Genomic DNA, 55340 nt, shown 5'->3' with positions numbered 1-55340 from the left:
AGCACATAGCCCGCATTGGAATGGCAGACATACCAGGCGTAACTGACGGCGGCCACACGGGCCAGCCACCGGCTGCTCCAGATTGCCGGGCGCAACACGCCCAGCACGAACAGGCTGATGCCGATGGCGTAGCTGCCATACAGCTCTGGCGACGGCCAGTTGGTCACCCACACAAACAGGGCCAAGAGGCCGACAAAATGCAGCACGGTTTCCACTGCACCGGCCTGGCCGGTGAGGTAGAAATAACACCAGCACCCGGCAAACATCAGCGGGAAATAACACACCACTGAGGACAGGAAATACTGGTCATAGGCCCAGAAATGCGCCAGCTGGCCGTGCAGGCCTTGCGCATCCGGGCCACGGCACAGCATGGCCACCAGCGGCAGCAGCAGCCAGATGGCCCACTTGATGCGTTTGCCGGTCAGCGCAAAAGCGGTGCCCAGCAAGGCGTAAAACCACAGTTCCACCTTGAGCGTCCACATCACCGGGTCGATATTGCGCCCGCCCAGCATGTCCTGAAAGGCAATGCTGACATGGCCGATGACATCGCGCCCGGTGATGTCGAAGTCGTTATCCGCCAGCCAGGCGGCAATCCACAAGGCAATCAGTGTCACCGCCAGCCCGGCCCAGTATGTCGGGTAAATACGGAATACCCGCGACACGGCAAAGCGCAAACCACCCATGCGGGTGAGCGACAGCGGAATCAGCAACCCGGAAATCAGCAGGAACAGGCCCACGCCTACCGCGCCCAGATTGAAAGGCAACACAAAGGATGCCCCGGCGTAACCTTCCAGCGGGTCCATATTCAGGATGTCGCTGATGCGCTCGCGATGCTGCCAGAAGGTCTGGGTAAAGTGAAACAGGATCACACACAGGATGGCCACGCCACGCAGGCCATCGGCAAAATCAAAACGGATATGCTGCTTGTTGCTACTCATCCACTACTCACCTGTCTCCCGGCGTTGCATCACGCCGGTCATGGAGGTTAAAACCGCTATTATCCTCGCCGTTAGTACAGGTTTGCACGGTTTTTTGTCTATCTTCTACACTCGCAAACGACTGCTGCAAATCAAACTGCGCCAGATTGGCAGTGAAGATATCCGTCGATGCGGCCTGAATGCGCTCACCGCGGCGACGCAGTTGCCTGACCAGCATTTCCACCAGCGTCAGTGGCAGAAACAGCAATACCAGCACGATCCAGCCCACAGCATGCCAATGCGCCAGCAGCTTCAGCCACTCCGGGGCTGGCTGCCCGCCACCGCCATACTTGTCCCAGAAAAACATCGCACCACAGAACAAGCCGAACCAGCCGACCAACAAGCCGGTCTGCAGACGTGGCCACTGCTGCCAGCTGGCCAGCGCATAGGCGGCCAGATACAGCAGCACCTGGGCCAGCCCCCAACCCAGACCATGCTGCAAGGCCATCGCCAGCAGCACCATGCTGACAAAAAATACCGCGAGGCAAGCAGCCAGCTTCAGCCCCAGCCGCAGCAGTTTTCCCAGCAGATGCAACATGGCATCAGCCCTGGCGCAGCACGGCTTGCAGGAAGCGCTGTGCCAGCACGCGGTAGTCGTGATGGGCCAGCACATATTGTCGTCCGGCTGCACCCATGCGGCCGCGCTCGTTGGGGGTGGTAGCCAGCATGCGGCGCACGGCCTCGGCAATGGCGGCCGGGTCTTCCGCGCCCACGCTGAAACCGGCCCCGGCATCCTTGACCATGTCGTTGCCTGCTTCCACCGAATGGATCACCGGCTTGCCCGCCATCAGGTAGTCGAACAGCTTGTTGGGATTGATGCCGAAACGGTAGATGGGCAGCTTGCGCCAGCCGATGAACAGGCTGTCCATTTCCGCCAGGAAAGCCGGAACCGCCCGCTTGGGAATGCTGGGCAAAAAGTGCACATTGGACAGCCCCATTGCGGCAGCCCTTTCCACCAGAGCGGCCTTGTCCGGACCATCGCCCACCAGCACAAAGCTGGCTGGCGTATCTTGCAGCCGGGCAGCTGCTTCCAGCAGGAAGTCCAGCGCATTGGCCAGACCATGGCCACCGGCATAGCCAATCAGAAAGCGCTTGTCCGCCTTGAGTTTTGCCAGCGCAGCCAGGTGCTCGGCCGGTAGCGGCGTGTCCGCCCCCTGCCACTCGGCCACGTCCACACCATTAGGAACAACATGGTATTTTTCCGCCGCCATGCCATGTTCCATCATGTAATCGCGCGCGCAGGGCAGCATGGAGATGACGCTATCGGCCTTGCGGTAGCCAAAATCCTCGGCCCACTGCATCAGGCGGATGAAAGGGTGGGAGCGCGACATGCCACCCACTTCCACCGGTGTCAGCGGCCACAGGTCGTGCACCTCGTACACCAGCCGCGCGCCGGTCTTGCCTGCAATGAAAGCAGCCGGGATGGTATCCAGCGGATAGGTGGAGGAGGCAATCACCACGTCCGGCTTCCACTGTTTCAGATAACGCCCGGACAGGCCCATTACCTTGCCCAGGAAGCTGAAAATATTGATCACCCGCTTCAGGCCATTGCCCGGATAGGCCGGGGTCTGGCACCAGGTGTAGCGGATGCCGTCGATATCTTCGTCCTGATACTTGGCCGACAGCTGCGGGTTGGTCTGGCGCAGATGCGAGGTATCTGCCGCCAGCATGTTGACTTCGTGGCCGGCCTTGACCCATTCACGCGCCAGGTAATAGGGGCGGAATTCCATGCCGTGGCGCGGGCTGCCGGCATAGTGATTGATATAGAGAATGCGCACGCTGCTGCTTTTCCGGATTTAAGTGTCCGCCGTTCAGAACAGCCCGGCGGCGATATTGATCATCATCGCCAGCACGGTGGTATTGAACAGGAAGGACAGGATGCAATGCACGGAGCCGATGCGACGCATGGCCCGTGAGCTGAAACTGATGTCGGCCGTCTGGCCCGAAGTACCGATGACGGCGGCAAAATAAAAGAAATCGCTGTAATTGGGTTCTTCATCCCCCGGGAATTCCAGCCCCGGCTTGCCGCTGCGAAACAGCGCCACGTAGTACTGGTGGGCGTAATGCAGGGCGAACATGGTTTGGGTAAACAACCAGCTGGTGAAGATGGTGAGCACCGACAGGCCGATATGCAGGCCACGGCTACCGCCGTGCAGGTCTTTCGCCACCGACAGCTCCGCCACGATGGACAGCAGGCAGACAATGGCCGCTAGTACCACCAGCATCAGGATGGCCAGTTCGCCCTCGTCCTGCCTTGCGGCACGGTGACGGATCTGCTCGGCATCGGCACCATGCATCATGTGCAGCGCCAGCAGCAGATACAGGCCGGCACCGGCATTCCAGCCAATCACATAAGCGGTCAGCGTACGCATCGGCGTCAGCATGGCCAGCGCCTGTGCCATGCAGAGACCGAACACGATGGCCGACAACAGGCGCGGCCGGGTCCGCAGGATGTGGATCAGCCGGGCCAGCGGGCCGTGATGGTGACGGATGGGCTTGTCCATGTCGGTCTCCCTCAAGCGTATTCAGGAAAGTTGGGCGTACAGGTCCACCAGCTTGCGGCCTTCTGCCGCCCAGCTGTACTTTTGCAGCACCGCCTGCTTGCCCGCCTCGCCCAGTTGACGCATGCGCTCTTCATCCGCCATCAGGCTGTTGATGGCAGCGGCAATGGCGTGCGGGTCTTGCGGGTCCACCAGCACGCCGCAAGCGGCGTCGTCGACGATTTCGCGCCATACCGGGAAATCACTGGCAATCACCGGCATGCCAGCGGCCATGTATTCGAACAGCTTGATCGGCAGCGCATCCACGTAATTGGGGGTGGGGAACAGCGTTACCAGGCCGATCTTGCTTTGCGCCAGCACCTGGGCCACGCCCTTGCGGTCCAGCACGCCCAGGTCATTCACCCGCGCCCAGCCGGGCTGTGCTTCCAGCTGAGCACGCAGGTCGCTCTCGCTCCAGATGCCCGCCAGATTCAGCCGGGTGGCGGTATCCGGCAGCGCAGCCACGATGGGCTCGATACCGCGAATGCGGCTGATGCCGCCGATATAGCACACCTCGTTCTTGCGGCTGTCCCACGGCGTATCGCGCACCAGCTCTTCCAGAATGGGGAAGTTGCACACATCCAGCACCCGTCCGCCCAGTTTGGCAAAACGGTTGCGGATATGCGGGGTGGAGGTCACCACCGCGTCAAAACGCTTGGCTGCCCAGTCTTCCACGGTTTCAAAGCTGCCGGACACCAGCGGGCGGATGGCACCGGGAATCCAGTGCTTGGCCAGAATCTGCCGTGGCATGTCTTCGTGCACGTCGTAAATCACCTTGATACCGGCCTGCTTCAGCCGCAGCGCGGCGGGAATCAGCTCCGGGTCGTGAAAATGCACGATGTCCGGGCGCAGCGCCAGCGCCGCCCGGTATACCCGGCTGGTGGTGCCGGTCATGCGGGCAAAGCGGCCGCCGGTCTTGGGGCCGACATCGTGAAAGCGCACGCCATTGCGGATTTCCTCGCCCAGGCCATCGGCCACGATCAGGGTCACCTCATGACCGGCTGCCGCCAGCGTGGCGCACTCTTTCACGAAAATGCGGATGTCGTGACGCGGGTGGGCAGAAGTGAGATGGGCTACTTTCATACGGCAGAATCCTTGTGTGCCGGGCCGGACAGCAGGCTGGCATAGAGATCGGCAAAGTGTTGCATATTGCGGTGGTGCAATGCCTTTTGCGCCACCAGCTGGCGGTTGAGCTGTACGGCCTGTGCCAGGCGGGCATTATCCGCCGCCCAGTCCATGCCGGACAGCAGGCTGTCGCTCAGCCGGGCAATGTCTTCGGCAATCAGGCCATTCAGGCCGTCGATCACCCATTCGCCATTAGCGGGCAGATTGGACAATACCGGCAGGCAACCGTGGCCCATGGCTTCCAGCAGGCTGATGCTGGTAGCGTCCGAACGCGGCACGCTGACAAACAGGCGGGACTCCTGATACAGCGCGCCAAGCACGGAGGAGGAGACAAAGCCGGTGAATTCCACCCTTTGCAGTTGCAGGCGGCTGGCCAGCGCTTTCAGGCTGTCGGTGGACTCGCCACTGGCGGCTACGGTGAGGCTCCAGTCCGGGTAACGGCCACTGGCCTCCACCTGCTGCCAGGCGTGCAGGATGGCGTCGATGCGGTACAAGGGCTTGTGCAGGCGGCAGGACAGCACCTTGTTGGCCTTGGCCGCGATATCCGGCTGCGCCGGCAGCGCGTCCATGCCGAAATTCAGCACGTCGATACGGCAGTGTTCACCCGCCAGCTGGCGGATTTTCGCTGCCATGTACAAGGAATCCGAGGTAATGGCGGTAGCGGCACGCAGATTGCCCTGCACCATCTGCCGCATCAGCCGGTTGCTCTCCGGCAGCAGCAGCACGTCCGAGCCCCAGGCGGTCAGCACCATGGGCACACGGCTGCCACTCAGTGCACGGCGCGCATGCCAGGCCACGCTATTGGCCTGATGCACATGCACCAGGTCTGGCTTTATCTGGCTCATCCAGCGGCGCAATGTGCCTGCACTGCCCAGTGCTTTCAGGCCGAAGTCCAGCCGCAGCTCGCCCTTGAGATTGGCCGGGCGCTTGTCAGCCGGCACCTCGCCATTGCAGGCCAGCCAGATTTCCTCCACATGAGGGGCGATACCGGCCAGGTAACGCCAGGTGTGTACCGAGGCCGAACCGATCAACAACAGCTTCATTGGATGTTTTCTTTCTCGATGCGGCGCAGTCCTGCCAGCAGCCGGTCCAGTTTGTGCGCCAGCGCGGCGTTGTCTGCCAGCGCGATATTCATCGGCAGGTTCAGCACCGTGGCCGCCAGCTGCTCGCCCTGCGGCGCACTACCGGCCACATAGCCATGGCGGAAGGAGCCGGCCGGGTGAATCACATCATCAAACCACACGCCGATATTCAGCCCGCTAGCCTGACTCAAGCGCCGCGCCACGGCGGCCTTGTTGGCCTGAGGAAAAGACAGCGCAAACGGGTAACGCACCCAGTGACACGCAGCACCGGCAGGCACTGCCCATTGGGTGATGGACGGCAGTGCCGCCAGTGCCTGTTGGTAACGCTGCGCCAGCGCCTGCTTGTGTGCCAGCGTGGCGGGCAGATGGGCCAATTGGCGGCGCACCAGCACGGTGGACAACAGCGGCATGGCGCGTACCGGATGCGGCATGCCTTGTGTCACTTCGGCATCCGCCGAGCGGTAAATCAGGCCCAGACGGCGGTTGATGGCCATGGTGATGCGGCCCAGCAGTGGCCAGCGTGCACTCAGCAGATGGGCTTTGAGCGTGGCCAGCAAGCGCCACTCATCGGCGCAGGACAGCTCCGGCCAATCCTGCTGCGGGGTGGTCATGCCGGGCATGCCGGGCGGAAAGATGGCCAGGCCGCCGATGCCGCCAGTCAGGTTCTTGGAATATTCAAAACTGAAGAAAGCCCCGTCGTGATAGCTGCCCAGCCATTGGCCATCCAGCTGGCTGGCAAAGCCGTGGGCGGCATCGTCGATGAACTTCACTTGCGGATGGGCAGCGCGCAGCGCCTCCGGTACCCGGCAGGGCAGGCCGTAATTGTGCGGCACGATGACGGCACGGGTGGCCGGGCTGATGGCGGCGGCCAGCACGTCCCAGTCGAAATTCAGGCTGTGCGCCGACACATCGACAAAGCGCAGCGTGGCAGCCAGTGCCGGAATCTGGTTGGGCACCACCACGCAGGTATAGGCCGGGACAATCACCTCGTCCCCTGCCCCGATTCCGTGTTGCTGCAGCAGCACGCGCAGCGCTGCACGGCCGGTGTCGTACAGACCGATGCGCGCCTCATCCACGCCAAAGCAGGCTGCCAGCTCGCGCCGCAGCGCGGCACGCTGGAATACGCGGCCACGCAGCATGCCGGGCAAGGCGGACAGGTAATCGCACAGGCTCAGTGAATTAGCGGTGAGCATGGTCTTGCTCCAGTTGGCGACACAGCCGGAAGACCCAGACCATGTAGATGATGTAATAGATGGAAACCGTCACCGACAGCAGGCGGAATACCTGATGGGCATTCTCCCCCGCCCAGTACACCACGCCCAGCGAGCCCAGGTTCACCACCACGCCCAGCAGGGCAAACAGCAGCGACTGGCGCTGGCGCGACAGCACCATGGGCACCATGAAGCAAGGCGCAGCCAGGAACATGCAGAAGAAGGACGGTGTCAGCGTGGCGGCTATCTGGCCGGCATCACGCCATTGCTCGCCAAAGGCAAAGGCAAACAGCGGCCCGCCCCAGGCCATGATGATGAGAAAGGGCACAATCGCCAGCGCGGACAGCACCAGCAGCGCCTTTTTCAGCAAGGGCCGCAGGCTGTGGCCCTTGGCATGCGCTTCGGCCAGATCGCGGTACAGCACTTGCGACACGGCTTGTCCCAGCAAGGCGGCGGGTAACTTCAGCACCCGCACCACCAGGCCGTAATGGCCCATCAGCTCGGCAGTGGCCAATATGCCCAGCAGCTGCACCATCAAGGAATCCTGCAAGGCCACCACAAAGGCATGCGGGGTGTTGACCAGCGGGAATTCTCGATAGCGGCGCAGGATGCGGCCCATGCCACCGGCGCGCGCGGTGCGCAACCACTGCGGCAGTGCGCGCCAGTCCTGCCGTGCCTGCAACAGCCAGGAGGCGGTCTGACCGGCAATCTGTGCCAGCAGCAGACCCAGCGCGCCCAGTTTGCCGAAACCGGCCGCCAGTTGCACCGTCACCATGGCGGCAGACTGCCCCATGCGGCCCTGCGCATTGGCGCTGTAACGGCGCTGACGGTTGTTCCAGTTGGTCCAGATCTGGTTATTGGCCGCCACCCAGATACCCAGCGGCAACAAGGGCAGCCATGGTGCCATGGCCGGGGCATGCAACTGGGTGGCAATCCAAGGCCCGGCTGCCAGCAGCGGAATGCTCAGCACTGCCAGCAGCAGGGTGTTGAACAGCAACGCCAGCACCATCAGGCGCATGGCATCGCTTTCTTCTTCCGGCAGCACCACCGCCATGTCGTAGCGCCAGGTGGCAATCACCACCAGGTTGGACAGCCAAGCGACAAACTGCGTCAGCACGCCAAAATCAGCCGGGCTGTACAGCCGGGTCAGCAGCGGGGTAAACAATACCGGCAGGAACTGCGCCACGGCAGCGCCGCCAGCCAGGGTGGCGACATTGCGGGCAAAGCCGCCCTGCCCCAGCCTGGCCTTGAGTTTGGCCAGCACGCTCAGCCCAGTGCCTTTTTCACCGCAGCGACGATGGCATCCTGGGTGGCTTCATCCAGGAAGGGGTGCATCGGCAGGCTCATCACGCGCTTGCCGGCGGCTTCGGCCAGCGGGAAGCTGCCCTCGCCCTGGCCCAGATGGGCAAAGGCCGGTTGCAGGTGCAGCGGAATCGGGTAATGCACGGTGGTGGGCACGCCCAGTTCCTGCAGGGCTTTCTGTACCGCTTCGCGATTGTCCACCTCGATGGTGTACTGCGCGTAAACGTGGGTATTGCCCGCGCCTATCACCGGCACGCGGGCCACGTCCTGCAGCAGGGCGCTGTAGCGGGCACCAATGCGCTCACGCGCCGCCACTTCGTCGGCAAAGCTGGGCAGCTTGGCCAGCAACACCGCGGCCTGGATGGTATCCAGCCGGCCGTTCAGGCCGATCACCGGGTGGTGGTAGCGACGGTCCTGGCCGTGCACGCGGATTTCGCGCATTTTCTTCGCCAGTTCGTCGTCATTGGTAAAGCAGGCCCCGCCGTCGCCATAGCAGCCCAAGGGCTTGCTGGGGAAGAAGCTGGTGCAGCCGATGGTGGACAGGTTGCCGGATTTCTTGCCGTGCTGACTGGCACCAAAGCTTTGTGCGCCGTCCTCGATCACCGCAATGCCGTGCTTTTCGGCAATGGCATTGATGGCGGTGAAGTCCGCGCACTGGCCGTACAGGCTGACCGGCATGATGGCCTTGGTGCGCGGGGTGATGGCGGCTTCCAGCAGCGCCGGGTCCAGGTTGTAGCTGACGGGGTCGATATCGACAAACACCGGGGTGGCACCCAGCAGGGCAATCATTTCGCCGGTGGCGATAAAGGTAAACGGCGTGGTGATGACTTCGTCGCCACGGCCCACACCCAGCGCCATCAGCGCAATCAGCAGCGCCTTGGTGCCGTCACACACGCCGATGGCATGCTTGACGCCGGTGTAGGCGGCCAGTTGCTGTTCTACTTCTTTGACTTCCGGCCCCATGATGTACTGGCCGTGATCCAGCACCGCATGGATGCGGGCGTCGATGTCGGCTTTCAGATGCTGGTACTGCGCTTTGAGGTCGATGAACTGGATGCTCATGGCTCGATTCCTTGCTGGGGCCGGGCTGCCGTGCAGGCAGCCGTGGGGATTGTATGGTTTCAGGCGGTGCAGGCTGGTCCGGTTCAGGCCGGTGTGCAGTGATTGCCGCCAATCTGGTAAAAGCTGTCGCAGGCCGGGCAGGCATGGGTGCCGATATCATTGGGCAGACGCTCGCCGCAGGCGCACATCCAGCCGATGCGTTTGGCCGGGCTGCCCACCATCAGCGCATAGGCCGGAACGTCGCGGGTTACCACCGCGCCGGCACCGATAAAGGCATATTCGCCCACCTGATGGCCACAGACGATGGTGGCATTGGCACCGATGGAGGCGCCGCGCTTCACCACTGTACGGCGGTATTCATCCTTGCGGCTGACATGGCTGCGCGGATTGTTGACATTGGTGAACACCATGGACGGCCCGCAGAACACGTCGTCTTCCAGCGTGACGGCATCGTAGATGGAGACGTTGTTCTGGATCTTGACGTTGTTGCCGATCTCTACGTCATTGCCGACAAACACGTTCTGGCCGAAGGAGCAGCGCTCGCCAATGCTGGCGCCGCCGCAGATATGCACCCAGTGCCAGATGCGGGTGTCGGCACCGATTTGTGCGCCTTCATCAACAATGGCGGTGGGATGTACGGTGTATTGGGTCATGGGCGGGCCTCCGGACGGGGGTCAGAAAAACAGGAAAAAGCCATCGGCAAAATACACCAGGCCAAGCAGGCCGACCGGCAATGCCGCCAGCCACACCGCCTTGCGCTTGAACAGGCCGGCGATGGAGGAAATCAGGATGGCCACTTGCAGGAAAATCACCGCCACGCCAAAGGGCTTGCCCTGACGCTGTGCGGCATCGCGTTCGGCTTCCAGACGGCGGGCTTCCTTTTCGATTTCCTTGCGTTCGGCCGCATAGCGGGCAGCCTTGTCGCCCACTTTTTTCAGCTGGGCCTGATAGTGCTCGCGCTGGGCCGGGCTGGCGGAAGCCGGCAGGTTGTCCAGCTCGAACTGCAAGCGTTCGCGCTCCACATCATACAGATTGCCCTTGATGCCCTTGGCCTGATAGTAGGCCCACTGGTCCGAGGCCTGGGCCTGGGCAATCACGCTGCGGGTGGAGAAACCACCGCCCTTGAAGGTGGACAAGGTAGCGCACACCGCCAGGATGACGGTGGTGAGCGCCAAATAATTCAGCCAGGGTTCTTTCTTTTCTTCAGCCATGAGTGTGTTTCAGTATTGCGAGTAGCTAATCGGCATGACAGTCCGGCCCGCGTGCTGCGGGCCGGGGTGAGGCTTAGTAATCCAGCGGCAGGCTGATGCGACGGCCATCACGTGCCGACAGATACATGGCAATCAGCAGTTCCAGCGACTTCAGGCCCTCGCGACCGTCGGTTTCCGGCTCGGCCTTGCCCTGCATCACGTTGATCACATTGTCGTAGTACAAGGGGTGACCAAAGCCGTAAACGCTGGTGGTGGCGTAGCTGGCGTTCTTGATTTCGTCGTCCATGGCGTGCGGTTCGGCGAATTCCCAGTGCTGGATTTCATTCACCGCCACACCACCCACGCGTACCGAACCCTTTTCGCCCAGGATGGTGATGGAGCCTTCCAGGTTCTTCGGGTAGGTGAGCATGGTCACGTTCATGCTGCCCAGCGCGCCGGAACGCCACTTGATGCTGACGGTGCCGGTGTCTTCCACTTCGATATTGCGTGCCAGCGTGGCGGTGTAGGCCTGCACACTTTCAACCGGGCCGATCAGCCAGTCCAGCAGGTCCACATAGTGGCTGGCCTGGTTCATGAAGGCACCGCCGTCGAATTCCCAGGTGCCGCGCCAGCCGCCCTGGTCGTAATAGCTTTGCGGACGGGTCCAGAACACGTTGACGTTGACCATGTAGATACGGCCAAAGCGTTTTTCCTGCATCGCGCGCTTGAGCAGTTGCAGGGTGTCGTTACGACGGTTCTGCTTTACCACGAACATGCGCTTGCCGGCCTTGTCGGCGGCTTTCACCATCGCGAGGCCGTCTTCCCAGCGGGTGGCCATCGGCTTTTCCGTCATCACGTGGAAACCGGCCTCGGAACATTCGATGCTTTGCGCCGGGTGCAGGCCGGACGGGGTGGTCAGCACGATGATGTCGGCATTGGTGGAAGCCAGCATGTCGGTGAGATTGCTGTGACCACGGGCGCCGGTGCGCTCTACCGCAGCTTGCAGGGCAGCCGGGTCGATGTCACAGACATCCACCAGTTCGGCACGGTCTTCGTGTTTTTCCAGCGAACCGAAATGGTTGTTGGCAATGCGGCCGCAGCCAACCAGCGCGAAGCGGATCTTGCGGTCGGTGATGGGGGCGTGATGTACGGTTTTCATGGTGTGTTCCGTTCTGTGCTTAAACGGCAAAAGGCGACCACGGGGTCGCCTGCTTGCGTCATGCCGTCAGGGTCAGGCCTTGACGATGTGGTCGGCGGGTTCCAGATACTTGCCACGGCTGTCGACGATCAGCTGGGCATGTTGCTTCAGCAGCGTGTAATCGAACTTGTCATGGTCGGTAGCCAGCAACACGCAGTCGTAGCTGGCAATGGTGGCCGCATCCAGCGCCACGCTGGACAACTCGAAGTGGTGCTCGCGCATCTTGGGGAATACCGGCACGTGCGGGTCGCTGTAGGACACTTCCGCGCCCAGGTCGCGCAGTTTTTCCATCAGGAACACGGACGGGCTTTCGCGCATGTCGTCCACGTTTTTCTTGTAAGCAATGCCCAGCACCAGCACGCGGCTGCCGTTGATGGCTTTCTTGCGGGTGTTCAGTGCAGCGGCCACCTTGGCCACCACCCAGTCGGGCATGGTGCTGTTGACTTCACCGGCCAGCTCGATGAAACGGGTGTTCACACCGTATTCACGCGCTTTCCAGGTGAGGTAGAACGGGTCGATCGGGATGCAGTGGCCACCCAGGCCCGGGCCCGGATAGTAGGGCACGAAGCCGAAAGGCTTGGTGGCGGCAGCGCGGATCACTTCGTGAATGTCGATGCCCATCTTGTCGGCCACGATCTTCATTTCGTTGACCAGACCGATATTCACCGCACGGTGGATGTTTTCCAGCAGCTTGGTCATTTCCGCGGCGCGGGTGGAGGATACCGGCACCACCTTGTCGATGACCGCGCTGTACAGCGCCACGCCGATTTCCTGGCAGGCCGGGCTGTAGCCGCCGCATACCTTGGGAATGGTGCGGGTGGTGAAGTTGGGGTTGCCCGGATCTTCACGCTCCGGCGAGAACACCAGGAAGGCGTCCGTGCCGACATTCAATCCACGGGACTGCATGCGCGGCAGCAGTTCTTCGTCGGTGGTGCCCGGGTAGGTGGTTGATTCCAGCGATACCAGGTGGCCTTCGCGCAGATAGGGCACCAGGCTGTCCATGGTGTCCAGCACGAAGCTCAGGTCCGGCTCGCGGTATTTGTTCAGCGGGGTCGGCACACACAGAATCAGGGTGTCGGCTTCCGGCGCGCGGGAGAAGTCGGTGGTGGCTTCAAAGCCGCGCTCCAGCGCGGTGGCAATGCTGTCGGCGCTGATATGCTCGATATAGCTCTTGCCGGCGGTCAGGGCATCAACCTTGCTCTGGTCAATGTCAAAGCCCAGTACCTTGTAGCCCACTTCGGCAAAACGCAGCATCAGCGGCAGGCCGACATAGCCCAGGCCGACAATGCCGATGACGGCGGATTTGTCCGCGATACGGTTAAGCAATTGCTGCTTGATCACAATGATAGTCCCAACAAATTAAAAACCTGCCATGGCTGCATCCGGGCAGCCATGCACTGAATTCGGTAAGGTCTGGCAGTGTGCCTCGCCTGGCCGGCGGGCTTGCTGATCTGGCTCAAACCGCGCTTGTGAAGTTGCAAGCGCAGCATTATACGCCTGCTTGGCAAGCCGCTGGCGTTACCAAACGTGACAACACTGCCGACAGCGTCAAGCGCAGCCCGCTCAGATCAGCAGATGCCCGGCACTGCCCTGATTGTTCTGTTTCAGACGATTGACGAACTCGCCAAGCTCCAGCCCGAAACGGCACTCCAGCCGGTCGGCACGCTCCTTGAGCGCCTCCCACTGGGTAAGCGTGGGGCTTTGGCGGAAGGCCAGCACCGCCACATTGCCGTGACTGGCCGAGGGCAGTTCCAGCACGCGGCCTTCAAACACCGACAGCAAACGCTCGACAAAGCTGTGATAGCGCTTGTCGCCGCTCCACCAGTTGGTGACAAACACGCCATTGGGGCTGAGCGCACGCTTGCAGTCTTCGAAGAAGTCTTCGGTGGTCAGTTCGTCCACAATCTGCAAGCCATCAAAACCGTCCACCAGAATGGCGTCGGTGGACCCACGGAAAATCTTCACGTAATCCGCGCCGTCGGCCTCGATGATTTCAAAGAAATCACCCTCTTCCGGCAGTTTGAAAAAGGCACGTGCCACGGCGATGACCTGCGGATTGATATCCACCGCCACGCTGACGGCTTCCGGCAGGTACTCGTCGATGAAGCGGGCAAAGGAACCACCGCCCAGGCCGATTTGCAGGATATGGCGCGGGTCGTCGTTCCACAGCAGGAAGGCCATCATGGCGCGGCTGTAGGACAACACCAGCTCGGCCGGTTCGTCCATGTCCATCGAGCTCTGGATGGTTTCCGAGCCCAGATGCAAGGACCGGATATTGCCGGCTTCGGAGATTTCCACTTCCGGCATGTCTTCCACAGCGGCACGCACGCGGCGGCGGAAGGGATGCAAGGCTCTACGCGCCACAGCCACCCTCCTCCTGTTGCGCCGGTTTGCGCGAATCCAGAATGCTGATGGTACGACGCGCCGGCGCCGTCACGGCTTCTTCACCGTCTTCAAGCGGCATGGGCGGGTCGCGGAATTCTTCCTTGTCGAAGGCGGTATCGCCGTTCTCGAAGGGGCTGTCACCGGTTTTCAGGCCGGCAAAGTCGAACAGCCCGGTATCGCACAAATGCGAGGGCACCACGTTTTGCAGCGCGCGGAACATGCTCTCCACCCGGCCGGGGAAGCGCTTGTCCCAGTCGTTGACCATCTCCTTCACCACCTGGCGCTGCAGATTGGGCTGCGAGCCGCACAGATTGCACGGAATGATGGGGAACTGGCGCAAATCGGCGTAGCGGATGATGTCCTTTTCGCGGCAATAGGCCAGCGGGCGGATCACCATGTGCTTGCCGTCGTCCGACACCAGCTTGGGCGGCATGGACTTGAGCTTGCCGCCGTAGAACATGTTGAGGAACAGGGTATGCAGGATGTCGTCGCGATGGTGACCCAGTGCGATCTTGGTGGCACCCAGCTCGTCGGCCACCCGGTACAGGATGCCGCGACGCAGGCGCGAGCACAGGCTGCAGGTGGTCTTGCCTTCCGGTACCAGCTTCTTGACGATGGAGTAGGTGTCTTCTTCGATGATGCGGTATTCCACCCCGATGGACGCCAGATAGCCGGGCAGCACGTCTTCCGGGAAGCCGGGCTGTTTCTGGTCCAGGTTGACGGCAACGATGGAAAAGTCGATGGGGGCGGATTTTTGCAGACCCAGCAGGATGTCCAGCAGGGTGTAGCTGTCCTTGCCGCCGGACAGACACACCATGACCCGGTCACCCTGCTCGATCATGTTGAAATCATTGATGGCATCACCCACGTGGTGACGCAGGCGCTTGGCCAGTTTGTTGCCCTCGAACACGGCCTTTTTGGCCTTGTCGTCGAGCACGGTGTTCTGTTCGGACATGGGGTACGGCTAAGAAATTGAAAAACAGGCGATTTTACTGTTTTTCCCTGCAACAATCCATGCCATTTCCCGGCAAACCGCCCCAAGCCCTACAACACGATGCCGCGTCCGCCATCCACCGCCAGAATCTGACCGGTGACATAGCTGGCATCCAGCAGCAAAAAGGCTACCGCACGGGCAATGTCATCCGGCTGGCCGGTACGCTGCAAGGGAATGGTGGCTTCTATTGCCGCGCGCTCTGCCGCGTCGAAAGACGCCTCGCCTTCCGGCCACAGGTTCACCCCCGGTGCCACGCCATTCACCCGCACATCCGGTGCCAGCTCCAGCGCCAGACTGCGAATCAGCTGGGCATGCCCGGCCTTGGCCAGGTTGTACACCACATGGCGCTTCATCGGCCGGTCCACGTGGATGTCTGAGATGCCGACAATGGCACCGCCGTTACGGCGCAAGGCCGGTGCCACCGCCTGACTGAGAAACAGCGGGGCCTTGAGGTTGCTGCCCATCAGGTCGTGCCAGGCCGACTCGTCGATCTGGCCGATTTCGGTAGGGAAAAAACTGGAGGCATTGTTGACCAGTCCATCCAGCCGCCCGAACGCGGCAATGGCCTGTGCTGCCAGCTGGCGCACCGCCTGCATGTCCAGCAAATCGGCCTGCAGCAGTACAACCGATTCCGCTCGCTGTGCATTCAGCTCGGCGGCCAAGGCTTCGGCATCCGCTTGCGAACCACGGTAATGCAACACCAGCCGCACCCCGCGCGCATGCAGCAGCCGGGCAATACCAGCCCCTACCCGGCGCGCACCACCGGTAATCAGTACCACACGCTGTTCATTCACTTGCATCAAGCGCTCTTGCTGTTGCTTCATATCCTGTTCAGCCTTTCCTGCCTGCCTTGCAGCGCTGTATTTGCTGGCTGCGCCGACAACAAAATGCGCAGTGCCTCTTCACCCCTGCGCCGCTTTCGACCACAATCGCCGCACATTGTAGCAGGATGCACGTCATGACCACCCTACCCGCCCCCAGCGCCGAGGCGCTTGCCACCAGCCAGGCGCTGTGCGCCCATATCCGTCAGGCCATCAGCCAGGCCGGTGGCTGGATACCCTTTTCCCGTTACATGGAGCTGGCGCTGTACGCACCGGGCCTGGGTTATTACTCGGCCGGCAGCCACAAGCTGGGCAGCGCCGGTGACTTTACCACCGCGCCGGAAATGTCGGCCTATTTTGGCCGAACCCTGGCCCGGCAGATTGCCGAACTGCTGCCGCAAACCGCTGGCACGGTGTACGAATTCGGTGCCGGCACCGGCAAGCTGGCCATTGATATCCTGACCGAACTGGAAAAGCTGGACTGCCTGCCTGAGCATTACATCATCATCGACCTGTCGGCCGACCTGATCGAACGCCAGCAAACGGCCATTCGCAGCGCCCTGCCCCATCTGGTCGACCGGCTGCAATGGCTGAGCGTGCTGCCGGAGCAGCTGGACGGCGTGGTGATCGGCAATGAAGTGCTGGATGCCATGCCCTGCGAGCTGCTGCACTGGACTCCGGAACCACTGCAACGCGGGGTGGCGCTGGATGGCGACAACTTCGTCTGGCAGGACCGCCCGATCCAGGACCCGGCACTGCAACGGCAGGCTGCGGCACTGAACATTCACCAGGCGGGCTATATCAGCGAGCTAAGCCTGAGCAACACCGCCTTCATCCATACCCTGGCGCGGCACCTGGTGCGTGGTGCCATCCTGCTGGTGGACTATGGCTATCCGGCAAGCGAGTTCTACCATCCACAACGGCATATGGGCACCTTGATCGGCCATTACCGTCATCACACGGTGGATGACCCCTTCTTCCTGCCCGGCCTGATGGACCTTACCTGCCACGTGGATTTCACCGCCATTGCCCAGTCCGGCATCGATGCCGGGCTGGACCTCATCGGCTACACCACGCAGGCGCAGTTCCTGATCAATGCCGGCATCACCCAGCTATTGGGCGAACTGGACGCCGACGATAGCGCCAGCTATCTGCCGGTGGTGGCCATGGTGCAAAAACTGCTGTCCATGCAGGAGATGGGCGAGCTGTTCAAGGTGATCGGTTTTGGCCGTGGCGTCAGCATCGACTGGCAAGGCTTTGTACAGGGCGACCGCTGCCACACACTGTAAGCCGGACGGCTGGACGATTTGTCTGCAAATGTGGTTGACAGCCGAAAAAACGCTGCGTATAGTTCGCGTCTCGGTGCAAGCGCATCGAGAAACGTGGCGAATTAGCTCAGTCGGTTAGAGCGACGGAATCATAATCCGCAGGTCCGGGGTTCGAGTCCCTGATTCGCCACCACAGTTTGCGAAGTTTGACTTGTCAGGCTTCACGGCGAATTAGCTCAGTCGGTTAGAGCGACGGAATCATAATCCGCAGGTCCGGGGTTCGAGTCCCTGATTCGCCACCAGTTTCAGCAAAAGGCCAACTCTCAGGAGTTGGCCTTTTGTTTTGCCCCTCCCATACCCTTCTGCGTTGCCACTCACCCCTTGCTTGCCGCCTGGCACACTGCTTGTCAGCAGGCTGCTACGCCATGCACACCAATTCCATTGGAATAGTTTGTCCATTTACCAGCAAAATACTTGTGCTTTTGATCAAATATAGGCATAACTACTGCGCCTGCCCTCACCCTGCGGCTGGCATGGTGCGGCTCGTCACACCCTGAACGTGGCCATAACCTTTATAAAAATAAACAAAGCCGGCTGACTTGGCATGTAATGCTGCCGGCAACCTGGCGAATATCCCCCACAGAAAAAATCAGAAAAGATCAAATATCATCTCTGCTGCCCATCAGCCGGAGAGGGGGGCCGCTGCCTGCAGGCAGACGGCAATCGTTGAGCATGTCCACAGGAAGGCATCATGCAAATCAAGTCCAGGCTTACCATGCTGGCCCTTGTCACCACGCTCGGTCTTTGCGTGCAAGGCGGGGTAATGGTTTACACCCAGTTCAGTCTTGGCCAGTTCATCCGGCATCTGGTGACGGGCGATCTGCCCAGCTTGCAAACCTTGCAGCGTTTTCAGACCGACACGCTGAAAATGACGGTGAACGCCCTGCTGCTGGGTGCCACCGACAATGCCAACGAATTGCAGCAACTGCCCAAGGCCATCAGTGATGCCGAACAGGATGCCCGCAGCGCGCTGCGCACCTACCGGGCACAAGCGCAAGATAGCCAGGCACAAAGCCTGCTGCAGCAAGATCAGGCACGGCTGGACGACTATGCCAAGGCACTGAAGCCCTATCTGGAAGCCACCGAATCAGGTGACATCGTCGCGGCCAAGTCGGCGCTGCGCCAGGTGGTGCCGAGCGCCCGTGCCGTGCTGGCAGCGGGGGACGCCCACCTGCAAGCCAATTACCGGCAAGCGGCAAATCAGGCGGAACAGGCCACTGGCCTGCTGCACTTTGTGCAGTGGCTGAGCCTGGCCACCGTGGTGCTGTGCCTGCTGGTGGTGGGCAGCATGAGCTGGTCGCTCACCCGCTCCCTGTCCCGTGCCATTCAAGGCCTGCAAAGTGCCATTACCGGCATTGCCGAATCGCTGGACTTCACCCGCCGCGCACCGCAAAACAGTCAGGATGAACTGGGTGCCACCGCCAGCGCCTTCAACGGGCTGATTGGCAAACTGCATGACAGCCTGCAAGCCTTGAGCGGGCAGATCAGCCAGCTGACCCAGGCTTCGGCAGGGCTCGCATCCTCGGCCGGAGAAGTTGCAGACACCGTTGCGCGCCAGAGCGAAATTTCCGCCAGCGTGGCGGCAACCGTGCAGCAGCTGACGGTGAGCATCAATCACGTGGGCATGCAGGCGGCCGCCACCAACGAACAAGCCCTGCAGACCGGTGCGCTGGCCAATACCGGTGGCGCGGTGGTCAGCAGCACGGTGAGCGACATCCGCGACATTGCCGATACGGTGGGTACCGCCTCCAGCAGCGTGCGCCAGCTGGGCGAGCAGGCACGCTCCATTGTCGCTGCGGTTTCGGTCATCAAGGACGTGGCCGATCAGACCAATCTGTTGGCACTGAACGCTGCCATCGAGGCTGCCCGCGCCGGAGAGCAAGGCCGCGGCTTTGCCGTGGTGGCCGACGAAGTGCGCAAGCTGGCCGAGCGCACCAGCAGCATGACCAACCAGATCAACACCGTCATCAACGCCATTGCCGGCAGCAACGAAGACACCGGCAAGGCCATGGCCGCCACCGAAACCCGGGTGGAAACCGGCCTGCAGCGGGCCGATGCCGCGCAAGACGCCATCGAGCGCATTGCCCATACCACTCAGGAACTGGTGCAACTGGTGGGCAGCATCACCACCGCCATCCGCGAGCAGGCCAGTGCCAGTACCGAAATTGCGGTGCAGGTAGACCATATCGCCCAGATGGCACAGCAAGCCAACGGCAATGCTTCGGCAGCCTCCGGCTCGGCGCTGGCGCTGGATGCCACCGCCCGCCGCATGCAGGAGATTGTGGCGGCCTATCGCCTGTAAGCCTGATCCAGCGCAGAAAAGCAGGTTTCGGGCCGGGTAATCTTGCATTAGATTGAACACATGGCATGCCATCTGGCTGCCATGTTTCCCGTCTTGCGAAAGTGCCCCCATGTCCGCTCCCGTCCTTCCCCTCGCCTGCGACGACAGCATCCATGTCGATTTGCGTGAAGTCATCCATGCCCTGTCCGATGCACTGGACCTGGTGGGGATTGATGATGTGGCACACGGCAAACGGGTGGGCATCATGGCGTGGAATTGCGCACTGGTGTTGCAGCGCAGCCGCCAGAAGGCGGACTTCCTGTTCGACCTGGGCCTGCTGCACGATATCGGCGTATCGTCCACCCGCACCCATCAGCATCTGGTCAGCGAATTCGACTGGGCCGGCTCGCAGCAGCACTGCCAGGATGGCGCCAGCTTGCTGGCAGGCTTTGCCCCGCTCTCGGCCATGGTGGAACCGGTGCGCTACCACCACACGCCTTGGAATACCTTGAGCACACTGGATGTGCCGCTTGAGGTGGCAGAACAGGCCAACCTGATTTATCTGGTAGACCGGGTGGACGCCATGGCTGCGGCCTACTACCAGGGTGGTGAATTGCTGATGCATACCGGAGCCATCCGCGAGCGCATTGCCAGTTATCGCGGCAGCCATTTTGCCCCGCAACTGGTGGATGCCTTCTTGCAGGCGTCCCGCGCGGAAGCCTTCTGGCTGCAACTGGAGCCGCGCGGCATTGCCGGCATGCTGTACGACCGGCGTGGCGAGCGTCACCCCTGCACTGCCACCACTACCCAGCTCAAGCAACTGGCCACGCTGTTTTCCCGCATCGTGGATGCCAAGAGCCCGTTCACCGCACGTCACTCGCAGGGGGTGGCCGGGCTGTCGCGCTGGCTGGCCGAACGCGCCGGGCTGTCACCCGGCCGCTGCGACCAACTGGAAATTGCCGCGCTGCTGCATGACCTTGGCAAACTGCGGGTGCCCGACGAGGTCCTGGACAAGCCCGGCGGGCTGGATGCCCATGAGCGCAGCCTGATCAATGCCCACAGCTTTGAAACCTACCAGATCCTGCGCCATATCAGCGGCTTCGAGGAAATTGCCTGCTGGGCGGCGTATCACCACGAAGAACCCGATGGCCATGGCTACCCCTTCCACCTGAGTGCAGCCAGCATGAGTCTGGAAGCCCGCATCCTGCGGGTGGCAGACATTTTCCAGGCTCTGGCGCAGGACCGCCCCTACCGCACCGGCCTGAGCGCCGCACAGGTGCTGGCCACCTTGCAGGACTTTGCCGCGCACGGGCGCATCGACCCGGAGATTCTGGCCATTGCTGCCGGGGACATGGATGGTGCCATGGCAGCAGCCCTGCCGGTGGCCAGCATGCAGTGACCGGCTTGCCATGATTTGCCAGCCCGCCAGCGGGAGCGGATAATCGCCAGCCCCAACCCTGGGTCAACCCGAGCGGAGAATCTGCAAGATGAGTGATGAGCAACTGCGTCTGTCCAAACGCATGGTGGAACTGGGGCTGTGCTCGCGTCGCGAAGCCGATGCCTTTATCGAGCAAGGCCGAGTGCGGGTGGATGGTCAGGTCGTTCAGCAACTGGGCAGCCGGGTAAGCCCGCAGCAGCGCATCGAACTGGATGCCCCACGCATGAGCCTGGACGGGTTGAGCATCAGCCTGCTGCTGCATCGCGCGCCCGATAGCCGCTTGCCTCTGGCCGGGCTGATTACCCCGCAGCAACGCCATGCCCGGGACAACAGCGAAGTCAGCTTCAATCCGCGCCATCTGAAAGCCTTGCAACAAGCCGGTGCGCTGGACCAGGACAGTCATGGGCTGGTGGCACTCACCCTGGACAAGAAACTGGCACGCAAACTGGCGGATGCCGAACAGGAATACCTGATCCAGCTGGAAGCCGCCCCGGCGGCCGAGCTGCTGAAACAACAGTTGCAAGCCTTGCAACTGCCGGGCAAGCCGCCACGCGGTTTGAAGATCAGCCGTCAGAGTGACCGCCAGCTACGCATGGTGCTGTCAGCCGTGCAGCCCGGTCAGCCCATGGCCATCTGCCAGGCACTGGGTTTGCAGCCGCTGGCGCTGCGCTGCATCCGCATTGGCAAACTGGGCATCGGCGACCTTCCCGCCGGGCAATGGCGCTACCTGCTGCCGATGGAGTCCTTCTAACTTACTGAGTGGCCAGGGTATCCAGCGCGGAGTCCAAGGCAGCGGCCAGTGCAGCCGGCTGGCTGATGGCCTCTGGCCAGTTGTGACGCTCATGCCCGGCGCCGCTCTGGCGCCGGTAATCCACGCCGTAAGCATCCAGCCCCAGCAGGGTGATGCTCTCCGGCACCCGGGCCTGCTGTAACAGTGCGGCCTCCTGTGCCAGCGGCAGCACATCCGGGTTCAATTCCTCCGCCTCCAGCCAACCCATGCGCCCCACGCCACCGATATAGCGCAGGCGCTGCGGCAGCAGGCGGAAGAACATGAAATCCAGTTGCAGCAAGTCCTCTGCCTGCGGCTGGTAGCGCAAAAAGCGCTGTAGCAACAAGTCATCCGCCTCGATGCGCTGCGCATCGGCCAGCAAGGTCAGTCTGGCTTCCGCCTGCACATCCTCGGCACCCTTTTGCAGTACCGCCAGGCTGCAACGTCCATCGGCCAGCAGATTGCGCGTGTGTTCGGCCAGCGCGCTGATCAGCAGCAGCGGGCGGTGCTGTTCATCCAGTACATAAGGCAGCACCGTGGCATAGGGATAACCGGCCAGCTGAGCGGAGTGGGTGGCCAGCGTGGCATGATGCTGGGCGTGCATCAGTTGCAAGGCGGCGATGGGCGCAATTTTCACCAGTATTTCTCCTGAAACCTGCCAACAGTCATGTCGGCCATTTTATGGCAGCCGGACACGGCCTGCCCGCCCGTGCAGCGTCAGACTCTTGTCTTGCGCGAGGACAAACTCAGTGCGGGTCGACCGGCTGCTGCAGGCTTTGCACATACTCCAGCAACTGGGCGGCCGGCATGGGGCGGGCAAAATGGAAGCCTTGCATCACGCGACATCCCAGCGCCAGCAGGCGCTCGCTTTGCGCCTGTGTTTCCACGCCTTCGGCCACCACATCCATGCCCATGTCGCGTGCCATCGACAAGGTGGCACGTACCACGGCTTCATCATCAGTAGTGCCGGGCAAGGTGCGGACAAAGCTGCGGTCTATCTTGAGCCGGCTGATGGGGAAACGGCGCAGGCGGGACAGCGAGGAATAGCCGGTGCCAAAGTCGTCCAGCGCAAAGCGGCAACCCAGGGCCACCAGTGCATGGAATACGTCCAGATGGTGGCTTTCTTCATGCATCAGCGCACCTTCGGTCAATTCCAGTTCCAGCGCACCGTCCTTCAGCCCGTAACGCTGCATCAGGCCTTGCACATACGGTTGCAGGTCGCTGCGCTCCAGCTGCACCGGGGAGATATTGACCGAAACCGGCAGTTGCAGGCCATGCGCGCGCCAGCTGGCCTGTTCGGCACAGGCCTGGGCCAGCACCCAGCGTCCCAGCTCGACAATCAGGCCAGAGCGCTCGGCCAGCGGAATGAATTCGCCCGGCGGCATGAAACCACGTACCGGATGCAGCCAGCGCACCAGCGCTTCGCAGCCTATGCACTGGCCGCTGACGGCATCAATCTGCGGCTGGTAGTACAACACCAGCTGGCCCGGTTCGTCTTGCAGCGCCCGGCGCAAATCGCGCTCCAGTGTCAGACGTTCAAGCACCAGCACATTCATTTCCGGCGTGTAATAACGCAGGGTATCGCGCCCGGCTTCCTTGGCCGCATACATGGCCATGTCTGCGTGGCGTAGCAGGGTGTCAGGGTCCTGCCCATCCTGCGGGTACAGCGCCACGCCGATACTCACGGTGCAGCGCAGTTCATGTGCATCCACCAGCACGGCCTGATCAAACAGAGCCAGCAGCGCACTGCCCAGCGCCTCCAGCTGCGACTGATGCGTATAGGGCATCAGGATGACAAATTCGTCCCCGCCCAAACGGGCCAGCATGGCCTCTGGCGGCAGCGGTTGTTGCAAACGGCGCGCAATGCTGACCAGCAGCTGATCCCCCACCGGATGGCCCAGGCTGTCATTCACTGTCTTGAATTCGTCCATGTCCAGGAACAGCACCGCCAGTTGACCTTGCTGGCCGGCGGCGTCCAGCTCGCGGCGTGTCATGCTGAGCCAGCACGGCCGGTTGGGCAGGCCGGTCAGGCTGTCATGCAAGGCCAGATAGCTGACATTGGCCTCGGCCTTGCGGGTGGCATCCAGCTGCACTTGCAACTGCTGGTTGGCATCGGCCAGCTCGGCGGTGCGCTGCTGCACCTCGCCCTCCATCCGCCGGGTATAACCGGTGACAATCAGCAAGAAACCGCCAAACAGGCCGGTCATGGCCAGGCCCACCACAAAGGTGATCCACTCCAGCCAGCTGCGTAGCCCGTCCAGGTATTCTTCGCTGGCACGCAGGCGCAAGGCCCAGTTGCGCCCGGCAAAGACAAAGCGGCTTTCCAGATGAGGCCGCTGACCGAACCAGCCACCCTTGCCGCAGTTTTGCGGGCCGGACAAACGGTGGAAACCCGGCATGCCGTCGATGTCGATCAGGCAGACTTCAATATCATGTCGCACATCGAGCTGCAGCGTGGTTTGCACAATGTCGTCCATGCGGAACAGGCTGGAAATCACCCCGCGCAGTACCTGGTGCTGCATGGCATCGGCCGGGGCATACACCGCCTGGTAGAGGGCAATGGCTTTTTGCTTGCCCACTTCCTGCACCAGGCGGATGGCCGGACTGGCTTCCGCCTGACCGCTTTGCATGCTGCGGCGAATGGTGCTGGCCAGTATGGGTGAGGACAGGATATCCAGGCCCTGGGCGCGCAGATTGCGCTGCAGCGGTTCGTTGAAACGGATGGGGAGGTAGGATGGCCGCTGGGGCGAAGGCTGGATGTTTCCCGCCGGATCCCGCGCCTGGATGGCACGTCCGCCCAGCACATCCCGCTCGAAAGCCTTGCGCTCGGCATCATTCACCAGCGGACTCCAGCCCAGGCTTTGCGTACCGGGCAAGCGCCCCAGCCAGGGCGAAGTCAGCTCTGCCCATTGCTCGGTCGAGGATACCGGGGCGCTGCTTTGCAATTGCTTGAGTGCCAGCATCACGTCCAGCTGCATCTCCAGACGCTTGCGCAGGGCCAGTTCGATCTGGTTGGCATCGCGGTTGAACTGGCTTTGCACCCGCAGTGCTTCCCAATGGTGAATCAGCACGCTGAGGCTAGCCATGGTGAGCGCCGTCAGCAGCATGGGCCACAGCAAGGCACGGCTGCGCGCCTGCCATTCACTGCGCGGCCGGCCAAAACGCGCCAGCATCAAGGGCAGCATGATCAGGCAGCCAAAGGTATCGCCCAGCCACCAGTTCCAGGCGTTGAACAGGGTATCGGTACGGGGCAGCACGCCCAGCATGGCCAGCAAGGGCACGCTGATGCCACTGCATGCCAGGCAGGAAAGCGGAATCACCAGCAACATCAGGCGGATCACGCTGGCGGCATTATCCAGACGGTTGGGCCAGCCTATGGTACGGGTGATGAGCCAGCGCCCTGCCAGCGCCTGCAAGGTTGCGGCTACCGGCACAATCAGCAGGGACAGAAACCCCCAGCCCTGCACGCCGGTCTGCCAAGCCGCCGCCACTTGCACCAGCAAGGAGCCCAGCAGCACGCCGGGCCACAAGGATCGCCCCCACAGCAGCAAGGACATCAGGGCCAGGCCGGCAGCAGGAAAGACAGGTGCGGTATAGCCAGGCGGAATGGCGCTATACAGCGAGGGGATGCCGATCAGGGCATACACCACAGCCAGCCGCAAAATGGCAGGAAGTCTAACAGGCACTAGGCACCTTGCAGTTATAAATGACAGCTTGCTGACATTAGCATGATGTACCGTAAGCGTCACTTGTCATGCTCAACATCAGCCTGTACGAATAAAAAAACCAAAGCGTGCAGGTAAAAAACGGCAAATCGTCCGGCAATACAAGGCACTTGCTACGGTGGCGTGGCTAACGCTGGATGATGTGTGCGGCAACTGCCCTATCAGCCGGTAACGGTGCGCGGCCTTCCAGCAGGGCGAAAATCTGCGCCAGGCAGTGCTCTGCCATGCCCTGACCATCCTGCACGATGGCATCCACCGGAATGGGCAGGCAGTCGAGCAAGGGGTGATCGTCAAACGTCATCAGACAGGACGGAGCCTCGCGCAGATGGTGGGTCTGACTCATGAAGGACAACACCCCTTCAAGCAAGGTAATGGAGGCGGTGAACAAGGCTTGCGGGTAGCGCCCTGTGGCGGCATACCACTGCTGCATCATGGCAAAACCGGAAGCGCGCTGGAAATCGCGCTCCACCACCCACTCTGCCGGGGCCTGCATGCCATGCTGTTGCAGCGCCTGACGGAAACCTGCCAACCGGTCGCGGCTGGGAGAAAGCGTGGGCTGACCACCGAAATACACTACCTCCTGCACACCGTGCGCCAGCTTGCTGCCAATCAGCCGGGCCACGGTATCGGTGGCATCAGTCACCACCGACGGAATGCCACTGCCATCGATGCGGCGGTCGACAAACACCAGCGGCAGACGGCTGGTCCATTTCTGATACAGGGCGGCATCACTGCTGCAAGGCACCACGGCCATGCCATCCACCTGACGGGCCACCAGGTGCGCGATGCCTTCGGCTTCGCGCTGCGGGTCCTCGTCACTGGTCACCAGCACCAGCTGGTAGTCGCGCTCGCGGCACAGGTTTTCCATGGCCTGCGCCAGCGTGGCATGGGCCGAGTTGGTCAGGTCGGGAATCACCAGTCCGATGCTGTTGCTGCGTTTGCTGCGCAATGACCGTGCCGATTGCGATGGGTTGAAATGGTGCTCGCGTGCCACTTTCTCCACCCGTTCCACCGTGGCTGGCGAAATGCGATAACGCTCGGCATGGCCATTGAGCACCATGCTGGCCGTAGTACGGGATACGCCGGCCAGGCTGGCAATGTCATCGATGGTGAGGCGCTTGTAGGCAGTCACGCAAGACTTTCTGTAAGGGGTTGGTCACCGGCAGCAACACCCCCCGCAGCCTTGTCAGCAGCGGGGGTTGGCTGGCTTGTAGCGATTGTATTACAAGCGGGCTGGCACAGGAAAACCCTGTACCAGCCATGGCTTCCCGCTTACTGCTTGATCAGGTTCAGCGGTACCGGAATGAACTTGTCCACGCTCTGGCCGGCTGCCAGTTTCTTGGCAGTCTGGATGCCATACTGGCCGATCAGCTCCGGTTGTTGCTGCACGGTAGCGGCCAGCGTACCGGCCTTCACGGCGGCAACGGCGTCAGCGGTGGCATCAAAGCCCACCACCACCACGTTTTTCAGACCGGCAGCCTGAATGGCCTTGAGTGCACCCAGTGCCATTTCGTCGTTGTGGGCAAACACACCCTGGATGTCCTTGTTGCCCTGGATGATGTTTTCCATCACCGACAGGCCCTTGGCGCGGTCGAAATCTGCCGGTTGCTTGGCCAGCAGTTTCACATCAGCCTTGCCATCCACCACCTTGTGGAAACCTTCGCCACGCTCACGTGCAGCAGAAGAGCCGGCAATGCCTTCCAGCTCGACGATACGACCCTTGCCACCCAGCTTTTCCAGCAGGTACTCACCGGCCATCTTGCCGCCTGCCACGTTATCCGAAGCAATGTGGGCACTGACTTCGGCACCGTTTACGCTGCGGTCCAGTGACACCACCTTGATGCCCTTGCCGGTAGCTTCCTTCACCACATTGGCCACGGCGGAGGAATCAGTCGGGTTGATCAGGATGACGTTCACCTTTTTCTGGATCAGGTCTTCCACACTGGCTTGCTGCTTGGCCGGGTCGTCCTGGGCATCCACGGTAATCAGGTTGACGCCGTCTTTCTTGGCTTCGTCTTCAGCGCCCTTGCGCAGCGACACAAAGAAGGGGTTGTTCAAGGTGGATACGGCCAGGCCGACAGTCAGCTTGCCATCGGCGGCAGCGGCAGGCGCACTGGCGGCAGCCGGCGCGGCGCTGTCCGGACCTTGCTTGGAGCAGGCAGCAATGCCGAACACCAGCATGCTGGCCAGCAGCGGATGAAGAATGCGATTCATGGTGAGTCTCCCTGATATTGACTACGTTGCGTTAAACAGCCCTGGACAGGACTTTTGTTGATTCAAACCCTGCGTTTACTTTTTGCCGCTGCGGTCGATCAGCACCGCCAGCAAGATGACCACACCCTTGATCACCTGCTGGTAGAAGGACGATACGCCCAGCAGGTTAAGGCCATTGTTCAGCACGCCAATCAGCAGCGCGCCCATCAGCGTGCCGAAAATCCAGCCGCGGCCGCCGGTCAGGCTGGTACCACCCAGCACCACGGCGGCGATGGCATCCAGCTCGTAGCCGCTGCCAGCGGTGGGCTGGGCGGAATTCAGGCGCGAGGTCAGCACCACCCCGGCCATGGCTGACATGGCACCGGAAACGGTATAGACCCACAGCTTGATCTGATCCACCTTCACGCCGGACAGACGGGCGGCTTCCTCATTGCCACCGGTGGCGTACACATGGCGGCCGAACACGGTTTTCTTCAGCAGGAAGGCAAACAGGCCGAACATGATCAGCATCCACACCACCGGAATCGGCACCAGCCCGGCCACATAGCCACCGCCCAGCATGGAGAACAGATCACTATTGAAGCCGGTAATCGGGCTGCCGCCGGACACCACCAGTGCGAGGCCACGCAGGATGGTCATCGAGGCCAGGGTGGCAATGAACGGCGCCACCTTGCCCTTGCTCACCACCAGGCCATTGAGCAGGCCCATCACACCACCGCCGATCACCCCCAGCAGGGTGGCCAGCATCGGGTTGACGCCAGACTGGATCAGCGTGGCAATACCCACCGAGGACAGCGCCAGAATGGAACCCACCGACAGGTCGATGCCGCCCAGCAGGATCACCAGCGTCATGCCAAAGGCAATCAGCGCATTGATGGACACCTGCCGCATCACGTTCAGCAGGTTGGCCACGGTCAGGAAGTCCGGGCTGAGTACGGCCAGCCCCACCGACACCAGCACCAGGGCGATGAAGGGCCCCAGCTTCTGCAGGGTGGCTTTTTGTTTTGGAGTCATTATTTATTCCCTTGCTCTTGTTCAGGCGGCGTGCGCCGTACCGGTGGCCGCAGCCATGATGCCTTCCTGGGTGGCCTCGGCGGCCTCGAACAGGCCGGTCTGGCGGCCTTCGTGTATCACCAGGATGCGGTTGCTCATGGCCATGACTTCCGGCAATTCCGACGACACCATCACGATGGCCACACCCGCTGCGGCCAGTTGGTTGATGATGTGATAAATCTCGGCCTTGCCACCCACGTCCACCCCGCGGGTGGGTTCGTCCAGCAACAACACCTTGGGCGGCTGGGCCAGCCATTTGGCAAACACCACTTTTTGCTGATTGCCACCGGACAGCGATTTCACTTCCAGTTCCGCGTCGCGGGTGCGGATACGCAATTGCTCGATCAAGCCGGCCACCGCCTGCTGCTCGGCCGCATCCGACACCACACCCAGGCGGGCGTACTGCGGCAGATGCACCAGGGTGGCGTTTTCGCGCAAGGACATGCCCAGTACCAGGCCCTGGCTCTTGCGGTCTTCCGTGACGAAAGCCAGCCCGGCGGCAATGGCGGCACCGGGGCTGTGCAGGCTGACCGCCTCGCCATCCAGCAACACCGTGCCCGCCATGCGGCGGTTCAGGCCAAACAGGGTCTTGAGGATTTCACTGCGCCCAGCGCCCATCAGCCCGGCCACGCCCAGTACTTCCCCGGCCCGGACGGCAAAGCTGATGTCGCGCACATGGTGCTCGTCAGCCAGCCCATCCACCTGCAGGCGCACGGCCCCCGGCTGTACGGTACGGCGGGGAAAGCGGTCGCCGATTTCGCGCCCCACCATCATGTGCACCACTTCATCAAAACCGGTGTGGGCAATCACCCGCTCGCCAACAAAGCGGCCATCGCGCAACACGCTGATCTTGTCGCAGATGCGGAAGATTTCTTCCATGCGGTGTGACACATACACAATGGCGACACCACGTGCCTTGAGCGCCTGCATCAGGCCGAACAGGGTGTCGATCTCACGTTCGGTCAGCGCGGCGGTAGGCTCATCCATGATCAAGAGACGTGCATCCATGGCCAGTGCCTTGGCAATTTCCACCATCTGCTGCTGACCGATGGACAGGTTGCCGGCTTCGGCTTCCGGGTCGATATTGCCAGCCCCAAGTGACGCCAGCTGCGCCTGTGCCTCGCGCCGCATGCGGGCGCTGTCGATTACGCCAAAGCGCGACGGTTCACGACCAAGGAACAGGTTTTCCATCACCGACAGTTGCGGAATCAGGTTCAGTTCCTGATGGATGATGGCAATGCCGCAGGCTTCGGCCTGACGGGTGGAGCGGATGTCCACTGTCTGGCCATCGATCACGATGCTGCCGGCATCGCTGCGGTACACCCCGCTGAGTATTTTCATCAGCGTGGATTTGCCGGCGCCGTTCTCGCCCATCAAGGCGTGGATTTCGCCACCGGCAATGGCAAAGTCCACTTCTTCCAGCACCCGGACCGGGCCGAAGGCCTTGCTGATACCCTGCATGACAACATTCATCACCAGGCCCTCAGAAAATCACGCCGGAGTGCAAGATCACATTGGCGTACGGCGTACATTCACCGGTACGGATGATCACCTTGGCCTCCTGGCAGCGCTGTTTGAATTGTTCATGGCTGACAAACTCCAGTGCCACGCCCTGCGCGGCCAGGGCGGCCGCCTGCTCGACAACAGCCGGATTGTGGCTGCGGCATTCGTCGGCAAAGACGGCACGCTCGCACTGGAAATCCGCCAGCACGGTATCCAGCACGCGGGCAAAGCCCGGCTCGCCCAGCGCCAGCGCAAGGTCGATGCATTCCACACCAGCCGGAATCGGCAGGCCGCAGTCGGCAATCACCAGGCTGTCGGTATGGCCCATGCCGGCCAGCACGCGCGCGATGTCGCGATTCAGATGTCCCAGCTTTTTCATGCTTGTTGTTCCAGAAAATGTTGCAGCTCGGCCAGGGTGGGCATGCCGCTTTGCGCGCCCTGCTTGGTCACCGACAGTGCGGCGGCGGCATTGGCACGGCGCACAGCCTCGGCCAGGCCCAACGCCCAGAATGCCGCCAGCGCACCATTGAAGGTATCGCCGGCACCTGTGCTGTCGACGGCAAACACCGGAAAACCATTCACCTGCCGGAGCACACCGTCGGCATCAGCATAGCTGGCACCCAGGCTGCCCTGTGTCATCACGATACCCGCCGGACGGCTGGCCAGCAGTTGCTGCCAGGGCTGCTGGCTGCCCATTGCCACCGCCAGCTCGTATTCATTGGGCGTCAACAGGGAAACCTGTTGCAGCAAGGTGGCAGGCAGCGGCTGGGCCGGAGCGGGGTTCAGGATGAAGGGCTTGCCGTGGCGCGCCGCCAGCATGGCAGCATGCTCGACGGTAGCCAGCGGCACTTCCAGCTGGGCCAGCACCACATCGGCCTCGGCAAAGGCAGCTTCGGCGGCATCCAGCTGGGCGGGGGACACGGCATTGTTGGCACCGGGCACCACCATGATGGCATTGTCACCACCAGCCAGGGTGATGCTGGCCATGCCGGTGGCTTCACTGACCTGCGCTACCCAGCGGGTGTCCACGCCTTCGGCCTGCAAGCCACTGAGCAATTGCGCACCAAAGGCATCCTGCCCGACACAGGCAATCAGGCTGACATTGGCGCCCAGACGGGCAGCCGCCACGGCCTGATTGGCCCCCTTGCCACCGGGATAGGTGGCAAAGCGGCGACCAAACAGGGTTTCACCCTGACGCGGAAAGCTGTCTGCTTCCACCACCAGGTCCATGTTGATGCTACCGATCAGCAAAACGCGGCTCATGTTTTGTCTTTCTTGCGGCAAACCGTGTGATATGCCCGCTGCCCGGGCCGGGCAGAATGGCAAGCACGGTCTGCTGTTGATCAAACGCTAAAACGTACTCAGCAATGCGGTGAACTTATAGCAGAGCCCGCATGTCGGTGGAAGCGCAAAACGCAAAAAATGTAAGTTTTCAACTACATGGCGACAGAAAAAAACCACACCGTGGTGCATGCCAAGGCCGGTAATGCCTTGCCAGCGCCAGGATTTGCACCGCCACAGTGCCATTTGCCGCGCGGTTGTAGTTGCGGCGCACAATTAATCAAGCCCAAATTCCATGCGGCTTTGCGCATTTTCATGCCGCACTGCAATACCGACACAGCTGCCATTACCCGGCCGCACAAGTCCCCTGCGCCGGCGCTGCGGCTGTGCTAAACTCCCGGCAACACATTCATTTGATTATGAAAACACTCATCACCGCCCTCTTGCTCTGTCTGTTCTCACTGCCAGCCATGGCCGTGAACAGACTGCTGCCCGCCAATATCGTGGCCGGCACGCTCTCCAGTGTGGACAACAATGTCGTCACCTTCGTCAAAAGCGAAAGTTCGCTGCTGAACACGCTGGTTGCCATGGTGATTCCCAGCGGACAGAGCTATACCACTGCGCCCGGGCTGCGCATCTACGATGCCAACAACCTGTTCGTGCTGTCCGGACAATTACCCACGCTGGTGGGTAAAACGGTAGGCATCACACTGGACTTGCAAGGCAACATCAATCGCATCTGGGTATTGAGCGATGAAGAAATCGCCCAATTGCAACAGCGCCAGCAGTAAGGCGCCCTCCCCCATGAACCAGCTGGAATTCCTGTAAGCAATGAAGAAGGTATACATCAAGACCTTCGGTTGCCAGATGAACGAATACGACTCGGACAAAATGGTCGACGTTCTGGGCGATGCCGAAGGCATGATCAAGACAGACAATCCGGAAGAAGCCGACGTCATCCTGTTCAACACCTGTAGCGTGCGGGAAAAGGCACAGGAAAAAGTGTTCTCCGATCTGGGCCGCATCCGCCCGCTGAAAGAAGCCCGGCCCGACCTGATCATTGGCGTTGGCGGCTGCGTGGCCAGCCAGGAAGGCGACACCATCGTCAAGCGCGCACCTTATGTGGATGTGGTGTTCGGCCCGCAAACCTTGCACCGTCTGCCTGACATGATTCGCGCCCGCCAGCACAGCGGTGCGGCGCAGGTGGATATTTCCTTCCCGGAAATCGAGAAATTCGACCACATCCCCCCGGCCAAGGTGGATGGCGCTGCGGCTTTTGTGTCCATCATGGAAGGCTGCTCCAAGTACTGCTCCTTCTGCGTGGTGCCTTATACCCGCGGAGAAGAAGTCTCCCGTCCGTTTGAAGACGTTCTGACCGAAATTGCCGGTCTCACCCAGCAAGGCGTGAAGGAAATCACCCTGCTGGGGCAAAACGTCAACGCCTACCGTGGCGTGATGGCCGATGGCGAAATCGCCGACTTCGCCCTGCTGCTGGAATACGTGCACGAAATCCCGGGTGTGGAACGCTTGCGTTTTACCACCAGCCATCCGCGCGAATTCACCCAGCGCATCATCGACTGCTACGGCAAGCTGCCCAAGCTGGTATCGCACCTGCACCTGCCGGTGCAAAGCGGTTCCGACCGCATCCTTACCGCCATGAAGCGCGGCTATACCGCTCTGGAATACAAGTCCATCATCCGCAAGCTGCGCGCACTGCGACCCGACCTGTGCCTGTCATCGGACTTCATCGTCGGCTTCCCCGGTGAAACCGAAGCTGATTTCGCCCAGACGCTGAAGCTGGTCAAGGATCTGGAATTCGACTTCAGCTATGTGTTTATCTACAGCGCCCGCCCCGGCACTCCCGCAGCCAATCTCACCGACGACACCCCGCATACCGAAAAGGTACGCCGTCTGGAAGCGCTGAACGATGTGATCGAGGCGCGTGGTTTTGCCATCAACCAGAGCATGGTGGGCAGCGTGCAGCGCGTGCTGGTGGAAAACATCTCCAAGAAGGACCCGAACATGCTGGCAGCCCGTACCGCCAACAACCGGGTCGTCAACTTTGTCGGTCACCCGCGTCTGCTCAAGCAAATGGTGGATGTCGTCATTACCGAAGCGCGTCCGCATTCGCTGGCAGGGGAAATCCTGCTGCAGGAAGACCACTAACCCACATAAGGCGCAGACCTGTCATGTACATCGTTTCACTCAGTTATATCGCCCCGCTGGAGGAAATCGACACCCAGCTGGAACAGCATGTGCTGTGGTTGAAGCAATGCTATGCCGACGGTCTGTTCCTGGCCTCCGGCCGCAAGGAACCACGCACCGGTGGCATCATTCTGGCGCGCGGTGATCGCCATGTGCTGCAACAGCGGCTGGCGCAGGACCCCTTCGCCCTGGCCGGTCTGGCTCGCTACGATATCACCGAGTTTCACCCCAGCATGACGGTTGCCGGGCTGGAAATCCTGCAAGACCGGCCAAGCGCATGAGCAACACCATCAGCGCCCACCAGCCGCCACCACTGCGCCGCCATGCGGCCAGGGTGGTGCGCTACAGCCTTATTGCCCTGCCCGTCCTGCTGGCGCTCAGCCTGCTGGTGGGCCAGCCCGGCAGCAATGGCAACTGGGGTAGCCGTTCGCTCTTGCTGCTGACCGGCCCGGCCGCACTGCTTCCCACCGCCTTGCTGTATGCCGCCCTGCTGTGCGTGCTGGACAAACTGGCTTCGGCCGGGCTGCGTAACGGCCTGTTCATGTTGCTGACCTTGCTGGTCTGCGTTTTGCTTGTACTGGAAGCCAGCTTCTGGCTGGCGCTGCTGTTCAGCCACTGACACCTGACCCTGACTCATGAATACCACTCCTCTCAGTTTCAATCCGGTCGATAACGAACGGCTGGCCCGCTTGTGCGGCCCGCTGGATGAAAACCTCAAGCAGATCGAAACCGGTCTGGATGTGCAAATCCAGCGCCGTGGCGAACACTTCAAATGCAGTGGCGAGCAGGCCGACCTCGCGGTTTACAGCCTGACCCGCCTGTACCTGCTGGCAGAAAAGCAGGACATCTCGATTGACGACGTGCAGCTGGAACTGGTGGAAGCACGCCAGCACAATCATGCAGCCGATACCGACGCCCCGGTGCTGCTGACCCGCCGTGGCGACCTGCGTGGCCGTACTCCGCGCCAGAGTGGTTACATCAAGGCCATCAGCCAGCACGACATCACCTTTGGCATCGGCCCGGCCGGTACCGGCAAAACCTACCTTGCCGTGGCCTGCGCGGTGGATGCCATGGAGCGCGATGCCATCAAGCGCATCGTACTGGTGCGCCCGGCGGTGGAAGCCGGTGAAAAACTGGGCTTCCTGCCCGGCGATCTGGCACAAAAGGTCGACCCCTATCTGCGCCCGCTGTACGACGCCCTGTACGACCTGATGGGTTTTGACCGCGTCACCCGCCTGTTCGAAAAAAACCTGATTGAAATTGCACCGCTGGCCTATATGCGTGGCCGCACGCTGAACAATGCTTTCATCATTCTGGACGAGGCACAGAACACCACGCCAGAGCAAATGAAGATGTTCCTCACCCGCATCGGCTTTGGCTCGCGCGCGGTGATTACCGGTGACGTGACGCAGATCGACCTGCAACGCCATCAGAAAAGCGGACTGGTTGAAGTGGAGAAGATTCTGGGACACGTGCGCGGCATCCACTTTCACCATTTCCAGAGCGAAGACGTGGTGCGCCACCCGCTGGTGCAGAAAATCGTCGATGCCTACGATAACTATCAACTGAAAAACGATGAAACAAGCCAAGCGAAATAACCCGCTGCTGCGTCTGGCTGCCCGCCTGCAACTGACGCTGGAAGACCGCAGCCAGGCACAGCGGCTGCCCGATGCCAAACTGATCCGCCGCTGCTGCCAGGCCGCCTTGCAGGCCGATGTGCAACAGGCCCAGGTCAGCATCCTGCTGGTTGGCAGCGAAGAAGGCCGCAGCCTCAACAACACCTACCGCGGCAAGGACTACGCCACCAATGTGCTGTCGTTCGCACTGAATGAAGGCGAAAACATTGCCGATCTGCCCTTGTTTGGCGACCTGGTACTGTGTACCGAGGTGGTGGAAAAAGAAGCCGCCGAGCAAGGCATTGACCTGATGGCCCATTATGCCCACCTGCTGGTACACGGCATGCTGCACTTGCAAGGCTTTGACCACGAGGATGACGAAGAAGCGGAAATCATGGAAACGCTTGAAACTGTCATTCTCGCGAAGTTAGGATATCCCGATCCCTATCTAGAGGAAAAACGCTAACCCCATGGAAGACCCCAGTAAACACAAGCCCAGCCTGTTGGAACGCTTGTCCGCCATGCTCCTGCGCGAACCGGAAGACCGCGAGGAGCTGATCACCCTGCTGCACTCCGCCTTTGAACGCAATCTGCTGGACGCCGAAGCGCTGGCCATGATTGAAGGCGTACTGGAAGTCAGCGACCTGACCGCCCGTGATGTCATGGTGCCGCGCAGCCAGATGGACGTCATCCGCATTGACGACCCCATCGAACGCCTGCTGCCGGATGTACTGCGCACCGGCCACTCGCGTTTTCCGGTGATCGGCGACAACAAGGACGACGTGCTGGGCATCCTGCTGGCCAAGGACCTGTTGCATTACTTCCATGCCCCTGACCGCTTCGACCTGCGGGCCACCCTGCGCGCCAGCGTGTTTGTGCCGGAATCCAAACCATTGGATGTGCTGCTGCGCGAATTCCGCTCCAACCGTAACCACATGGCCATTGTGGTGGATGAATATGGCGGCGTGTCTGGCCTCGTCACCATCGAGGATGTGATCGAACAGATCGTCGGCGACATCGAAGACGAATACGACTTCGAAGAGGACGACAACAATATCGTGCCGGTTCGCGACCAGCGCTACCGCGTGAACGCCCTCACCGAAGTGGCGGACTTCAACGAGTACTTTGCCACCAGTTACGACGACGACGACGTCGATACCGTAGGCGGCCTGGTGATTTCACTGTTTGGCCACCTGCCCAAACGCGGCGAAACCGTCGAATCCGGCTCGCTGCGCTTCACCATCCTGCGCGCCGACAGCCGTCGCCTGCAGACTCTGCTGGTGGAACGGCTGCACAGCAATACCGCCGACAGCACCCAGGACTGACATGCGCACCCTGCTTGTACTGATTGCCGCCGCGCTTGCCGGGGCACTTACCCTCTACGGCTTTGCGCCCTACCGGCTGTACGGCTTGCTGCCCTTGTCGCTGCTGGCCCTGGCGCAATTGGTACAACGCAATCCCACCCTTGCCTTCCGTACTGGCTATGTCTGGGGTGTTGCAGCCTATACCAGCAACTTCAACTGGATATACAACAGCCTGCATGACATTGCCGGCCTGCCCGCGGTGCTGGCTGCGCCGCTGGTGCTGTTGCTACCCGCCTATCTTGCCATCTGGCCCGGCCTTGGCTGCTGGCTGGTCATCCGTATCGACCAGCGCCCATGGGTGCGCTGGCTGCTGGCATTTCCGGCCCTGTGGGAGCTGGGGGAATGGTTGCGCAGCTGGGTGATGACCGGCTTCCCCTGGGGAGCCGTCGGCTATTCACAGGTAACAGAAAGCCCCTTGTCGGGTTTCATCCCGCTGGGTGGCATCCATCTGGTCAGCTATCTGGTGGCACTCAGCGCCGGAGCCTTGCTGCTGCTGGCCAATGGCCAGCGCCTGCAACGCGCACTGGCTGCGACATTGCTGCTGGCAATATGGAGTGCCGGCTTCTGGCTGCAATCGGTCAACTGGACGGAGCCGGTAGGCAAGCCCTATCGGGTCGCTCTCGCCCAAGGGGATATTGCGCAAGTGCTGAAGTGGGATCCGGCCGCTTTTGAACAAACCCTCAAAACTTACTACCAGCAGGTTGCCAGTACCCAGGCAGATGTCATGATCTTGCCGGAAACTGCCCTGCCGGTGTTTCTGGATGACCTGCCTTCCGGCTACCTGACAATGGTGGCAGGCGATGCCCGGCGCAAGAACATGGCCCTGGCTACCGGCATTCCACGCCGCACCCCGGATGGCCGTGGTTATCTGAATGCCGTGGTGGTGCTGACCGACCCGGCGCTGCCCTCTTACGCCAAGGATCATCTGGTGCCGTTTGGTGAGTTCATCCCGCTACCCGGCCTGATTGGCTGGATTTACCAGTACATGAACATGCCACTGTCTGGCTTTAGTCGCGGTGGTGCCAATCAGGCTCCGCTGTTGCTGGCAGGCCACCACATTGCCTTCAATATCTGTTATGAGGACAGCTTTGGCGAAGAGTTGATCGGCCCCGCTGCCCGCGCAGGCATTCTTGCCAATGTCAGCAATCTGGCCTGGTTTGGAAAAAGCGTGGCCATGAGTCAGCATTTGCAGCTCTCCCAGGCGCGCGCACTGGAAACCGGCCGCTTCATGCTGCGCGCCACCAATAACGGCATGACGGCGATTGTGCGTCCCAATGGTGAAATTTCCAGCGTGGCAGCACCGTTCTCCCAGCAAGTGCTGGAAGGCATGGTGCAGGACTACCAGGGCCTGACACCATATATGCAGCTGGGCAATCAACCGGTGATCATCGCTTGTGCCAGCTTGCTGGTGCTGGCGATGGCGCTGGGTGCATACCAGCGTTACCGGGAAAAGCCCAGGCAACTGCCAGCCGCTGAAAACGACGCGTCCTGATCACGCACTACGAGTGGCAGAAGTAACGCAGAGCAGTTAGTGCTGCGGTAACTGAATAAAAAAGCCCTCCTGGTGGAGGGCTTTTGCTTGGCATGGCTTCTTACACGTGGAACTTGGATACCAGCTGACGCAAATCGTCGGCCAATGCATGCATGGCCTGCACTTCCTTCGAGGTACCTGCCGCCTCCTCTGCATTACCACTGGCGCTACGAGCGATCAATTCCACCTGCTGTGCAATTTCGGTGCTGGCACTGCCCTGTTCTTTCAGCGCATGTGATATCTCGTTCACCACATCCACCACACTGGTGGCGCTATCACGGATGTGGGATATCGCTTCCCCACCCTGAACCGCCAGTTGCAAACCATTCTTCACACGACCAACCGCTTCTTCCATACAGGCACGTGACTGATCGGAGCTGCTCTGGATTTCCTGGATCATGCCGGCGATTTCCTGCGTAGCCTGGCCGGTACGCTCCGACAGTTTGCGCACTTCATCCGCCACCACGGCAAAACCGCGCCCCATCTCACCCGCACGCGCAGCCTCGATGGCCGCATTCAGGGCCAGCAGGTTGGTCTGATCAGCAATATCCTTGATCACCTGCATGATGCTGGAAATGGTCTGGGTCTTGCTGGCCAGATCAGCAATGGTTGCTGCCGCCTGATCAACCGACTCGTTGATACGGTGCATTTCATTGACGGCGCTGGAGATCACTTCGCCACCTTCACGCGACAGGCGGCCGGACTCTTGTGACAGATTGCGCGCATCATGTGCATGGCTGGAAATATGATTGATACTGACCGTCAGCTGCTCGATGGAAGCTGCCATGGCTGCGGCTGCCTCACTTTGCTGATCAGAACCACGCACCACCGCATCCGAGCGGCGGGCCACATCAGAACTCATGCCGGACAAGCGTACGGCTTCATCGGCAATTTCCCGAACCAGCGACTTCAGATGCTGCTGCATTTGCTGAACCGCTGCCATCACGCTGCTTGTGTCACCTGCAGCCACGTTCACCTGGGTATCCAGATAACCATCCGCAATGCGACGGACCACCTGCATGGTTTCGCCAGGATCCGCCCCCAGTTGCCCCAATACGCTGCGCATCAGCAACAGCCCGGCAATCAGCAACAAGGCCAGAATGGCGGCCACCTCGGCCAGGGTCAGCCATAGTTGCTTCATGAACGCGGCCTGGACATCGTCCAGATAAATGCCAGTACCGATAATCCAGTGCCAGCGCTGGCTGGTCATCAGGTAGGAAATCTTGGGTTGCGGCTGGTCGAACCCGGGCTTGTCCCACACATAGGCGGCAAAACCTTGTCCATTACCTTTGCTTACCGTGTCAATGAACAACTGCCCCAGATCAACACCCGTCGGGGTCTTCAAACCCTGAACACTCTTGCCCAGCATGGCTGCCTTGGCACCGTGAATGACATAGTTCCAGTTCTGGTCGTAACCGAAGAAGTACTCCTTGCCGTCATAATGGCTGGCCATCAGCGCAGCAGCGGCCATTTGCTTGGCTTGGGCTTCACTCAGCTTGCCACTCGCCTCCAGGGCCTCATAGCTGCTGATGATGCCCATGGCGGATTCAACCAGGTTCCGTGTTTTGTCCTGCCTGTCCTGTAGCAGGCTATTGCGCTGGTTGTACAGGGCAAGACCACTCAGACAGCAAATCAGCAAGGCAACCAGCAACAGCCAAGCAATAAGACGGTTGCGTAATGACATTCCGGCAGTTGTGTTCATTTTTTTCTCTCTGTTCCCGTTGACAGTCTCTAGCAAGCAACTGCTCTAATTGACAGTTTCTGTCATTCTACATCTTTATAGACAAACATATAGCGGGGTTTACCCATGTGCCATTTAAAAGTAGTGAGTACATTCATCAGATGCCAGCTGTAAATCTGATATGAGCGATCAGCAGCAAGACAACCGTATAGCCTAGCAAGAATGCAAGCTGAAAATACTGATCTGATACAACAGCGCCAAAGATATCGTCATATAGAAGGTTCAGACTGCATGCCGATACCACCCATCTTCGACAAGGCGGACACCATAGGTAGTACAACAATGCTAGGATCATGCCTCGGACATTGCCAGAAAGAGCACACATGAAACTGACACAGATGTTTGTGCACCCAATGAAATCTGCACGAGGAATTGCCTACGACAGGGCTTTTGCCAGTGCGCAAGGCTTGCTGCATGACAGGGAATGGTTGCTCAGCACAGCGGATGGGCAGTTCCTGACCGCACGGCAATATCCACAAATGTTGCAAATTACAACAGCACTAATACCTGGTGGTTTGTTGCTGAGTGCTCCGGGACGTTCACCGATACTTGCCATGACCCAGGTCTACAAGCAAAAGGCGGCAGCAACCGTATGGCGTGCCAACTTCACGGCCTGGCATGGGGACGAACACGTGGATGCCTGGCTGTCTGATTACATGGGTACGAACTGTCGATTGCTATGGCTGGGCATGCAGTCCACACGCGTGTTGGATGGAGCACAGACCCCCATGTCATTTGCCGATGGCTATCCCTATCTGCTGGTGAATCAGGCCTCGCTGGACGCACTGAATCAGGAATTGCGCAAACCGGTGACGGTGCAACATTTCAGACCCAATTTGCTGATCAGTGGCGCACTTCCATACGAGGAGGATGACTGGAAGGTTATTCAGATCGGGGACATCGTATTTGATGTGGCCAAGCCATGCACCCGCTGCCAGATGATTACCACCGACCCGGTCAGTGCTGTCGTTGATGCAGACAATGAACCGATGCAGACACTCAGCAAGACCAGGCAACTGGCTGAGGGAATTTGCTTTGGCGTGAATCTGGTGGCACGGAGCGAGGGAATTCTGGAACTTGGTGCCCCCATGCAGGTGCATGAATCCAGGTATGAATTCTGATCACCACCTAAGGGCTGGAAGAACAGGTTGAAGCAGAAATGAAAAAAGCCAGCTTGCGCTGGCTTTCTTCATAACTTCACCGAATATTATTCAGCGGAGTCATCTACAACGGCAACGGCATCTTCAGCACGGTCAACCAGCTCAACCAGAGCCAGCGGGGCATTGTCGCCCTTACGGAAACCGTACTTCAGGATACGCACATAACCACCATTGCGGGCGGAGAAGCGCGGGCCGAGAACGTCGAAGAGTTTAACCACGATATCGCGGTCACGAGTGCGGTCAAACGCCAGACGACGGTTGGCGAGAGACGGCTTTTTGCCGAGCGTAATCAGCGGCTCGGCCACACGACGCAGTTCCTTGGCTTTCGGCAGCGTGGTCACGATAACTTCGTGCTTCAGCAGCGAATTCGCCATGTTGCGCAGCATCGCCAGACGATGGCTGGTCGTGCGGTTCAGTTTACGATTACTGTAACGATGACGCATTGTTAATGTCCTTTAGTCTCAAACTTACGGCTTTTCCAGACCAGCCGGAGGCCAATTCTCAAGCTTCATGCCGAGAGTCAGACCCTTGGAAGCGAGAACTTCTTTGATCTCGTTCAGCGATTTGCGACCGAGGTTCGGAGTCTTCAGAAGCTCGGTTTCAGTACGCTGAATCAGATCGCCGATGTAATAAATGTTCTCAGCCTTCAGGCAGTTGGCCGAACGAACCGTCAGTTCAAGATCGTCTACCGGACGCAGCAGGATCGGATCGATCGGCGGCGCCTTTTCAACGACTTCTTCAACCGCTGTGCCTTGGAGGTCAGCAAAGATCGACAGCTGATCCATCAGAATACGTGCAGCATTGCGCACGGCCTGTTCCGGTTCGATCACGCCATTGGTTTCAATATCGAGAACCAGGCGGTCGAGGTCGGTACGTTGTTCAACACGGGCGCTTTCCACAGCAAAGCTCACACGGCGAACCGGCGAGAAGGAAGCATCCAGTTGAATGGTACCGATGGAACGGTTTTCTTCATGAATGGAACGAGCAGACACAGGCTGATAGCCACGGCCTTTTTCGACCTTGATCTCCATGTCGATTTTGCCGCCAACAGAGAGGTGGGCAATCACGTGTTCCGGATTGATCACTTCAACATCATGCGGCAACTCGATATCGCCAGCCAAGACAGCACCTTCGCCTTCCTTTTTCAAGGTCAGCACGACACTGTCACGACCATGCAGCTTAAGCACTACGCCCTTGAGGTTGAGGAGGATGTCTACGACATCCTCGCGCACGCCATCAAGTGCGGAATACTCATGCAAAACGCCAGCGATAGTCACTTCGGTAGGAGCAAAGCCCGGCATCGACGACAGCAGGATACGGCGCAGCGAGTTGCCAAGAGTGTGAGCATAGCCACGCTCGAACGGCTCCATCGAAACGCGTGCATGGGTAGCAGATACCGGCTGCACGTCAATCAGACGAGGTTTCAAAAATTCCGAAGCGCTGTTTTGCATAGTCATTCCCTAAGAGCTAGCGATTACTTGGAGTAGAATTCCACAACGAGCTGTTCGTTGATATCGCTAGACAGTTCGGAACGTTCCGGAGCAGATTTGAAGACGCCTTCCATCTTCTTGGAGTCAACAGACACCCAGGAAGGGAAACCACCTTGCTCAGCCAGAGCCAGACCCTCTACGATACGGGCTTGCTTCTTGGCTTTTTCGCGGACAGACACTACGTCACCAGCTTTAACCTGGAAAGACGGAATGTTAACTACCTGGCCGTTCACAACGATAGCCTTGTGGCTTACCAGCTGACGTGCTTCTGCACGAGTGGAGCCAAAGCCCATGCGATATACAACGTTGTCCAGACGTGCTTCGAGCAGCTTCAGCAGGTTTTCACCAGTGGAGCCTTTACGACGTACAGCTTCCGCAAAGTAATTGCGGAACTGACGCTCGAGTACGCCATAGATACGGCGGATTTTCTGCTTTTCACGCAGTTGGACACCGTAGTCGGACAGACGACCCTTACGGGCGCCGTGTTGACCAGGCGGGGTATCCAGTTTGCACTTGGAATCCAGTGCACGACGCGCGCTCTTCAGGAAAAGGTCGGTGCCTTCACGACGAGCGAGCTTACATTTTGGGCCGATATAACGTGCCATGTTCTCACACTCTCCGAATTAAATACGACGTTTTTTGGGCGGACGGCAACCGTTGTGCGGTACCGGCGTCACGTCGGAGATGCTGGTGATCTTGAAACCCAGCGCGTTGAGTGCGCGAACAGCGGATTCACGACCCGGACCCGGGCCCTTGATACGAACTTCGAGGTTCTTCACACCGTATTCTTGGGCAACTTTACCAGCATGCTCTGCTGCTACCTGAGCAGCAAAGGGTGTACTTTTGCGCGAGCCCTTAAAACCAGCGCCGCCAGAGGTAGCCCAAGACAGTGCATTGCCTTGACGGTCGGTGATAGTGATGATGGTGTTGTTGAACGAAGCGTGAACATGCACGATACCTTCGCTAACAGACTTGCGCACTTTTTTGCGTACACGGACAGCTGTGTTTGCTTTAGCCATTTCTGTGTTCCTTTAGTTACTTCTTGCCGGCGATCGCCTTACGCGGTCCCTTACGGGTACGCGCGTTAGTGCGAGTGCGCTGACCGCGGCACGGCAGGCCACGACGATGGCGCATGCCGCGATAGCAGCCCATGTCCATCAGACGTTTGATGCTCATCGTGATTTCGCGGCGCAGGTCACCTTCAACAGTGAACTTCGCTACTTCTTCACGCAGAGTTTCCATCTCAGCGTCAGTCAGATCCTTCACCTTGGTGGAGGGGTTCACGCTGGCAGCAGCACAAATCTGCTGGGCGCGAGTTTGACCGATGCCGAAAATTGCCTGCAGGCCAATAACGGCATGCGCATGATTGGGGATATTTACCCCTGCAATACGGGCCATACTCTTTCCTTAAGCCTTAAGACCTTGAAAAGTTTGCGATTGTAACACGCAAAGTCAGGTCTAACAAATGTTAGCCTTGTTTTTGCTTGTGACGCGGGTCCGTGCAGATCACGCGTACAACGCGATTGCGACGGATAATTTTGCAGTTACGGCAAATCTTCTTTACCGAAGGCTGTACTCGCATGTCAGTTCCTTTCGTTACTCTAAAAGAGCGAGTGCGTAATTTCGCACGGAACACGATACGGGCAGCGGTCTGTCCAGGCGGTGTTGGCCACCCTGACCTTTTAATCAATAAGCGTGTTTTGACACAAGCTTGCTGATCATGCCCAAGTACGACGTGTCCATTCTCAAGTTTGATCCAGCAGTAGGGCAGCTGCTCTACTGCCAAATCTCACCCTGCATCTGGATGGTTTCTTACCTAGCCATATAACCCAGCGAGAACACGTATGTCACCGGCCGAGCGCATTGCCTTTGAAGTTAGCCTTCTTGAGCAAGCTTTCGTACTGATGCGACAGAACGTAGGACTGTACCTGAGCCATGAAATCCATGGTGACCACTACAATGATCAGCAGTGATGTGCCACCGAAGTAGAACGGTACATTCCACTTCAGGATGAGGAATTCCGGCAACAGACAAACCAGCGTAATGTAGATTGCACCGATCAATGTCAGCCGCAGAATGATCTTCTCGATATAACGCGAAGTCTGCTCACCTGGACGGATACCTGGGATGAAAGCACCACTTTTCTTCAGGTTATCTGCCGTCTCTTTCGGATTGAAAACGAGCGCGGTGTAGAAGTAACAGAAGAAAATGATGGCCGTTGCATACAGCAGCACATAGATCGGCTGACCCGGATGCAGCTTGTCAGCCACGCCCTTGAGCCAACCCAGGCTTTCATTGTTACCAAGCCAGCCAAGAATGGTGGCAGGGAACAGGATGATGCTGGATGCGAAAATCGGCGGGATCACCCCTGCCATGTTGAGCTTGAGCGGCATGTGCGTGCTCTGGCCCTGCATGACACGATTACCAACCTGACGCTTGGCGTAGTTGACCAGAACCTTGCGCTGGCCGCGTTCTGCGAACACGACTACGTAGGTCATCAGTGCAACACCAACAAACAGCACGATGGTAAACAGGATGGGCAGCGAGCCTTGACTGGTCAGCGTGAGCGTCTTGCCAATGGCAGCCGGAACACCCGATGCAATACCTGCACAGATGATCAGCGAAATACCGTTGCCGATACCACGCTCGGTAATCTGCTCACCCAGCCACATGAGGAACATGGTGCCGGTTACCAGAGATACCACGGTTGTCAGGTAGAACTCCCACTGGGCAGTCACCACCAGGTTAGGCTGCTTAAACAGCATCACCGCAATACTGAAACTCTGGAAAGAGGCCAGCAAAACGGTTGCATAACGTGTGTACTGAGTTACCTTACGACGTCCAGCGTCGCCTTCCTTCTTCAGCTGCTTCAGGCTCGGAAGAACCTCTGAGGCAAGCTGAAGAATGATGGAAGCAGAGATGTACGGCATGATGCCCAGGGCAAATACCGTAAACCTCGAGAGGGCGCCGCCCGAGAACATGTTGAACATGTCGAGCAGGCCCGTCTGCGACGTGTGGAACAACTTCGCTAGTTCGGCAGGATTGATACCAGGCACCGGAATATGCGCACCAATACGGTAAACAATCAAAGCTCCGATCAAGAACATGATACGGCGCTTCAAATCACCAAATTTATTGGCATTTCCAACTAGAGAAGTATTCGACACGTAAGTGCGCCTTATTCAATACTGCCGCCGGCAGCTTCGATAGCAGCGCGAGCGCCAGCAGTCGCAGCAATGCCACGCAGCTTAACGGCACGTTCGATCTTGCCGGACAGGACAACCTTGGCTACCAGAGCCTGAGCGTCTACCAGACCAGCTTGCTTCAGTGCCAACAGATCGATTTCGTCAACCGGCAGCAGGTTAAGTTCGGACAGGCGTACTTCTGCATTGAAGCGAGCAGTCAGCGACTTGAAGCCACGTTTCGGCAAGCGACGTTGCAGCGGCATTTGACCGCCTTCAAAACCAACCTTGTGGAAACCACCTGCACGGCTCTTTTGACCCTTGTGGCCACGACCGGAAGTCTTGCCCAGGCCGCTACCAATGCCGCGACCTACACGACGCTTGGCATGCTTGGCGCCGGCACCGGGTTGAATGGTGTTCAGCAGCATCTCTTAGCCCTCGAATTTCAACAGGTAGCTGATCTTGTTGATCATGCCACGGTTTTCAGGGGTATCGAGCACTTCCACAGTCTGGCGGATCTTTTTCAGACCCAGGCCACGGGCGCAAGCCTTGTGGGATTCCAGACGACCGATCAGGCTCTTTACCAGAGTTACCTTAACAGTGTTGGTGTTACTCATGATCAACCCCCAGGATCTCTTCTACGGTCAGACCACGCTTGGCGGCAACCTGAGAAGCGGTGTTAATCTTGTTCAGGCCGTCCAGAGTTGCACGAACCACGTTGTACGGGTTGGTGGAACCATGAATCTTGGCCGAAACATTGTGAACACCCATTGCGTCGAAGATTGCGCGCATCGGGCCACCGGCCTTAACGCCAGTACCTTCCTTGGCCGGCTGGATGAACACGGTGGTAGCACCATGCTTGCCGGTTACGGTGTGATGCAGCGTACCATTACGCAGCGGGATCTTTACCAGATTGCGGCGGGCCTGTTCCATTGCCTTCTGTACGGCAACAGGAACTTCCTTCGAACGACCCTTGCCCATACCGATGCCGCCATCGCCATCACCAACGACGGTCAAGGCGGAGAAAGCCATGATACGGCCGCCCTTAACCACTTTGGTGACGCGGTTGACGCTGATCATCTTCTCGACCAGACCGTCGCCACGATCTTCCATTTCGTGCTTAGCCATTCTTCACTCCGAATTAGAATACGAGACCGTGTTCACGGGCTGCGTCTGCCACAGCCTTCATACGGCCATGGTATTTGAAACCGGAACGGTCAAATGCCACGGTCGAAATACCGGCTGCCTTGGCTTTTTCAGCGATGCGCTTACCGACTACGGCTGCAGCGGCCACATTGCCACCATTGGAAACGTCAGCGCGTACTTCAGCTTCCAGAGTGGAAGCGCTTGCCAGTACCTTGCTGCCAGTTTCATCAATGATCTGGGCATAAATGTGGCTGTTGGTGCGGTAAACAGTGAGACGCACCATCTTGAGCTCCGCAATCCGAGCACGGGTTTTACGTGCACGGCGGAGTCGAGCTTGTTTCTTGTCCATGTCAGTGCCTCAGTTACTTCTTCTTGGTTTCTTTCAGAACCACAACCTCATCAGCGTAACGAACACCCTTGCCCTTGTAGGGTTCCGGGGAACGATAAGCGCGGATTTCGGCAGCGATCTGGCCAACGAGTTGCTTGTCAGCACCCTTGATCAGGATCTCGGTCTGAGTCGGAGTCTCAGCCTTGATGCCAGCAGGCATCTGGTGAGCTACCGGATGGGAGAAACCCAGAGACAGGTTCAGGGTGTCGCCTTGAGCCTGGGCACGGTAACCCACGCCAACCAGCTGCAGCTTCTTCTCGAAGCCCTTGGATACACCAATCACCATATTGTTCAGCAGGGCGCGCAGGGTGCCGGACATGGCACGTGCGAACTTGCTGTCGTTTTTAGCCGCGAAAGTCAGTTCGTTGTTGTCGAACTTGATTTCAACGTCATTGCACAGAGCGGCGCTCAGGGAGCCCAGGGCACCCTTTACGGTCACTTCTGCAGCACCGAATTTAACTTCGACGCCAGCCGGAATGGCTACGGGATTCTTAGCTACGCGAGACATTTGACCCCCTTATGCCACTACGCACAGCAGCTCACCGCCGATACCGGCAGCGCGTGCTTTGCGATCGGTCATGATGCCCTTGGAAGTAGACAGGATAGCTACGCCCAGACCATTCATTACCTTCGGGATTTCGGTGGAGCCCTTGTACACGCGCAGGCCAGGACGGGAAACGCGGTCAATGCGTTCGATCACCGGACGGCCAGCGTAGTACTTGAGCTGGATATCAAGAACAGGCTTCTTGGCTTCGCCGGCAACGGCGAAATCTTCGATGTAGCCTTCTTCTTTAAGCACCTGTGCCAGCGCAACTTTCAGCTTGGAAGACGGCATAGCAACAGCCACCTTGGAAGCCATTTGGCCGTTACGGATGCGGGTCAACATATCGGAAATAGGATCGTGCATGCTCATTTATGGTTCTCCTATTACCAGCTGGCCTTAACAACACCCGGAATTTCGCCCTTCATGGCGATTTCACGGAGTTTGTTACGACCCAGACCGAATTTACGGAACACGCCACGCGGACGACCGGTAATGGCGCAGCGACGACGCTGGCGTACCGGGGAAGCATTGCGCGGCAGCTGCTGCAGTTGCAGTCGAGCGGCGAAGCGTTCTTCTTCCGAGAGGCTTTGATTGTTGATGGTAGCGATGAGGGCTTCGCGCTTAGCGGCAAATTTTTCAGCCACCTTAACGCGCTTCTCTTCACGCTTGATCAGTGCAAGTTTTGCCATGTGCTTAACCCTTGAACGGGAACTTGAACGCAGCCAGCAGAGCGCGGGCCTCTTCGTCAGTCTTCGCCGTAGTGGTAACAGTAATGTTCATACCACGCAGAGCATCGATCTTGTCGTACTCGATTTCCGGGAAGATGATCTGTTCCTTGACACCCATGTTGTAGTTGCCGCGGCCGTCAAAAGACTTGGCGGAAACACCACGGAAGTCACGAACACGCGGCAACGCGATGGTTACCAGACGGTCCAGGAATTCGTACATGCGTTCACGGCGCAGGGTAACCTTGCAACCAACCGGATAGTCATCACGAATCTTGAAGCCGGCGATGGATTTGCGAGCGGTGGTAACTACCGGCTTCTGGCCAGCAATCTTTTCCATGTCGCCCACGGCGAATTCCATTACCTTTTTATCGGCAACAGCTTCACCAACACCCATGTTGACGGTGATCTTCTCGATGCGTGGAACTTCCATGATCGACTTGTAGCCGAACTGTTTCATCAGTTCCGGCACTACGCTGTCTTTGTAGAAATCGTAGAAACGTGCCATGTTTGCTTTTCCTTACGCGCCGATAACTTCGCCACTGGACTTGAACACGCGTACCTTGCGGCCGTCTTCAAGAGTCTTGAAGCCTACGCGGTCAGCCTTCTGGCTAGCCGGGTTGAAAATAGCAACGTTGGAAGCGTCAACAGGCATAACCTTTTCAACGATACCACCAGCAACGCCACGCACCGGATTCGGCTTCTGGTGTTTCTTGGCAACATTCACGCCTTCAACAACCAGTTTTTCATCCAGGACGCGCAGAACAGTGCCGCGTTTACCCTTGTCTTTACCGGTGATTACTACGACTTCATCACCTTTACGAATTTTGCGCATGCGACCTCCTTACAGCACTTCAGGAGCAAGCGACACGATCTTCATGAAACGCTCGGTACGCAGTTCACGCGTCACGGGTCCGAAGATACGAGTGCCAATCGGCTCAAGCTTGTTGTTGAGCAGAACGGCAGCATTGCTATCAAACTTGATCAACGAGCCGTCCGGACGACGCACGCCTTTGGCGGTGCGTACTACTACTGCGTTGTACACGTCGCCTTTTTTGACGCGACCGCGCGGAGCAGCATCCTTGATGCTCACCTTGATGATGTCGCCAACGCTTGCATAGCGACGCTTGGAACCGCCCAATACCTTGATGCACATAACGTGACGCGCACCAGTATTGTCAGCGACCTCAAGCATGGTCTGCATTTGGATCATTTGATGATTACCTTTCTAATCCAACTTTATCCGTCACTTTCACCTGCCGGTTTCTCGCATAAGAGCAAGACCAAACAGACGAAACGCCACAGATCAAGCTGTGGCGTATCAAACGGCCAGTTTTGGACCCCGTAAGGGCGGAATTCCTATCCGACACGGATAAGAAGATGGCCATTATACAAGGGACTTTCGTCCCTTGCAAGTCTTATACCTGGCGAGATTTCTCGACCAGGGCAGTCACCACCCACGATTTGGTCTTCGAGAGAGGACGGGACTCGCTGATTACTACGATGTCGCCGGCCTTGAACTCGTTGTTCTCGTCGTGTGCGTGGAACTTCTTAGAACGACGGATAATCTTGCCGTAGATCGGGTGCTTAACCTTGCGCTCGACCAGAACGGTTACAGTCTTATCCATCTTGTCGCTGACAACGGTACCGGTCAGCGTACGTACCACTTTGGTTTCGCTCATCTTAAACTGCCTTTTCTTTCAGAACGGTGCGAACACGAGCGATGTCGCGACGCACTTTCTTCAGTTCAGAGGTCTTGGCGAGTTGCTGAGTAGCGTGCTGCATACGCAGGGCAAACTGGGCCTTCAGGAGGCTCAGCAGTTCCGCTTTCAGCTCGTCAACAGTTTTGGCTTTCAGTTCGGACGCTTTCATTACTGACCTACCTGTCTAGTTACAAACACAGTGGCGATCGGCAACTTGGCTGCGGCCAGACGGAAAGCTTCACGAGCGAGTTCCTCGTTAACACCGTCCATTTCGTACAGCATCTTGCCAGGCTGGATTTCGGCCACGTAGTATTCCGGAGAACCCTTACCCCCACCCATACGCACTTCAGCAGGCTTGGAAGTGATCGGCTTGTCCGGGAAAATACGGATCCAGATACGACCGCCACGCTTGATGTGACGGGTCATGGCACGACGGGCCGCTTCGATCTGACGCGCGGTCAGACGACCACGACCAACAGCCTTCAAACCGAAATCACCAAAGCTCACCTTGTTGCCACGGGTAGCGATACCAGTGTTGCGGCCTTTATGCTGTTTACGGTACTTGAGTCTAGTTGGCTGCAGCATTGCGCGGGCCCTTTCTCGTTTTCTTCTCGGTCGCAACCGGAGCCGGTGCTACTTGACCCGGCTTCAGCTCACCTTTGTAAACCCATACCTTGATGCCGATGATACCGTAGGTGGTCTTGGCTTCAGAGGTAGCGTAGTCAACATCGGCACGCAGGGTATGCAGCGGCACACGGCCTTCGCGATACCATTCGCTACGAGCGATATCGATGCCGTTCAGACGACCGGAGGACATGATCTTGATGCCCTGGGCGCCCATGCGCATGGCGTTCTGCATGGAACGCTTCATGGCACGGCGGAACATTACACGCTTTTCCAGCTGGGAGGCGATGCCATCAGCAATGATTTGCGCGTCCAGTTCCGGCTTGCGAACTTCTTCGATATTCACGTGAACCGGCACGCCCAGACGAGCTTGCAGTTCGCGCTTCAGAACTTCGATGTCCTCACCCTTTTTACCGATCACAACACCCGGACGGGCACTGTGAATGGTAATGCGTGCGGACTTGGCCGGACGCTCGATGGTGACACGACCAACAGCCGCATGACCCAGGCGCTTCTTCAGGTATTCGCGAACTTCCAGGTCTTGCATCAGCATTTCCGGGAAATTCTTCGAGTTGGCGAACCACTTGGAAGACCAGTTTTTGTTAACGGCAAGACGGAATCCCGTCGGATGAATCTTCTGACCCATTTCTTACCCCTTAATTGCCAACGGTCAACGAGATGTGGCAGGTCTGCTTTTCGATGCGATTGCCACGACCCTTAGCACGGGCAGTGAAACGCTTCAGACTAGCGCCTTTGTCAACAAAGATGCTGGTGACACGCAGGGTGTCGATGTCAGCGCCTTCGTTGTGCTCGGCGTTAGCGATGGCAGATTCCAGCACTTTCTTCACAATAACCGCGCCCTTCTTCGGGGAGAAGGCCAGGATATTCAGAGCCTGACCAACGGATTGACCGCGGATCAGATCGGCCACCAGGCGGCACTTTTGTGCCGACAGGCGGACGCTTTTCAGATTTGCAGATACTCTCATCGCTTCACCTTATCTCTTCTTCGCCTTCTTATCGGCCGCGTGGCCTTTGAAGGTACGAGTCAGCGAGAATTCGCCCAGTTTATGACCGACCATGTTTTCGGAAACATAAACAGGCACATGGGTGCGACCGTTGTGTACCGCGATGGTCAAACCAATGAAGTCCGGCAGGACGGTCGAACGACGCGACCAAGTCTTGATCGGACGCTTGTCATTGGTTGCACGCGCCGCGTCGACCTTCTTCAGAAGGTGCAGATCAACGAACGGGCCTTTTTTCTGCGAACGTGCCATTGTCAATTACCCTTTAGTAGAATAGCGGCGGCGTACGATCATGTTGTCGGTACGCTTGTTGCGACGGGTACGGAAGCCCTTAGTCGGAGTGCCCCATGGGCTAACCGGCACACGGCCTTCACCAGTACGGCCTTCACCACCACCATGCGGGTGATCAATCGGGTTCATCGCAGTACCGCGAACGGTCGGACGAATACCACGCCAGCGGCTAGCACCAGCCTTACCCAGCTTGCGCAGGGAATGCTCTTCGTTGCTCACTTCGCCAACGGTAGCGCGGCAGTCAACATGCACCAGACGAATTTCGCCGGAACGCAGACGCAGCTGAGCGTAGACACCTTCACGGGCCAGCAGCATGGCGGAACCGCCAGCCGAACGGACCATTTGGGCACCCTTGCCAGGTTGCAGCTCTACGCAGTGGATAGTAGTACCCACCGGGATGTTTCGGATCGGCAAAGCGTTACCAGCCTTGATCGGAGCCTCGGCACCGGACAGCAGAACTGCACCAGCTTTAACACCGCGCGGAGCGATGATGTAGCGGCGTTCGCCATCGGCGTAGCACAACAGGGCGATGTGGGCAGTACGGTTCGGATCGTATTCGATACGTTCTACTTTTGCCGGAATGCCATCCTTGTTGCGACGGAAGTCGATCAGACGGTAGTGCTTCTTGTGACCACCACCCATGTGACGGGTAGTAATGTGGCCATTGTTGTTACGACCGGCAGTGGCAGACTTTTTCTCTACCAGAGCGGCGTGCGGAGCGCCTTTGTGCAGATCAGGGTGAACCACCTTGACAACAGCACGACGACCCGCGGAAGTCGGTTTTACTTTAACGATAGGCATGCTCTATCTCCTTACTCCGCAGCGGCCGGGGTGGCGGTCAGATCGATTTCCTGACCCTGAACCAGGCTAACGTAAGCCTTTTTCCAGTCTTTACGACGGCCAAAGGTACGGCCAAAGCGCTTGACTTTGCCCTTTACGTTAACAGTGGATACGCCTTCAACTTTTACATTGAACAGCATTTCAACTGCAGCCTTGATCTCCGGCTTGGTAGCATCGGTAGCAACACGGAAAACAACTTGCTGATGCTTCTCAGCAACCATGGTGCTCTTTTCGGAAACAACCGGGGCCAGAATTACTTGCAACAGACGTTCTTGATTCATGCCCACTGCTCCTCCAGATGCTGCACCGCCTCACGGGTGATGACGATCTTCTTGAAACGCAGCAGGCTGTACGGGTCAGCTTGTTGTGCTTCGATCACCAGCACGTTCGGCAGATTGCGCGAAGACAGATAGAGGTTTTCGTCCAGTTCACGGGTAATGAACAGAGCCTGCTCCAGACCCATGGACTTAACCACACCTACGAATTCCTTGGTTTTCGGCGATTCAACCGACAGCGAATCAACCACGATCAGACGCTCGTCGCGAACCAGCTGGGACAGGATAGCTGCCATACCAGCGCGGAACATCTTGCGGTTAACCTTCTGAGAGAAATTCTCGTCCGGGCTGTTCGGGAAAGCACGACCACCACCACGACGGTTCGGAGTGGAAGTCATACCGGCACGTGCGTTACCAGTACCCTTCTGCTTGAACGGCTTCTTGGTGGAGTGGTTTACTTCGGCACGAGTCAGCTGAGCGCGGTTACCGCTGCGAGCATTCGCCAGGAATGCAGTCACAACCTGGTGAACCAGGGCTTCGTTGTATTCGCGACCGAACAGAGTCTCGGATGCCTGCAGGCTGCCAGCAGCCTGACCTTGGCTATTGATTACTTTCAATTCCATCACGCACCTGCCTTCACGCTAGGACGAACGACAACATCGCCGTTCTTGGCACCAGGAACGGCACCCTTAACCAGAAGCAGCTGACGCTCGGCGTCAACACGAACAACTTCCAGGCACTGAACAGTGCTCTTGACGTTGCCGTACTGACCAGCCATGCGCTTACCCGGGAAAATACGACCCGGATCCTGTGCTTGACCGATAGAACCCGGCGTGTTATGCGAACGGGAGTTACCGTGCGAAGCGCGGTTGGAAGAGAAGTTGTGACGCTTGATCACACCGGAGAAACCCTTACCCTTGGAGGTACCGGTTACATCAACCAGTTGACCTACGGTGAAGATTTCAACGGACAGTGCATCACCCGGCTTCAGGGAGGAGAGAGCTTCTGCGGACAGAACGAATTCGTTCAGACCCAGACCTGCTTCAACGCCAGCCTTGGCAAAGTGACCAGCTGCCGCCTTGTTAACGCGGCTAGCTTTACGGGCACCGAAAGTAACTTGAACGGCAGAGTAGCCGTCAACTTCGGCAGTTTTGATTTGCGTGACGCGGTTAGCGGACATGTCCAGCACAGTTACCGGGATGGATGCACCATCTTCGGCAAAAATGCGGGTCATGCCGACTTTGCGACCGACAAGACCTAAACTCATGTTTATATCCTTTTGCAGGCGCCGATTACGATTGACCGGCATAAAAAACAAAAGCGGACTCGCAAAATTGCGAGTCCGCTAATGTATCACAAGATTTTCAGCAATCGCAAGCACTTAACCTGCGAGCGCTGCATTTCCTGTCATTACTGCAGCTTGATTTCCACATCCACACCGGCCGGCAGGTCGAGCTTCATCAGAGCATCAACAGTCTTGTCGGTCGGATCTACGATGTCCATCAGGCGCAGGTGAGTGCGGATTTCCAGCTGGTCGCGGGAAGTCTTGTTCACGTGCGGGGAACGCAGAACGTTGAAACGCTCGATTTTGGTCGGCAGCGGAACCGGGCCCTTGACAACAGCGCCGGTACGCTTGGCAGTTTCAACGATTTCCTGGGCGGAACGATCGATCAGGTTGTAATCGAAGGCCTTCAGGCGGATGCGGATTTTCTGGCTTTGCATATTATCTGCTCCGATTAGGCGATGATCTTGGCAACAACGCCGGCGCCAACAGTACGGCCACCTTCACGGATCGCGAAACGCAGACCTTCTTCCATAGCGATCGGGGCGATCAGTTCTACGGTGATTTCTACGTTGTCACCCGGCATTACCATTTCCACGCCTTCGGCCAGGCTTACAGCACCGGTCACGTCGGTTGTACGGAAATAGAACTGCGGACGGTAGTTAGCGAAGAACGGGGTGTGACGACCGCCTTCATCCTTGCTCAGCACGTATACGGATGCGCCGAACTTGG

General features: G+C 59.2%; 66 protein-coding genes, 2 tRNA genes and 1 pseudogene (1 of these 69 running past the window's edge). 15 read left to right on the top strand and 54 right to left on the bottom strand.

Features of this window, described 5'->3' with window-relative positions:
* From JHD62_RS07050 to JHD62_RS06975, 16 genes are all read right to left on the bottom strand, one after another.
* Positions 1–938 carry the 5' portion of an acyltransferase gene (locus tag JHD62_RS07050; protein WP_199102304.1) on the bottom strand. Its footprint begins 184 nt before the window's first position, so 938 of the gene's 1122 nt are visible here — the first part of the coding sequence; it begins with the start codon at positions 936–938; its stop codon lies off the left edge, out of view.
* Positions 939–945: 7 nt separating this feature from the next.
* Positions 946–1515 carry a hypothetical protein gene (locus JHD62_RS07045; protein WP_199102303.1) on the bottom strand — a complete coding sequence of 190 codons (570 nt, stop codon included), beginning with the start codon at positions 1513–1515 and terminating at the stop codon, positions 946–948.
* Positions 1516–1519: 4 nt separating this feature from the next.
* Complete coding sequence (locus JHD62_RS07040) at positions 1520–2755, bottom strand: glycosyltransferase family 4 protein (protein ID WP_199102302.1); 1236 nt, start codon at positions 2753–2755, stop codon at positions 1520–1522.
* Between the two features lie 33 nt (positions 2756–2788).
* Positions 2789–3481 carry a DUF1345 domain-containing protein gene (locus JHD62_RS07035; protein ID WP_199102301.1) on the bottom strand — a complete coding sequence of 231 codons (693 nt, stop codon included), beginning with the start codon at positions 3479–3481 and terminating at the stop codon, positions 2789–2791.
* 21 nt (positions 3482–3502) lie between these two features.
* The gene (locus JHD62_RS07030; protein ID WP_199102300.1) at positions 3503–4600 is read right to left on the bottom strand and encodes a glycosyltransferase family 4 protein; all 1098 of its coding nucleotides are present in this window, start codon (positions 4598–4600) and stop codon (positions 3503–3505) included.
* Positions 4597–5685, bottom strand: coding sequence for a glycosyltransferase family 4 protein (locus JHD62_RS07025; RefSeq protein WP_199102299.1), 1089 nt, complete (start codon positions 5683–5685; stop codon positions 4597–4599). Before JHD62_RS07025 ends, JHD62_RS07030 begins: the two co-directional genes overlap by 4 nt.
* The gene (locus tag JHD62_RS07020; protein ID WP_199102298.1) at positions 5682–6917 is read right to left on the bottom strand and encodes a DegT/DnrJ/EryC1/StrS family aminotransferase; all 1236 of its coding nucleotides are present in this window, start codon (positions 6915–6917) and stop codon (positions 5682–5684) included. Before JHD62_RS07020 ends, JHD62_RS07025 begins: the two co-directional genes overlap by 4 nt.
* Entirely contained in the window at positions 6904–8199 is a 1296-nt protein-coding gene (locus tag JHD62_RS07015; RefSeq protein ID WP_199102297.1) for a lipopolysaccharide biosynthesis protein, read from the bottom strand. Before JHD62_RS07015 ends, JHD62_RS07020 begins: the two co-directional genes overlap by 14 nt.
* 2 nt (positions 8200–8201) lie before the next feature.
* Positions 8202–9299 (bottom strand): DegT/DnrJ/EryC1/StrS aminotransferase family protein, encoded by a 1098-nt coding sequence (locus tag JHD62_RS07010; protein ID WP_199102296.1) that lies wholly within the window; start codon positions 9297–9299, stop codon positions 8202–8204.
* A gap of 83 nt (positions 9300–9382) precedes the next feature.
* Complete coding sequence (locus JHD62_RS07005) at positions 9383–9952, bottom strand: acyltransferase (RefSeq protein WP_199102295.1); 570 nt, start codon at positions 9950–9952, stop codon at positions 9383–9385.
* Between the two features lie 21 nt (positions 9953–9973).
* Entirely contained in the window at positions 9974–10510 is a 537-nt protein-coding gene (locus tag JHD62_RS07000) for a DUF4337 domain-containing protein (RefSeq protein ID WP_199102294.1), read from the bottom strand.
* A 73-nt stretch (positions 10511–10583) separates the two neighbouring features.
* Positions 10584–11648, bottom strand: coding sequence for a Gfo/Idh/MocA family protein (locus tag JHD62_RS06995; protein ID WP_045848835.1), 1065 nt, complete (start codon positions 11646–11648; stop codon positions 10584–10586).
* Positions 11649–11720: 72 nt separating this feature from the next.
* Positions 11721–13025, bottom strand: coding sequence for a nucleotide sugar dehydrogenase (locus JHD62_RS06990; protein ID WP_199102315.1), 1305 nt, complete (start codon positions 13023–13025; stop codon positions 11721–11723).
* Between the two features lie 225 nt (positions 13026–13250).
* Complete coding sequence (locus JHD62_RS06985) at positions 13251–14051, bottom strand: polyamine aminopropyltransferase (RefSeq protein WP_199102293.1); 801 nt, start codon at positions 14049–14051, stop codon at positions 13251–13253.
* Positions 14041–15027, bottom strand: coding sequence for a tRNA 2-thiocytidine(32) synthetase TtcA (gene ttcA, locus JHD62_RS06980; RefSeq protein WP_045846909.1), 987 nt, complete (start codon positions 15025–15027; stop codon positions 14041–14043). The genes JHD62_RS06985 and ttcA overlap by 11 nt, the downstream gene beginning before the upstream one ends.
* A gap of 89 nt (positions 15028–15116) precedes the next feature.
* Positions 15117–15890 carry a pteridine reductase gene (locus JHD62_RS06975; RefSeq protein ID WP_082086442.1) on the bottom strand — a complete coding sequence of 258 codons (774 nt, stop codon included), beginning with the start codon at positions 15888–15890 and terminating at the stop codon, positions 15117–15119.
* Between the two features lie 134 nt (positions 15891–16024).
* Between JHD62_RS06975 and JHD62_RS06970 the strand changes: the two genes are divergently transcribed.
* From JHD62_RS06970 to JHD62_RS06945, 6 genes are all read left to right on the top strand, one after another.
* A complete protein-coding gene (locus JHD62_RS06970; RefSeq protein ID WP_199102292.1) occupies positions 16025–17176 on the top strand; it encodes a class I SAM-dependent methyltransferase in 1152 nt (383 codons plus the stop codon).
* A gap of 95 nt (positions 17177–17271) precedes the next feature.
* Positions 17272–17348, top strand: a tRNA-Met gene (locus JHD62_RS06965).
* Between the two features lie 32 nt (positions 17349–17380).
* Positions 17381–17457: transfer RNA gene (locus tag JHD62_RS06960), tRNA-Met, on the top strand.
* Between the two features lie 449 nt (positions 17458–17906).
* A complete protein-coding gene (locus JHD62_RS06955; RefSeq protein WP_199102291.1) occupies positions 17907–19517 on the top strand; it encodes a methyl-accepting chemotaxis protein in 1611 nt (536 codons plus the stop codon).
* A 109-nt stretch (positions 19518–19626) separates the two neighbouring features.
* Positions 19627–20895 (top strand): HD-GYP domain-containing protein, encoded by a 1269-nt coding sequence (locus tag JHD62_RS06950; RefSeq protein ID WP_199102290.1) that lies wholly within the window; start codon positions 19627–19629, stop codon positions 20893–20895.
* Between the two features lie 88 nt (positions 20896–20983).
* Positions 20984–21685, top strand: coding sequence for a S4 domain-containing protein (locus tag JHD62_RS06945; RefSeq protein WP_199102289.1), 702 nt, complete (start codon positions 20984–20986; stop codon positions 21683–21685).
* A gap of 1 nt (position 21686) precedes the next feature.
* Here the strand turns inward: JHD62_RS06945 and JHD62_RS06940 are convergent, their stop codons facing one another.
* From JHD62_RS06940 to rbsK, 8 genes are all read right to left on the bottom strand, one after another.
* Positions 21687–22340 carry a pyridoxamine 5'-phosphate oxidase family protein gene (locus JHD62_RS06940; RefSeq protein ID WP_199102288.1) on the bottom strand — a complete coding sequence of 218 codons (654 nt, stop codon included), beginning with the start codon at positions 22338–22340 and terminating at the stop codon, positions 21687–21689.
* A gap of 109 nt (positions 22341–22449) precedes the next feature.
* Positions 22450–25389 carry an EAL domain-containing protein gene (locus tag JHD62_RS06935; protein WP_199102287.1) on the bottom strand — a complete coding sequence of 980 codons (2940 nt, stop codon included), beginning with the start codon at positions 25387–25389 and terminating at the stop codon, positions 22450–22452.
* A 166-nt stretch (positions 25390–25555) separates the two neighbouring features.
* Entirely contained in the window at positions 25556–26560 is a 1005-nt protein-coding gene (locus tag JHD62_RS06930) for a LacI family DNA-binding transcriptional regulator (RefSeq protein ID WP_199102286.1), read from the bottom strand.
* Between the two features lie 140 nt (positions 26561–26700).
* Entirely contained in the window at positions 26701–27642 is a 942-nt protein-coding gene (gene rbsB / locus JHD62_RS06925) for a ribose ABC transporter substrate-binding protein RbsB (RefSeq protein ID WP_045846902.1), read from the bottom strand.
* A 75-nt stretch (positions 27643–27717) separates the two neighbouring features.
* Positions 27718–28656, bottom strand: a complete 939-nt coding sequence (locus tag JHD62_RS06920) for an ABC transporter permease (protein WP_045846901.1) — start codon at positions 28654–28656, stop codon at positions 27718–27720.
* A gap of 21 nt (positions 28657–28677) precedes the next feature.
* Positions 28678–30156: a sugar ABC transporter ATP-binding protein gene (locus JHD62_RS06915; RefSeq protein WP_304506239.1), complete on the bottom strand. Its 1479-nt coding sequence runs from the start codon at positions 30154–30156 to the stop codon at positions 28678–28680.
* Positions 30157–30178: 22 nt separating this feature from the next.
* On the bottom strand, positions 30179–30577 hold the full coding sequence (gene rbsD, locus JHD62_RS06910) for a D-ribose pyranase (RefSeq protein ID WP_199102284.1): 399 nt from the start codon (positions 30575–30577) through the stop codon (positions 30179–30181).
* On the bottom strand, positions 30574–31461 hold the full coding sequence (gene rbsK, locus JHD62_RS06905) for a ribokinase (protein WP_199102283.1): 888 nt from the start codon (positions 31459–31461) through the stop codon (positions 30574–30576). The genes rbsD and rbsK overlap by 4 nt, the downstream gene beginning before the upstream one ends.
* A 437-nt stretch (positions 31462–31898) precedes the next feature.
* Here rbsK and JHD62_RS06900 point away from each other — a divergent pair, with 437 nt between their 5' ends.
* The 8 genes from JHD62_RS06900 to lnt are packed head-to-tail and all read left to right on the top strand — an operon-like array spanning position 31899 to position 38156.
* Entirely contained in the window at positions 31899–32270 is a 372-nt protein-coding gene (locus JHD62_RS06900) for a hypothetical protein (RefSeq protein ID WP_199102282.1), read from the top strand.
* A 40-nt stretch (positions 32271–32310) separates the two neighbouring features.
* Entirely contained in the window at positions 32311–33645 is a 1335-nt protein-coding gene (miaB, locus tag JHD62_RS06895; protein ID WP_199102281.1) for a tRNA (N6-isopentenyl adenosine(37)-C2)-methylthiotransferase MiaB, read from the top strand.
* A gap of 23 nt (positions 33646–33668) precedes the next feature.
* On the top strand, positions 33669–33965 hold the full coding sequence (locus tag JHD62_RS06890; RefSeq protein ID WP_199102280.1) for a YciI family protein: 297 nt from the start codon (positions 33669–33671) through the stop codon (positions 33963–33965).
* Positions 33962–34303, top strand: a complete 342-nt coding sequence (locus JHD62_RS06885; RefSeq protein WP_199102279.1) for a hypothetical protein — start codon at positions 33962–33964, stop codon at positions 34301–34303. The genes JHD62_RS06890 and JHD62_RS06885 overlap by 4 nt, the downstream gene beginning before the upstream one ends.
* 16 nt (positions 34304–34319) lie before the next feature.
* Positions 34320–35282 (top strand): PhoH family protein, encoded by a 963-nt coding sequence (locus JHD62_RS06880; RefSeq protein ID WP_199102278.1) that lies wholly within the window; start codon positions 34320–34322, stop codon positions 35280–35282.
* Positions 35260–35766 carry an rRNA maturation RNase YbeY gene (gene ybeY / locus JHD62_RS06875; RefSeq protein ID WP_199102277.1) on the top strand — a complete coding sequence of 169 codons (507 nt, stop codon included), beginning with the start codon at positions 35260–35262 and terminating at the stop codon, positions 35764–35766. The genes JHD62_RS06880 and ybeY overlap by 23 nt, the downstream gene beginning before the upstream one ends.
* Before the next feature lie 4 nt (positions 35767–35770).
* Positions 35771–36625 carry an HlyC/CorC family transporter gene (locus JHD62_RS06870; RefSeq protein ID WP_199102276.1) on the top strand — a complete coding sequence of 285 codons (855 nt, stop codon included), beginning with the start codon at positions 35771–35773 and terminating at the stop codon, positions 36623–36625.
* A 1-nt stretch (position 36626) separates the two neighbouring features.
* Positions 36627–38156 (top strand): apolipoprotein N-acyltransferase, encoded by a 1530-nt coding sequence (gene lnt, locus JHD62_RS06865; protein WP_199102275.1) that lies wholly within the window; start codon positions 36627–36629, stop codon positions 38154–38156.
* A gap of 100 nt (positions 38157–38256) precedes the next feature.
* On the opposite strand, the gene JHD62_RS06860 is transcribed toward lnt, so the two are convergent.
* On the bottom strand, positions 38257–39897 hold the full coding sequence (locus JHD62_RS06860) for a methyl-accepting chemotaxis protein (protein ID WP_199102274.1): 1641 nt from the start codon (positions 39895–39897) through the stop codon (positions 38257–38259).
* A gap of 362 nt (positions 39898–40259) precedes the next feature.
* Here JHD62_RS06860 and JHD62_RS06855 point away from each other — a divergent pair, with 362 nt between their 5' ends.
* Positions 40260–41057, top strand: coding sequence for an MOSC domain-containing protein (locus tag JHD62_RS06855; protein WP_199102273.1), 798 nt, complete (start codon positions 40260–40262; stop codon positions 41055–41057).
* An 86-nt stretch (positions 41058–41143) separates the two neighbouring features.
* Here JHD62_RS06855 and rplQ read toward each other — a convergent pair whose 3' ends face one another.
* The 29 genes and pseudogenes from rplQ to tuf all read right to left on the bottom strand — a co-directional run.
* On the bottom strand, positions 41144–41539 hold the full coding sequence (rplQ, locus tag JHD62_RS06850) for a 50S ribosomal protein L17 (protein WP_045846886.1): 396 nt from the start codon (positions 41537–41539) through the stop codon (positions 41144–41146).
* 24 nt (positions 41540–41563) lie between these two features.
* Complete coding sequence (gene rpoA, locus JHD62_RS06845; RefSeq protein WP_045846885.1) at positions 41564–42547, bottom strand: DNA-directed RNA polymerase subunit alpha; 984 nt, start codon at positions 42545–42547, stop codon at positions 41564–41566.
* A gap of 23 nt (positions 42548–42570) precedes the next feature.
* Complete coding sequence (gene rpsD / locus JHD62_RS06840; protein ID WP_045846884.1) at positions 42571–43191, bottom strand: 30S ribosomal protein S4; 621 nt, start codon at positions 43189–43191, stop codon at positions 42571–42573.
* A gap of 18 nt (positions 43192–43209) precedes the next feature.
* A complete protein-coding gene (gene rpsK, locus JHD62_RS06835) occupies positions 43210–43605 on the bottom strand; it encodes a 30S ribosomal protein S11 (RefSeq protein WP_008955659.1) in 396 nt (131 codons plus the stop codon).
* A 16-nt stretch (positions 43606–43621) separates the two neighbouring features.
* Positions 43622–43984, bottom strand: coding sequence for a 30S ribosomal protein S13 (rpsM, locus tag JHD62_RS06830; protein ID WP_045846883.1), 363 nt, complete (start codon positions 43982–43984; stop codon positions 43622–43624).
* A 70-nt stretch (positions 43985–44054) separates the two neighbouring features.
* Positions 44055–44168, bottom strand: coding sequence for a 50S ribosomal protein L36 (gene rpmJ / locus JHD62_RS06825; RefSeq protein WP_011137711.1), 114 nt, complete (start codon positions 44166–44168; stop codon positions 44055–44057).
* Positions 44169–44433: 265 nt separating this feature from the next.
* Positions 44434–45753: a preprotein translocase subunit SecY gene (gene secY, locus JHD62_RS06820; protein WP_045846882.1), complete on the bottom strand. Its 1320-nt coding sequence runs from the start codon at positions 45751–45753 to the stop codon at positions 44434–44436.
* Between the two features lie 11 nt (positions 45754–45764).
* A complete protein-coding gene (rplO, locus tag JHD62_RS06815) occupies positions 45765–46196 on the bottom strand; it encodes a 50S ribosomal protein L15 (protein WP_045846881.1) in 432 nt (143 codons plus the stop codon).
* Between the two features lie 3 nt (positions 46197–46199).
* Entirely contained in the window at positions 46200–46385 is a 186-nt protein-coding gene (rpmD, locus tag JHD62_RS06810; RefSeq protein ID WP_045846880.1) for a 50S ribosomal protein L30, read from the bottom strand.
* On the bottom strand, positions 46378–46896 hold the full coding sequence (gene rpsE / locus JHD62_RS06805) for a 30S ribosomal protein S5 (RefSeq protein ID WP_045846879.1): 519 nt from the start codon (positions 46894–46896) through the stop codon (positions 46378–46380). The genes rpmD and rpsE overlap by 8 nt, the downstream gene beginning before the upstream one ends.
* A 13-nt stretch (positions 46897–46909) precedes the next feature.
* On the bottom strand, positions 46910–47263 hold the full coding sequence (gene rplR, locus JHD62_RS06800) for a 50S ribosomal protein L18 (protein WP_045846878.1): 354 nt from the start codon (positions 47261–47263) through the stop codon (positions 46910–46912).
* Positions 47264–47276: 13 nt separating this feature from the next.
* Positions 47277–47810: a 50S ribosomal protein L6 gene (rplF, locus tag JHD62_RS06795; protein WP_045846877.1), complete on the bottom strand. Its 534-nt coding sequence runs from the start codon at positions 47808–47810 to the stop codon at positions 47277–47279.
* 9 nt (positions 47811–47819) lie between these two features.
* Positions 47820–48215 carry a 30S ribosomal protein S8 gene (gene rpsH / locus JHD62_RS06790; RefSeq protein ID WP_045846876.1) on the bottom strand — a complete coding sequence of 132 codons (396 nt, stop codon included), beginning with the start codon at positions 48213–48215 and terminating at the stop codon, positions 47820–47822.
* Between the two features lie 14 nt (positions 48216–48229).
* On the bottom strand, positions 48230–48535 hold the full coding sequence (gene rpsN / locus JHD62_RS06785) for a 30S ribosomal protein S14 (protein WP_045846875.1): 306 nt from the start codon (positions 48533–48535) through the stop codon (positions 48230–48232).
* Between the two features lie 4 nt (positions 48536–48539).
* On the bottom strand, positions 48540–49079 hold the full coding sequence (gene rplE / locus JHD62_RS06780; RefSeq protein ID WP_045846874.1) for a 50S ribosomal protein L5: 540 nt from the start codon (positions 49077–49079) through the stop codon (positions 48540–48542).
* Between the two features lie 12 nt (positions 49080–49091).
* A complete protein-coding gene (gene rplX, locus JHD62_RS06775; RefSeq protein ID WP_045846873.1) occupies positions 49092–49406 on the bottom strand; it encodes a 50S ribosomal protein L24 in 315 nt (104 codons plus the stop codon).
* 9 nt (positions 49407–49415) lie between these two features.
* On the bottom strand, positions 49416–49784 hold the full coding sequence (rplN, locus tag JHD62_RS06770; RefSeq protein WP_043579386.1) for a 50S ribosomal protein L14: 369 nt from the start codon (positions 49782–49784) through the stop codon (positions 49416–49418).
* A 205-nt stretch (positions 49785–49989) separates the two neighbouring features.
* Positions 49990–50253 carry a 30S ribosomal protein S17 gene (gene rpsQ / locus JHD62_RS06765; protein ID WP_045846872.1) on the bottom strand — a complete coding sequence of 88 codons (264 nt, stop codon included), beginning with the start codon at positions 50251–50253 and terminating at the stop codon, positions 49990–49992.
* A gap of 1 nt (position 50254) precedes the next feature.
* On the bottom strand, positions 50255–50443 hold the full coding sequence (gene rpmC / locus JHD62_RS06760) for a 50S ribosomal protein L29 (RefSeq protein WP_011137725.1): 189 nt from the start codon (positions 50441–50443) through the stop codon (positions 50255–50257).
* Positions 50443–50859 (bottom strand): 50S ribosomal protein L16, encoded by a 417-nt coding sequence (gene rplP, locus JHD62_RS06755; protein WP_045846871.1) that lies wholly within the window; start codon positions 50857–50859, stop codon positions 50443–50445. The genes rpmC and rplP overlap by 1 nt, the downstream gene beginning before the upstream one ends.
* A complete protein-coding gene (rpsC, locus tag JHD62_RS06750; RefSeq protein WP_045846870.1) occupies positions 50843–51544 on the bottom strand; it encodes a 30S ribosomal protein S3 in 702 nt (233 codons plus the stop codon). Before rpsC ends, rplP begins: the two co-directional genes overlap by 17 nt.
* Before the next feature lie 10 nt (positions 51545–51554).
* The gene (gene rplV, locus JHD62_RS06745) at positions 51555–51884 is read right to left on the bottom strand and encodes a 50S ribosomal protein L22 (protein ID WP_045846869.1); all 330 of its coding nucleotides are present in this window, start codon (positions 51882–51884) and stop codon (positions 51555–51557) included.
* 9 nt (positions 51885–51893) lie between these two features.
* Complete coding sequence (rpsS, locus tag JHD62_RS06740; RefSeq protein WP_024301222.1) at positions 51894–52172, bottom strand: 30S ribosomal protein S19; 279 nt, start codon at positions 52170–52172, stop codon at positions 51894–51896.
* 6 nt (positions 52173–52178) lie between these two features.
* Positions 52179–53012 (bottom strand): 50S ribosomal protein L2, encoded by an 834-nt coding sequence (gene rplB / locus JHD62_RS06735; RefSeq protein ID WP_045846868.1) that lies wholly within the window; start codon positions 53010–53012, stop codon positions 52179–52181.
* A gap of 11 nt (positions 53013–53023) precedes the next feature.
* Positions 53024–53338, bottom strand: coding sequence for a 50S ribosomal protein L23 (gene rplW, locus JHD62_RS06730; protein WP_197077176.1), 315 nt, complete (start codon positions 53336–53338; stop codon positions 53024–53026).
* Positions 53329–53949, bottom strand: coding sequence for a 50S ribosomal protein L4 (rplD, locus tag JHD62_RS06725; protein ID WP_045846866.1), 621 nt, complete (start codon positions 53947–53949; stop codon positions 53329–53331). Before rplD ends, rplW begins: the two co-directional genes overlap by 10 nt.
* Complete coding sequence (gene rplC / locus JHD62_RS06720; protein ID WP_062789193.1) at positions 53949–54593, bottom strand: 50S ribosomal protein L3; 645 nt, start codon at positions 54591–54593, stop codon at positions 53949–53951. The genes rplD and rplC overlap by 1 nt, the downstream gene beginning before the upstream one ends.
* A gap of 143 nt (positions 54594–54736) precedes the next feature.
* Positions 54737–55048, bottom strand: coding sequence for a 30S ribosomal protein S10 (rpsJ, locus tag JHD62_RS06715; RefSeq protein WP_017507377.1), 312 nt, complete (start codon positions 55046–55048; stop codon positions 54737–54739).
* 14 nt (positions 55049–55062) lie between these two features.
* Positions 55063–55340 (bottom strand): annotated as a pseudogene (gene tuf / locus JHD62_RS06710) (elongation factor Tu); the annotation flags it as partial.

Source organism: Aquitalea sp. ASV11, from assembly GCF_016429185.1.
In the GTDB taxonomy this organism is placed as follows: Bacteria; Pseudomonadota; Gammaproteobacteria; order Burkholderiales; family Chromobacteriaceae; genus Aquitalea; species Aquitalea pelogenes.
Note: the sequence above shows the minus strand (reverse complement) of the source record. Positions and strands in the feature narration are given on the sequence as shown.

What these genes read in the sequence shown, in the direction of transcription:
- JHD62_RS06900 (WP_199102282.1), top strand. Translation starts at nt 31,899, where the DNA reads ATGAAAACACTCATCACCGCCCTCTTGCTCTGTCTGTTCTCACTGCCA.
- JHD62_RS06920 (WP_045846901.1), bottom strand. Translation starts at nt 28,656, where the DNA reads ATGACTCCAAAACAAAAAGCCACCCTGCAGAAGCTGGGGCCCTTCATC.
- JHD62_RS07020 (WP_199102298.1), bottom strand. Translation starts at nt 6,917, where the DNA reads ATGCTCACCGCTAATTCACTGAGCCTGTGCGATTACCTGTCCGCCTTG.
- rpsE (WP_045846879.1), bottom strand. Translation starts at nt 46,896, where the DNA reads ATGGCTAAGCACGAAATGGAAGATCGTGGCGACGGTCTGGTCGAGAAG.
- rbsK (WP_199102283.1), bottom strand. Translation starts at nt 31,461, where the DNA reads ATGAGCCGCGTTTTGCTGATCGGTAGCATCAACATGGACCTGGTGGTG.
- JHD62_RS06915 (WP_304506239.1), bottom strand. Translation starts at nt 30,156, where the DNA reads ATGCAGGGTATCAGCAAGGCCTTCGGCCCGGTCCGGGTGCTGGAAGAA.
- rplX (WP_045846873.1), bottom strand. Translation starts at nt 49,406, where the DNA reads ATGCGCAAAATTCGTAAAGGTGATGAAGTCGTAGTAATCACCGGTAAA.
- rpoA (WP_045846885.1), bottom strand. Translation starts at nt 42,547, where the DNA reads ATGCAAAACAGCGCTTCGGAATTTTTGAAACCTCGTCTGATTGACGTG.
- rpsK (WP_008955659.1), bottom strand. Translation starts at nt 43,605, where the DNA reads ATGGCTAAAGCAAACACAGCTGTCCGTGTACGCAAAAAAGTGCGCAAG.
- rpsD (WP_045846884.1), bottom strand. Translation starts at nt 43,191, where the DNA reads ATGGCACGTTATATCGGCCCAAAATGTAAGCTCGCTCGTCGTGAAGGC.
- miaB (WP_199102281.1), top strand. Translation starts at nt 32,311, where the DNA reads ATGAAGAAGGTATACATCAAGACCTTCGGTTGCCAGATGAACGAATAC.
- JHD62_RS06970 (WP_199102292.1), top strand. Translation starts at nt 16,025, where the DNA reads ATGACCACCCTACCCGCCCCCAGCGCCGAGGCGCTTGCCACCAGCCAG.
- rplV (WP_045846869.1), bottom strand. Translation starts at nt 51,884, where the DNA reads ATGAGAGTATCTGCAAATCTGAAAAGCGTCCGCCTGTCGGCACAAAAG.
- JHD62_RS06890 (WP_199102280.1), top strand. Translation starts at nt 33,669, where the DNA reads ATGTACATCGTTTCACTCAGTTATATCGCCCCGCTGGAGGAAATCGAC.
- JHD62_RS06885 (WP_199102279.1), top strand. Translation starts at nt 33,962, where the DNA reads ATGAGCAACACCATCAGCGCCCACCAGCCGCCACCACTGCGCCGCCAT.
- rplR (WP_045846878.1), bottom strand. Translation starts at nt 47,263, where the DNA reads ATGGACAAGAAACAAGCTCGACTCCGCCGTGCACGTAAAACCCGTGCT.
- JHD62_RS06975 (WP_082086442.1), bottom strand. Translation starts at nt 15,890, where the DNA reads ATGAAGCAACAGCAAGAGCGCTTGATGCAAGTGAATGAACAGCGTGTG.
- JHD62_RS07045 (WP_199102303.1), bottom strand. Translation starts at nt 1,515, where the DNA reads ATGTTGCATCTGCTGGGAAAACTGCTGCGGCTGGGGCTGAAGCTGGCT.
- JHD62_RS07025 (WP_199102299.1), bottom strand. Translation starts at nt 5,685, where the DNA reads ATGAAGCTGTTGTTGATCGGTTCGGCCTCGGTACACACCTGGCGTTAC.
- rpsN (WP_045846875.1), bottom strand. Translation starts at nt 48,535, where the DNA reads ATGGCAAAACTTGCACTGATCAAGCGTGAAGAGAAGCGCGTTAAGGTG.
- rplB (WP_045846868.1), bottom strand. Translation starts at nt 53,012, where the DNA reads ATGCCTATCGTTAAAGTAAAACCGACTTCCGCGGGTCGTCGTGCTGTT.
- ttcA (WP_045846909.1), bottom strand. Translation starts at nt 15,027, where the DNA reads ATGTCCGAACAGAACACCGTGCTCGACGACAAGGCCAAAAAGGCCGTG.
- rpsQ (WP_045846872.1), bottom strand. Translation starts at nt 50,253, where the DNA reads ATGAGCGAAACCAAAGTGGTACGTACGCTGACCGGTACCGTTGTCAGC.
- rplP (WP_045846871.1), bottom strand. Translation starts at nt 50,859, where the DNA reads ATGCTGCAGCCAACTAGACTCAAGTACCGTAAACAGCATAAAGGCCGC.
- rpsM (WP_045846883.1), bottom strand. Translation starts at nt 43,984, where the DNA reads ATGGCCCGTATTGCAGGGGTAAATATCCCCAATCATGCGCATGCCGTT.
- JHD62_RS06880 (WP_199102278.1), top strand. Translation starts at nt 34,320, where the DNA reads ATGAATACCACTCCTCTCAGTTTCAATCCGGTCGATAACGAACGGCTG.
- rbsD (WP_199102284.1), bottom strand. Translation starts at nt 30,577, where the DNA reads ATGAAAAAGCTGGGACATCTGAATCGCGACATCGCGCGCGTGCTGGCC.
- rpsS (WP_024301222.1), bottom strand. Translation starts at nt 52,172, where the DNA reads ATGGCACGTTCGCAGAAAAAAGGCCCGTTCGTTGATCTGCACCTTCTG.
- JHD62_RS07005 (WP_199102295.1), bottom strand. Translation starts at nt 9,952, where the DNA reads ATGACCCAATACACCGTACATCCCACCGCCATTGTTGATGAAGGCGCA.
- rpsH (WP_045846876.1), bottom strand. Translation starts at nt 48,215, where the DNA reads ATGAGCATGCACGATCCTATTTCCGATATGTTGACCCGCATCCGTAAC.
- JHD62_RS06995 (WP_045848835.1), bottom strand. Translation starts at nt 11,648, where the DNA reads ATGAAAACCGTACATCACGCCCCCATCACCGACCGCAAGATCCGCTTC.
- rpmD (WP_045846880.1), bottom strand. Translation starts at nt 46,385, where the DNA reads ATGAGTAACACCAACACTGTTAAGGTAACTCTGGTAAAGAGCCTGATC.
- JHD62_RS07035 (WP_199102301.1), bottom strand. Translation starts at nt 3,481, where the DNA reads ATGGACAAGCCCATCCGTCACCATCACGGCCCGCTGGCCCGGCTGATC.
- JHD62_RS07010 (WP_199102296.1), bottom strand. Translation starts at nt 9,299, where the DNA reads ATGAGCATCCAGTTCATCGACCTCAAAGCGCAGTACCAGCATCTGAAA.
- JHD62_RS06950 (WP_199102290.1), top strand. Translation starts at nt 19,627, where the DNA reads ATGTCCGCTCCCGTCCTTCCCCTCGCCTGCGACGACAGCATCCATGTC.
- rpsJ (WP_017507377.1), bottom strand. Translation starts at nt 55,048, where the DNA reads ATGCAAAGCCAGAAAATCCGCATCCGCCTGAAGGCCTTCGATTACAAC.
- rpmC (WP_011137725.1), bottom strand. Translation starts at nt 50,443, where the DNA reads ATGAAAGCGTCCGAACTGAAAGCCAAAACTGTTGACGAGCTGAAAGCG.
- rplE (WP_045846874.1), bottom strand. Translation starts at nt 49,079, where the DNA reads ATGGCACGTTTCTACGATTTCTACAAAGACAGCGTAGTGCCGGAACTG.
- rplN (WP_043579386.1), bottom strand. Translation starts at nt 49,784, where the DNA reads ATGATCCAAATGCAGACCATGCTTGAGGTCGCTGACAATACTGGTGCG.
- JHD62_RS06855 (WP_199102273.1), top strand. Translation starts at nt 40,260, where the DNA reads ATGAAACTGACACAGATGTTTGTGCACCCAATGAAATCTGCACGAGGA.
- rplQ (WP_045846886.1), bottom strand. Translation starts at nt 41,539, where the DNA reads ATGCGTCATCGTTACAGTAATCGTAAACTGAACCGCACGACCAGCCAT.
- rplF (WP_045846877.1), bottom strand. Translation starts at nt 47,810, where the DNA reads ATGTCTCGCGTAGCTAAGAATCCCGTAGCCATTCCGGCTGGCGTCGAA.
- rpmJ (WP_011137711.1), bottom strand. Translation starts at nt 44,168, where the DNA reads ATGCGAGTACAGCCTTCGGTAAAGAAGATTTGCCGTAACTGCAAAATT.
- JHD62_RS06870 (WP_199102276.1), top strand. Translation starts at nt 35,771, where the DNA reads ATGGAAGACCCCAGTAAACACAAGCCCAGCCTGTTGGAACGCTTGTCC.
- JHD62_RS07000 (WP_199102294.1), bottom strand. Translation starts at nt 10,510, where the DNA reads ATGGCTGAAGAAAAGAAAGAACCCTGGCTGAATTATTTGGCGCTCACC.
- rplC (WP_062789193.1), bottom strand. Translation starts at nt 54,593, where the DNA reads ATGAGTTTAGGTCTTGTCGGTCGCAAAGTCGGCATGACCCGCATTTTT.
- lnt (WP_199102275.1), top strand. Translation starts at nt 36,627, where the DNA reads ATGCGCACCCTGCTTGTACTGATTGCCGCCGCGCTTGCCGGGGCACTT.
- JHD62_RS06945 (WP_199102289.1), top strand. Translation starts at nt 20,984, where the DNA reads ATGAGTGATGAGCAACTGCGTCTGTCCAAACGCATGGTGGAACTGGGG.
- rplD (WP_045846866.1), bottom strand. Translation starts at nt 53,949, where the DNA reads ATGGAATTGAAAGTAATCAATAGCCAAGGTCAGGCTGCTGGCAGCCTG.
- rplO (WP_045846881.1), bottom strand. Translation starts at nt 46,196, where the DNA reads ATGCTGCTGAACACCATTCAACCCGGTGCCGGCGCCAAGCATGCCAAG.
- ybeY (WP_199102277.1), top strand. Translation starts at nt 35,260, where the DNA reads ATGAAACAAGCCAAGCGAAATAACCCGCTGCTGCGTCTGGCTGCCCGC.
- JHD62_RS07030 (WP_199102300.1), bottom strand. Translation starts at nt 4,600, where the DNA reads ATGAAAGTAGCCCATCTCACTTCTGCCCACCCGCGTCACGACATCCGC.
- rpsC (WP_045846870.1), bottom strand. Translation starts at nt 51,544, where the DNA reads ATGGGTCAGAAGATTCATCCGACGGGATTCCGTCTTGCCGTTAACAAA.
- rbsB (WP_045846902.1), bottom strand. Translation starts at nt 27,642, where the DNA reads ATGAATCGCATTCTTCATCCGCTGCTGGCCAGCATGCTGGTGTTCGGC.
- JHD62_RS06860 (WP_199102274.1), bottom strand. Translation starts at nt 39,897, where the DNA reads ATGAACACAACTGCCGGAATGTCATTACGCAACCGTCTTATTGCTTGG.
- JHD62_RS06955 (WP_199102291.1), top strand. Translation starts at nt 17,907, where the DNA reads ATGCAAATCAAGTCCAGGCTTACCATGCTGGCCCTTGTCACCACGCTC.